Origin of the sequence: Streptomyces sp. NPDC005761 (assembly GCF_040630635.1) — a bacterium.
Taxonomy (GTDB): Bacteria; Actinomycetota; Actinomycetes; order Streptomycetales; family Streptomycetaceae; genus Streptomyces.
The window spans coordinates 1-56,221 of record NZ_JBEXXX010000034.1 but is presented as its reverse complement, the minus strand read 5'-3'; the positions used below and the strand labels follow the sequence as shown (position 1 = coordinate 56,221).

At 71.6% G+C, this 56,221-nt stretch carries 47 protein-coding genes and 1 tRNA gene; 32 read left to right on the top strand and 16 right to left on the bottom strand.

The genetic code is table 11. The annotated features are described in order from the left end of the window. Nucleotides 1-111 precede the first annotated feature (111 nt). Nucleotides 112-1,656 carry an aromatic amino acid ammonia-lyase gene (locus ABZ434_RS26525; RefSeq protein WP_359141873.1) on the bottom strand — a complete coding sequence of 515 codons (1,545 nt, stop codon included), beginning with the start codon at nt 1,654-1,656 and terminating at the stop codon, nt 112-114. Between the two features lie 151 nt (nt 1,657-1,807). Here ABZ434_RS26525 and ABZ434_RS26520 point away from each other — a divergent pair, with 151 nt between their 5' ends. The 6 genes from ABZ434_RS26520 to ABZ434_RS26495 all read left to right on the top strand — a co-directional run bounded on the left by ABZ434_RS26520 (nt 1,808) and on the right by ABZ434_RS26495 (nt 7,637). Then, entirely contained in the window at nt 1,808-2,851 is a 1,044-nt protein-coding gene (locus ABZ434_RS26520) for an ABC transporter ATP-binding protein (RefSeq protein ID WP_359141815.1), read from the top strand. Continuing rightward, complete coding sequence (locus tag ABZ434_RS26515) at nt 2,848-3,498, top strand: ABC transporter permease (protein ID WP_359141813.1); 651 nt, start codon at nt 2,848-2,850, stop codon at nt 3,496-3,498. The genes ABZ434_RS26520 and ABZ434_RS26515 overlap by 4 nt, the downstream gene beginning before the upstream one ends. 4 nt (nt 3,499-3,502) lie before the next feature. After that, nucleotides 3,503-4,168, top strand: a complete 666-nt coding sequence (locus ABZ434_RS26510; protein WP_359141810.1) for an ABC transporter permease — start codon at nt 3,503-3,505, stop codon at nt 4,166-4,168. A gap of 17 nt (nt 4,169-4,185) precedes the next feature. Beyond that, on the top strand, nt 4,186-5,118 hold the full coding sequence (locus ABZ434_RS26505; protein WP_359141807.1) for an ABC transporter substrate-binding protein: 933 nt from the start codon (nt 4,186-4,188) through the stop codon (nt 5,116-5,118). Between the two features lie 53 nt (nt 5,119-5,171). Next, on the top strand, nt 5,172-6,578 hold the full coding sequence (locus tag ABZ434_RS26500; protein ID WP_359141804.1) for a cytosine permease: 1,407 nt from the start codon (nt 5,172-5,174) through the stop codon (nt 6,576-6,578). Nucleotides 6,579-6,836: 258 nt separating this feature from the next. After that, entirely contained in the window at nt 6,837-7,637 is an 801-nt protein-coding gene (locus ABZ434_RS26495) for an SAM-dependent methyltransferase (protein WP_359141801.1), read from the top strand. 265 nt (nt 7,638-7,902) lie between these two features. Here ABZ434_RS26495 and ABZ434_RS26490 read toward each other — a convergent pair whose 3' ends face one another. Further along, on the bottom strand, nt 7,903-9,159 hold the full coding sequence (locus tag ABZ434_RS26490; RefSeq protein WP_359141798.1) for a TetR family transcriptional regulator: 1,257 nt from the start codon (nt 9,157-9,159) through the stop codon (nt 7,903-7,905). Nucleotides 9,160-9,422: 263 nt separating this feature from the next. On the opposite strand from ABZ434_RS26490, the gene ABZ434_RS26485 reads away from it, so the two are divergent. The 8 genes from ABZ434_RS26485 (at nt 9,423) to ABZ434_RS26450 (ending at nt 19,664) form a co-directional block, all read left to right on the top strand. Further along, nucleotides 9,423-10,292: a xanthine dehydrogenase family protein subunit M gene (locus tag ABZ434_RS26485; protein WP_359141795.1), complete on the top strand. Its 870-nt coding sequence runs from the start codon at nt 9,423-9,425 to the stop codon at nt 10,290-10,292. Beyond that, entirely contained in the window at nt 10,292-10,828 is a 537-nt protein-coding gene (locus ABZ434_RS26480) for a (2Fe-2S)-binding protein (protein ID WP_359141792.1), read from the top strand. The genes ABZ434_RS26485 and ABZ434_RS26480 overlap by 1 nt, the downstream gene beginning before the upstream one ends. 5 nt (nt 10,829-10,833) lie before the next feature. Beyond that, nucleotides 10,834-13,239: a xanthine dehydrogenase family protein molybdopterin-binding subunit gene (locus tag ABZ434_RS26475; protein ID WP_359141789.1), complete on the top strand. Its 2,406-nt coding sequence runs from the start codon at nt 10,834-10,836 to the stop codon at nt 13,237-13,239. A 60-nt stretch (nt 13,240-13,299) separates the two neighbouring features. Then, nucleotides 13,300-13,926, top strand: coding sequence for an SRPBCC family protein (locus tag ABZ434_RS26470; RefSeq protein WP_359141786.1), 627 nt, complete (start codon nt 13,300-13,302; stop codon nt 13,924-13,926). A gap of 117 nt (nt 13,927-14,043) precedes the next feature. Further along, entirely contained in the window at nt 14,044-15,312 is a 1,269-nt protein-coding gene (locus ABZ434_RS26465; RefSeq protein WP_359141783.1) for an MFS transporter, read from the top strand. A 204-nt stretch (nt 15,313-15,516) separates the two neighbouring features. Beyond that, nucleotides 15,517-16,614, top strand: coding sequence for a MerR family transcriptional regulator (locus ABZ434_RS26460; RefSeq protein ID WP_359141870.1), 1,098 nt, complete (start codon nt 15,517-15,519; stop codon nt 16,612-16,614). 383 nt (nt 16,615-16,997) lie between these two features. Further along, complete coding sequence (locus ABZ434_RS26455) at nt 16,998-17,912, top strand: diiron oxygenase (RefSeq protein WP_359141780.1); 915 nt, start codon at nt 16,998-17,000, stop codon at nt 17,910-17,912. A gap of 105 nt (nt 17,913-18,017) precedes the next feature. Next, nucleotides 18,018-19,664 carry an FAD-dependent oxidoreductase gene (locus ABZ434_RS26450; protein ID WP_359141777.1) on the top strand — a complete coding sequence of 549 codons (1,647 nt, stop codon included), beginning with the start codon at nt 18,018-18,020 and terminating at the stop codon, nt 19,662-19,664. A 32-nt stretch (nt 19,665-19,696) separates the two neighbouring features. Here the strand turns inward: ABZ434_RS26450 and ABZ434_RS26445 are convergent, their stop codons facing one another. Continuing rightward, nucleotides 19,697-20,221, bottom strand: coding sequence for a DoxX family protein (locus tag ABZ434_RS26445; RefSeq protein ID WP_359141775.1), 525 nt, complete (start codon nt 20,219-20,221; stop codon nt 19,697-19,699). Nucleotides 20,222-20,455: 234 nt separating this feature from the next. Here ABZ434_RS26445 and ABZ434_RS26440 point away from each other — a divergent pair, with 234 nt between their 5' ends. After that, nucleotides 20,456-22,471 carry an NADPH-dependent 2,4-dienoyl-CoA reductase gene (locus ABZ434_RS26440; RefSeq protein ID WP_359141772.1) on the top strand — a complete coding sequence of 672 codons (2,016 nt, stop codon included), beginning with the start codon at nt 20,456-20,458 and terminating at the stop codon, nt 22,469-22,471. A gap of 61 nt (nt 22,472-22,532) precedes the next feature. Next, on the top strand, nt 22,533-23,099 hold the full coding sequence (locus ABZ434_RS26435) for a PadR family transcriptional regulator (protein WP_359141769.1): 567 nt from the start codon (nt 22,533-22,535) through the stop codon (nt 23,097-23,099). A gap of 294 nt (nt 23,100-23,393) precedes the next feature. Here the strand turns inward: ABZ434_RS26435 and ABZ434_RS26430 are convergent, their stop codons facing one another. Both ABZ434_RS26430 and ABZ434_RS26425 read right to left on the bottom strand, forming a co-directional pair. Continuing rightward, nucleotides 23,394-24,353, bottom strand: coding sequence for a hypothetical protein (locus tag ABZ434_RS26430; protein ID WP_359141767.1), 960 nt, complete (start codon nt 24,351-24,353; stop codon nt 23,394-23,396). Next, nucleotides 24,350-25,195 carry a phosphatase PAP2 family protein gene (locus tag ABZ434_RS26425; RefSeq protein WP_359141763.1) on the bottom strand — a complete coding sequence of 282 codons (846 nt, stop codon included), beginning with the start codon at nt 25,193-25,195 and terminating at the stop codon, nt 24,350-24,352. The genes ABZ434_RS26430 and ABZ434_RS26425 overlap by 4 nt, the downstream gene beginning before the upstream one ends. Before the next feature lie 162 nt (nt 25,196-25,357). On the opposite strand from ABZ434_RS26425, the gene ABZ434_RS26420 reads away from it, so the two are divergent. The 5 genes from ABZ434_RS26420 (at nt 25,358) to ABZ434_RS26400 (ending at nt 29,227) form a co-directional block, all read left to right on the top strand. Then, a complete protein-coding gene (locus ABZ434_RS26420) occupies nt 25,358-25,987 on the top strand; it encodes a TetR/AcrR family transcriptional regulator (protein WP_359141760.1) in 630 nt (209 codons plus the stop codon). 208 nt (nt 25,988-26,195) lie between these two features. Beyond that, nucleotides 26,196-27,209, top strand: a complete 1,014-nt coding sequence (locus ABZ434_RS26415) for an SPFH domain-containing protein (protein ID WP_359141758.1) — start codon at nt 26,196-26,198, stop codon at nt 27,207-27,209. Beyond that, entirely contained in the window at nt 27,206-28,105 is a 900-nt protein-coding gene (locus ABZ434_RS26410; RefSeq protein WP_359141755.1) for a hypothetical protein, read from the top strand. The genes ABZ434_RS26415 and ABZ434_RS26410 overlap by 4 nt, the downstream gene beginning before the upstream one ends. A 70-nt stretch (nt 28,106-28,175) precedes the next feature. Further along, nucleotides 28,176-28,676: an NUDIX domain-containing protein gene (locus ABZ434_RS26405; protein ID WP_359141752.1), complete on the top strand. Its 501-nt coding sequence runs from the start codon at nt 28,176-28,178 to the stop codon at nt 28,674-28,676. A 56-nt stretch (nt 28,677-28,732) separates the two neighbouring features. After that, a complete protein-coding gene (locus ABZ434_RS26400) occupies nt 28,733-29,227 on the top strand; it encodes an FBP domain-containing protein (RefSeq protein ID WP_359141749.1) in 495 nt (164 codons plus the stop codon). Nucleotides 29,228-29,632: 405 nt separating this feature from the next. Here ABZ434_RS26400 and ABZ434_RS26395 read toward each other — a convergent pair whose 3' ends face one another. Next, a complete protein-coding gene (locus ABZ434_RS26395; protein WP_359141746.1) occupies nt 29,633-30,217 on the bottom strand; it encodes a hypothetical protein in 585 nt (194 codons plus the stop codon). Between the two features lie 651 nt (nt 30,218-30,868). Here ABZ434_RS26395 and ABZ434_RS26390 point away from each other — a divergent pair. Continuing rightward, nucleotides 30,869-32,350, top strand: a complete 1,482-nt coding sequence (locus ABZ434_RS26390) for a DHA2 family efflux MFS transporter permease subunit (protein WP_359141743.1) — start codon at nt 30,869-30,871, stop codon at nt 32,348-32,350. A 332-nt stretch (nt 32,351-32,682) separates the two neighbouring features. On the opposite strand, the gene ABZ434_RS26385 is transcribed toward ABZ434_RS26390, so the two are convergent. Both ABZ434_RS26385 and ABZ434_RS26380 read right to left on the bottom strand, forming a co-directional pair. Further along, a tRNA-Pro gene (locus ABZ434_RS26385) sits at nt 32,683-32,756 on the bottom strand. A gap of 50 nt (nt 32,757-32,806) precedes the next feature. Next, nucleotides 32,807-35,440, bottom strand: a complete 2,634-nt coding sequence (locus ABZ434_RS26380; protein WP_359141740.1) for an AAA family ATPase — start codon at nt 35,438-35,440, stop codon at nt 32,807-32,809. A 108-nt stretch (nt 35,441-35,548) separates the two neighbouring features. Between ABZ434_RS26380 and ABZ434_RS26375 the strand changes: the two genes are divergently transcribed. Together ABZ434_RS26375 and ABZ434_RS26370 are read left to right on the top strand one after the other, a co-directional pair. Then, nucleotides 35,549-36,085, top strand: a complete 537-nt coding sequence (locus ABZ434_RS26375) for a DUF309 domain-containing protein (protein ID WP_359141738.1) — start codon at nt 35,549-35,551, stop codon at nt 36,083-36,085. Between the two features lie 105 nt (nt 36,086-36,190). Continuing rightward, nucleotides 36,191-36,541, top strand: coding sequence for a hypothetical protein (locus tag ABZ434_RS26370; RefSeq protein ID WP_359141735.1), 351 nt, complete (start codon nt 36,191-36,193; stop codon nt 36,539-36,541). Nucleotides 36,542-36,565: 24 nt separating this feature from the next. Here ABZ434_RS26370 and ABZ434_RS26365 read toward each other — a convergent pair whose 3' ends face one another. Genes ABZ434_RS26365 through ABZ434_RS26355 form a run of 3 tightly spaced genes read right to left on the bottom strand, consistent with a single transcriptional unit; the run spans nt 36,566 to nt 40,654 of the window. Then, nucleotides 36,566-37,795: an FAD-dependent oxidoreductase gene (locus ABZ434_RS26365; RefSeq protein ID WP_359141732.1), complete on the bottom strand. Its 1,230-nt coding sequence runs from the start codon at nt 37,793-37,795 to the stop codon at nt 36,566-36,568. Beyond that, entirely contained in the window at nt 37,792-39,201 is a 1,410-nt protein-coding gene (locus ABZ434_RS26360; RefSeq protein WP_359141730.1) for an NAD(P)/FAD-dependent oxidoreductase, read from the bottom strand. Before ABZ434_RS26360 ends, ABZ434_RS26365 begins: the two co-directional genes overlap by 4 nt. Before the next feature lie 19 nt (nt 39,202-39,220). Beyond that, nucleotides 39,221-40,654: an FGGY family carbohydrate kinase gene (locus ABZ434_RS26355; RefSeq protein ID WP_359141727.1), complete on the bottom strand. Its 1,434-nt coding sequence runs from the start codon at nt 40,652-40,654 to the stop codon at nt 39,221-39,223. A 321-nt stretch (nt 40,655-40,975) separates the two neighbouring features. Here ABZ434_RS26355 and ABZ434_RS26350 point away from each other — a divergent pair, with 321 nt between their 5' ends. Both ABZ434_RS26350 and ABZ434_RS26345 read left to right on the top strand, forming a co-directional pair. Further along, nucleotides 40,976-41,983, top strand: a complete 1,008-nt coding sequence (locus ABZ434_RS26350; protein WP_359141724.1) for a hypothetical protein — start codon at nt 40,976-40,978, stop codon at nt 41,981-41,983. Nucleotides 41,984-42,052: 69 nt separating this feature from the next. Beyond that, nucleotides 42,053-43,582 (top strand): amino acid permease, encoded by a 1,530-nt coding sequence (locus ABZ434_RS26345; protein ID WP_359141721.1) that lies wholly within the window; start codon nt 42,053-42,055, stop codon nt 43,580-43,582. Between the two features lie 58 nt (nt 43,583-43,640). On the opposite strand, the gene ABZ434_RS26340 is transcribed toward ABZ434_RS26345, so the two are convergent. Continuing rightward, complete coding sequence (locus ABZ434_RS26340; protein WP_359141718.1) at nt 43,641-44,408, bottom strand: sulfite exporter TauE/SafE family protein; 768 nt, start codon at nt 44,406-44,408, stop codon at nt 43,641-43,643. 125 nt (nt 44,409-44,533) lie between these two features. On the opposite strand from ABZ434_RS26340, the gene ABZ434_RS26335 reads away from it, so the two are divergent. The 6 genes from ABZ434_RS26335 (at nt 44,534) to ABZ434_RS26310 (ending at nt 52,051) form a co-directional block, all read left to right on the top strand. Further along, the gene (locus ABZ434_RS26335; RefSeq protein ID WP_359141715.1) at nt 44,534-45,697 is read left to right on the top strand and encodes a substrate-binding domain-containing protein; all 1,164 of its coding nucleotides are present in this window, start codon (nt 44,534-44,536) and stop codon (nt 45,695-45,697) included. A 102-nt stretch (nt 45,698-45,799) separates the two neighbouring features. After that, the gene (locus ABZ434_RS26330) at nt 45,800-47,161 is read left to right on the top strand and encodes a sugar ABC transporter substrate-binding protein (RefSeq protein ID WP_359141712.1); all 1,362 of its coding nucleotides are present in this window, start codon (nt 45,800-45,802) and stop codon (nt 47,159-47,161) included. 48 nt (nt 47,162-47,209) lie between these two features. After that, nucleotides 47,210-48,205, top strand: a complete 996-nt coding sequence (locus ABZ434_RS26325; protein ID WP_359141710.1) for a sugar ABC transporter permease — start codon at nt 47,210-47,212, stop codon at nt 48,203-48,205. Then, nucleotides 48,202-49,077 (top strand): carbohydrate ABC transporter permease, encoded by an 876-nt coding sequence (locus ABZ434_RS26320; protein WP_219568338.1) that lies wholly within the window; start codon nt 48,202-48,204, stop codon nt 49,075-49,077. Before ABZ434_RS26325 ends, ABZ434_RS26320 begins: the two co-directional genes overlap by 4 nt. A 35-nt stretch (nt 49,078-49,112) precedes the next feature. Further along, nucleotides 49,113-50,153 (top strand): hydroxyacid dehydrogenase, encoded by a 1,041-nt coding sequence (locus ABZ434_RS26315; protein ID WP_359141706.1) that lies wholly within the window; start codon nt 49,113-49,115, stop codon nt 50,151-50,153. Further along, the gene (locus ABZ434_RS26310; protein WP_359141703.1) at nt 50,150-52,051 is read left to right on the top strand and encodes a DUF2264 domain-containing protein; all 1,902 of its coding nucleotides are present in this window, start codon (nt 50,150-50,152) and stop codon (nt 52,049-52,051) included. The genes ABZ434_RS26315 and ABZ434_RS26310 overlap by 4 nt, the downstream gene beginning before the upstream one ends. Nucleotides 52,052-52,099: 48 nt before the next feature. Here ABZ434_RS26310 and ABZ434_RS26305 read toward each other — a convergent pair whose 3' ends face one another. The 4 genes from ABZ434_RS26305 to ABZ434_RS26290 form a co-directional block, all read right to left on the bottom strand. Next, nucleotides 52,100-52,732 (bottom strand): LUD domain-containing protein, encoded by a 633-nt coding sequence (locus ABZ434_RS26305; RefSeq protein WP_359141700.1) that lies wholly within the window; start codon nt 52,730-52,732, stop codon nt 52,100-52,102. Continuing rightward, on the bottom strand, nt 52,729-54,270 hold the full coding sequence (locus ABZ434_RS26300; protein WP_359141698.1) for a LutB/LldF family L-lactate oxidation iron-sulfur protein: 1,542 nt from the start codon (nt 54,268-54,270) through the stop codon (nt 52,729-52,731). The genes ABZ434_RS26305 and ABZ434_RS26300 overlap by 4 nt, the downstream gene beginning before the upstream one ends. Next, a complete protein-coding gene (locus ABZ434_RS26295; protein ID WP_359141695.1) occupies nt 54,267-55,034 on the bottom strand; it encodes a (Fe-S)-binding protein in 768 nt (255 codons plus the stop codon). The genes ABZ434_RS26300 and ABZ434_RS26295 overlap by 4 nt, the downstream gene beginning before the upstream one ends. A 212-nt stretch (nt 55,035-55,246) precedes the next feature. After that, nucleotides 55,247-56,005 carry a GntR family transcriptional regulator gene (locus ABZ434_RS26290; protein WP_359141692.1) on the bottom strand — a complete coding sequence of 253 codons (759 nt, stop codon included), beginning with the start codon at nt 56,003-56,005 and terminating at the stop codon, nt 55,247-55,249. Nucleotides 56,006-56,221 lie beyond the last annotated feature (216 nt).

Below are 56,221 nucleotides of genomic sequence, written 5' to 3'. Positions count from 1 at the left end.
GGTCCGGCGCACCCGGCGGCATGCCCGAGCGGGGGGCCGGCACGCGTCGGCGTGGGCGGAGGGCCCCCCCGCGTACTCACGGCCGGGGCCCACGGTGCCCGGGCCGGCGTCTCAGTACCCCTTGTCCCAGGGGCCGGCCGACTTCTCGGAACCGAGGTCCAGCCACAGCTCGGCGAACCGGTCGAGCAGTCCGGCCGCCGCCGTCACGTCATCCGTCAACGGCCGGTCGCTCGTCTCCGCGTCGAGGACCGCGTCGGCCAGCTCGAAGGCGCGGCCGACGGGCAGCCCGGTGTCGAGCCGCATGTCGCGCTGGCGCAACGCCCGCATGGCCGCGACGAGTTCACAGCCCACGACGAGCCGGTACGCCTCGCAGGCCCGCAGCGTCTGTCGCGCTGCGAGCGACGCGAAGCTGGCCTGCTCCTCGACGCCCCGCGACAGCACCGCGTGGCCGAGGGACGCGGGCGCGGAGAATGCCCGCAGGTCGCCGAGGGCCGCTCCGGCCGCGTATTCGAGGATCATCACGCCCGACGACGCCGGTTCACCGTCAGCGAGGAACGGGCGCAGCCGGGTGAAGCCCGGCTCGTTGAGCGTCGACAGACGCGAGGTCGACAGGCGCGCCACCTGAGTCACCGCGAGCCTGAAGTGGTCCAGGGACAGCGCGAGTTGGGCGAGGTAGAAGCCACCGTGGTGGTAGGCCGCCATGTCGTCCGCGGAGATCAGCGGATTTTCGGCCGCCGCGTTGATCTCGATCGTGAGGACGTCGTCGAGTGCGTCCGCCGCGTCCTGCGCGGGGCCGTGGATCTGCGGCAGGCAGCGGAAACCGTACGGGTCCTGGATACGCCCGAGCGGCGGCGTGGGGCGGTCGGGTGCGCCGAGCAGCAGCCGCATCCGTTCCGCGACCGCGTACGAACCGGCGTGACGGCGTGCCTCGTGCACGGGCAGCGCGTACGCCTCGTACGAACCGTCGATCGCCATCAGGGAGAGCGCCGCCACCACCTGCGTGGCCGCGATCAGCCCCCGCAACTCGTGCAGGGCGAGCGCGGACTGCCCGAGGGTGAGCGCGTTGCTGCTGATCAGGGCGAGGGCGTCGTTGTTGTCGAGGGGCTGCGGAGCGGGGGCCTCCCCCGCGCCCTGCCAGGGGTGTTCGCCGGCCAGCGCGAGGCCCATCTGCGCGAGCGCGGCGATGTCTCCGGTGCCGACCGAACCGAACTCGTTGACCTTGGGATGAACGCCCGCCCCCAGAGCCTCGCAGAGTGCCGTCACGACGGTCGGGCGCAGGCCTGCGCCGCCCGCGAGCACCTGGTTGGCACGGACCGCCAGCATGGCGCGGACCTGCCGCGCCGGCAGCTCGTCGCCGATCGCTCCGGCGTGGCTGCGCAGCAGCCGCAGACCGTGCCCCGCGGCCGCCTCCGTCGGCACGGACTCATTCCGGTTGGCACCCACGCCGGTGGAGCGACCGTAGACCCGGCCCCACGAGGCGATCTCACGCGCGGCGTTCCACGAGGCCTCCACCCGCTTCATCCCGTCCGCTCCCGGGACGGGCCTCACGGTGGATTCGGCCATGCGTACGACATCTGCGACCAACAGTCCCCGGCCGTTCAGAACGACGACCGGGCCGCCGCCATCGGCCTCCCCGTCCACGATTCGAGACGACATCATGCGCAACTCCTCATCAACCGGACGCACCGTCTTGCCCCATGAACGTTCGTCACCAGGGATTCACGCCTGGACGGCGTCGGGCTATTGACAATCTATTCAGTCACCAAGAACTCTGCATGATGATATGCAGTCGGGCAAGGGACTCCACATGATCCAATTCGATACGGTCCACAAGCGCTTCCCGAACGGCACGACCGCTGTGCACGACCTCAGCCTGGAGATGCCGGAGGGGGGCGTGACGGTCCTCGTCGGATCTTCCGGTTGCGGTAAGACGACGACGCTCCGCATGATCAACCGGATGGTCGATCCGACCTCGGGGACGATCAGGGTCAACGGCAAGGACGTCCTGGAACAGGACGCCGCCGAGCTGCGCCGGTCCATCGGCTATGTGATCCAGCAGTCCGGGCTCTTCCCCCACCGCACGGTCCTGGACAACATCGCGACCGTGCCGCTGCTGCTCGGCTGGGGCCGCAGGAAGGCGCGGACGCGGGCGGCCGAGCTCCTGGAGACGGTCGGCCTCTCCTCCGACGCCGGGAAGCGCTACCCGCACCAGCTCTCCGGCGGCCAGCAGCAGCGGGTCGGTGTGGCCCGCGCACTCGCCGCGGACCCGCCGGTCCTCCTCATGGACGAGCCGTTCGGCGCCGTCGACCCCGTGGTCCGCACCCAGCTCCAGGACGAGTTGCTGCGTCTCCAGAGGGAGCTGAACAAGACCATCGTCTTCGTCACCCACGACATCGACGAGGCCGTCCGGCTCGGTGACCGCATAGCCGTCTTCCGCACCGGCGGCCACCTCGTCCAGTGCGCCGGCCCCGCCGAACTCCTGGCCCGTCCCGCGGACGCGTTCGTCGCGGACTTCCTGGGCGCCGAGCGCGGCCTGAAACTGCTGTCCCTGTCCACACTCGCGCAGGTCCCCCAGGGGCCTGCCCCCGAAGGCACCCGTTGGCAGCTGGCCCTCGACGCCGCCCGCAGGCCGCTGGCCTGGCGCGACACCGAGAGAGACGTGGAGACCCCGGTCCGGCCGTTGCGGGACACGGACTCGCTCCTCTCGGCGCTCAACGAGTCGATCGCCGCTCCGAGCGGGCTGGTCGCACGGGTCGACGCGGCCGGCGTCCTCACGGGTGTGACGTCCCGGGAGGACATCCACGAGAGCGCGGGCCGCGCGCACAGCGCGGCCGGCACGGTGACCGCATGACCGTCGACTGGTCGTGGATATCCGACCACACCGGTGATCTCACCACCCTGGCCATCTCCCACCTCCAGGCCGCCCTCACCTCCGTACTCCTCGGTCTGCTCATCTCGCTCCCCCTGGCCGTCGTCGCACACCGGGTACGCCAACTGCGCGGACTGCTCCTCGGGTTGTCGAACGTCCTGTTCACCATCCCGTCCATTGCCGTCTTCGTACTCCTCCTGCCGGTCAGCGGGCTGACCCGCACCACCACCGTCATCGGCCTGACGGTCTACACGCTCGTGGTGCTCCTGCGGAACACCGTCGAGGGTCTGGACTCCGTCCCCGCCAGGACCAAGGAAGCCGCGAAGGCCATGGGCACACGGCCGCTGCGCACCCTGCTCACCGTCGAGCTCCCGCTCGCCCTCCCCGTGATCATGGCGGGCGTGCGGATCGCGACGGTGATGGCGATCTCCCTCGTCTCCGTGGCCACCTACATCGGCGACGGCGGACTCGGGCAGCTGTTCACGGACGGGTTCCAGCGCAACTTCCCCACCCCCGTCATCGTCGGCGTCGTCCTGACCCTGCTTCTCGCGCTCGTCGCGGACGCCGCTCTCGTCGCCCTCCAGTACGTCCTGACTCCCTGGACCCGCCGGCAGAAGCAGGGGGCCTGACCTCATGTACGAACTCTTCAAGGACCTCGGCGCCTGGCTGGTCGACGGGGAGCAGTGGGCCGGCCCGGACGGCATCGGGCACCGCCTCGCCGAGCACCTCCAGTACTCGCTGATCGCCACCCTCGTCGCCGCGGCCATCGCGCTGCCGATCGGCCTGCTCATCGGGCACACGGGGCGCGGCGCCTTCCTCGCCATCAACCTGTCCAGCTTCGGGCGCGCGCTGCCCACGGTCGGGCTCGTCGTGCTGGTCTTCCTCGCCAGCGGGCTGTCGATGTGGCCCGTCTACATCGCGCTCGTGGCACTCGCCGTGCCGTCCATCGTGACGAACACGTACGCCGGGATGACCGCGGTGGACCCCGAGGTGCGGGATGCGGCGCGCGGCCAGGGGATGCGCGGGCACCAGGTCCTCCTCCAGGTCGAGCTGCCCCTCGCGCTCCCCCTGATCATGACCGGGCTCCGACTGGCACTCATCCAGGTCGTCGCGACCGCCACCATCGCCGCGTACGTCTCCTTCGGCGGGCTCGGCAGGTACGTCTTCGACGGGCTCGCCCAGCGCGACCTCGTGCAGGTGCTCGGCGGTGCCGTGCTCGTGGCGGTCGTCGCCGTCGCACTCGATCTCGCCCTCTCCGCGCTCCAGCACCTCCTCTTTCGCCACCGCCCCGCCAAATAGGCCCAGGAGCAACCACGATGAACCGCAGAACTCTTCTCGGCGGACTCTTCGCCGCAGCCTCCGTTCCCGCGCTCGCCTCCTGCGGCGGCGGAATCACCTCGCTCGACGGACAGGGGTCCGGCGGTGGCGGCGGAGGCTCCAGCAAGGACGGTGTCACCATCGGCACCGCCAACTTCACCGAGAACCAGGTCCTCGGGTACCTCTACGCCGCCGCCCTCGAAGCGGCCGGCGTGAAGACGACGGTCCGTCCCAACCTGGGCACCCGCGAGATCCTCATCCCCGCCCTCAAGGGCGGGGACATCGACCTCCTGCCCGAGTACCAGGGCGCCCTGCTGCACTACCTCGACGCCGAGGCCACGGCCACGGAGGAGGGCGAGATGCAGAACGCCCTCGCCATGGCCCTGCCGCGCGGGCTGCAGATCCTGCCCTACGGCACGGCCGAGGACTCCGACGCCTTCGTCGTCACCCGGGAGACCGCCGCCACCTACGGCCTCACGTCCCTCGCCGACCTCGCGAAGCACAACGGCAAGCTCGTCATCGGCGCGGCGCCCGAGGTCAAGAAGCGCGCCGTGGGCGCGGTGGGCCTCAAGGACGTGTACGGCGTGGAGTTCAAGGAGTTCAAGTCCCTCGACTCCTCCGGGCCGCTGGTCAAGGGCGCCCTGAGGAAGGGTGACGTGGACGTCGCGAACCTGTTCACCACGGACACCGACATCGTGGCCGAGCGCTGGGTCGTGCTCACCGACCCCAAGAACCTGGTGCCGGGCCAGCACGTCGTCCCCCTCATAGCCGACCGCAAGGCCGACTCGACGGTCCGCAAGGCGCTCGCCCGTCTCGGCAGCGCGCTGTCGACCAAGGACCTGACCGAGCTCAACCGCCTGGTCGACAAGGACAAGAAGGATCCGGAGGACGTCGCGAACGACTGGGCGACGCGGCACGGGATCAAGAAGTAGCGGAGCAGGACCGATCAGCGGAACACACCACCGGAAGGCCTGGTAACCGAGTCATGTCAGCTGAAGACCTGGTGGAGCGTCGCTCCATCGACGTCGTCCCCGATGAGGAACGGCACGGAACGCCGTTCAGTCAGTTCACCCTCTGGCTGGGCGCCAACCTCCAGATAACGGCGGTCGTCACCGGCGCACTCGCCGTCGTCTTCGGCGGTGACGTGGTGTGGTCGGGGGTCGGCCTCCTGCTGGGCAATCTGCTCGGCGGGGCCGTCATGGCCCTGCACTCCGCCCAGGGCCCGAAGCTGGGCCTGCCCCAGATGATCCAGTCCCGCGCCCAGTTCGGGGTGCGCGGCGCGGTCGTCCCCCTGCTCCTGGTCATCCTCATGTACGTGGGCTTCTTCGCGAGCGGCAGCGTCCTCGCCGGACAGGCCACCGCCGAGCTCACGCACACGAACGACACCACCGGCATCATCGTCTTCGCGCTCGTCACCGCGGTGACGGCGGCGATCGGCTACCGCGTGATCCACGTCCTGGGAAGGGTGGCGAGCGTGGTCTGCGCGCTCGCCTTCCTCTACCTGGGCGTCCGCCTCCTGGACCGGGTGGACGTGTCGGCGCTGCTCGGCGACGCGCACTTCGACCTGCCGATGTTCCTGCTCGCGGTGTCGCTCGCGGCATCCTGGCAGCTCGCCTTCGGGCCGTACGTCGCGGACTACTCGCGCTATCTGCCGCGTACGACGTCGGGGCGTGCCACCTTCTGGTGGACCCTGTCGGGGTCGGCGCTCGGCTCGCAGTGGTCGATGACCTTCGGAGTGCTCGTGGCGGCGAGCGCGGGCGACGCGTTCCTCGCGAACCAGGTCGGATACGTGGTCGCCCTGGGCGGCACCGGCCTCGTCGCGTCGTTCCTGTACTTCGTGATCGCGCTCGGCAAGCTCACCATCAACGTGCTGAACACCTACGGCGGCTTCATGTCGATGGTGACCGGCATCAGCGGCTTCCGCGGCCAGAAGACGCTGTCGCCACGCGGCAGGGCCGCGTACATCGGGCTCATCATGGTCGCCGGGACGGTGGTGGCGCTGCTGGGCAAGGACAGCTTCCTGACGTCCTTCAAGGACTTCCTGCTGTTCCTGCTGACGTTCTTCACGCCGTGGTCGGCCATCAACCTCGTCGACTACTACCTGATCTCGCGGGAGCGGTACGACATCCCGGCGCTCTCCGACCCGGGGGGCCGCTACGGCGCGTGGCGCTGGGACGCCCTCACGGTCTACGGGCTGGGCATCCTGGCCCAACTCCCTTTCCTTGCGACACACTTCTACACCGGGCCGCTGGTGGAACCGCTGGGCGGCGCCGACATCTCCTGGATCGTGGGCCTGGTGGTCCCCGCGCTCCTGTACTGGCTGCTGGCGCGCCGCGACACGTCGCACGTCCCGGAGGAGGAGACCCTGTACGCGCCGGCACCTGTGCGGTGACGCGGCCCGCGGGGGCTCGTCGTGGGCCGGGAACTTCTGTGGCCCCCGGGCGCCGGTCCTCGGGGCCGAGGGCCGCTCACGACGACGGGCTGACGGGTCGACACCCGAAGGAGCCGGGGTGTGCCCGACCCTGCCTCCGCGTCCTCGTAAGGCAGTTGCTCCCCTGACGGACTGGTGCGGACGATGCTGGTGAGGAAGCATGGGCGTGCGCGGTACGGGGGTCGTCCGCGCACCTGATGTGCGACATGAAGAGGGCCGATGACTGACAAGCAGGACATCCGGACGCCGGTGGACGGGATCGACACCGGCACGCCGCATTCGGCGCGGGTGTGGAACTACTGGCTGGGCGGCAAGGACAACTACGAGGTGGACCGCCGGCTCGGGGCAACGATGGAGGAGCTGTACCCGCAGATCATCGAGATAGCGCGCGCCTCCCGGGCGTTCCAGGCGCGAGCGGTGCGCTTTCTGGCCGGTGAGGCGGGGATACGGCAGTTCCTGGACCTGGGGACCGGCCTGCCGACGGCGAACGCGACGCACGAGGTGGCGCAGGGGGTCGAACCGACGGCACGCATCGTGTACGTGGACAACGACCCGATCGTCCTGGCTCACGCACGCGCCCTCCTGACCAGCCGGCCCGAAGGGGCGACGGACTACGTGCACGCGGACCTGACGGACGCGAAGACCGTGTTGCGCGAGGCCGCCCGGACGCTGGACCTCGACCAGCCGGTCGCCGTGATGGTGCTCTCCACGCTGGGACACGTCGCGGACTCGGGCGAGGCCGCCGCGCTGCTCCGCAGCTACTTGGACGCGCTGCCCGCGGGCAGTTACCTGATGCTGTGCGACACCATCGAGACCCCGGAGACGCAGGCCGGGTCCGACGAGTACGCCAGTGGCGGTGCCATGCCGTACATCTCGCGCCCCAAGGAGATCATGGGGACCTTCGCGGACGGGCTCGAACTGGTGGAGCCGGGCTTCGGCTCGATCAGCCTCTGGCGTCCCGACGAGCCCGCCGTCGGCGAGCCGGTCGACCAGTGGGGCTTCGTGGCCGCCAAGCGGTGATCACCGCCGGCCGAGCCGATCGGCCGGGCGGCCGGAGAGGACGGCCACCGAAGCGCCCGTGGCGGCCGTCGGCAAAGGCCCGCGTCCGGCCGCCGGCGCGGTGCCGGGAAGCGGCGCAGGACGCCCGGAAGCGGTGTGACGCCGGTGCCGGGCGCCCTCGGCACCGGCAGGGCGCCGCGCTCGAAGGGCGAGCGGCTCGGTGCTGTCGCCCGGGTCGGGCCGGTGACGGCGATGTCTGCGGGGCCGGGCCGATGACGGCGAGCCGTCAGCGCTCCTGAACACCGGCCCCCAGCCCTCTTCCCAGAGCGCCGAGCAGGCCGGAGAGCCGACGGCGGTCTGCGGGACCCAGGCCGGCGAGCAGTTCCTGCTCCTGGGCCGACCGGACGGAGCGGACGCTGTCGGCCAGTTCGAGACCCTCCGGGGTGAGACACAGCCAGATGATGCGCCGGTCGTCCGCGTCGCGCTCCCGCCGGATCAGACCTGTCGCCTCCAGGCGGTCCACATGCTGGGTGAGGCCACCGGCGCGGGCCCTGCCGGCTGCCGCCACCTCGCCCGTGGTCCGCCGGTAGGGCTCGCCCGCATCGCGGAGGGCGGCGAGCACGTCGTAGGCGGGCAGGCTGATGCCGTACTCACGCAGGGTTCTGCCGATCAGCTCCTGATGGACGGCGGCACACTCGTTCAGTCGCGCGAACAGCGCGGCGGGACGTTCGTCCGCCGCCGGGCCCGAGAGGTCCGGGCCAGGGTCCGCGGGGTGTACGGGCGTCGGCGCGGCCGGGGCAGCATGACCTCGGGGGGCCTCGCCATCCGCCGTCCCGTTCTGTGCAGGTCGGTGTACGGCGTCCAGGACATCACCGAAGGCGGTGACGAGCACGTCCGTCAGCACCGGGGCCAGTTCCTCCGTCGGGACGGACGCCGCCGGTTCGTGCGCGAAGAGGTAGCGCTCCATGATCACGCCGAACAGGACACTCCGGATGACGGCGGCACGTACCTCCGCATCGGCCGAGTCACCGAGCAGACGCGCGAGGGGTTCACCGACCTGCGTCTCCAGGATCGTGCGCAACAGCTCGGCGCTCGGAGCATGGCTGACGGCCGAGCGGATCAGCGCGGGCCAGGGGTCGTCGGCCGGCAGGCGGTCCCACCGGTCGAGGTAGGCGCGGGCCAGTGCCGCGGGCAGCTCGGCCTTGTCGGCAGCAGTGGCCGACAGCACGTCGCCGGTGACGCCCGACCCGCCACCCACAGCTTCACGGAACAGCCCGTCCTTGGTGCCGAAGTACGCCATCACCAGACCGGGAGTCACTCCCGCCTCGGCCGCGACGGCGCGCACGCCCACACCTCTGTACCCATGTGCGCCGAACAGTCGCCGGGCCGCTTCGAGAACCGCGCGACGATTGCCCTCCGGGTCGTGCGAGCCCGGACGGCGCTGTGACGCCTGCCCGGCCGGCCCCGCTGCCCGGCCGGTCCGTGGCGTGGGGCTCTTCGCCCGTTGTCGACGGTCGTTGTCCTCTGGATGCACGGAGTCCATATTAAACGAGCGTTCACTTTGAACGGGTGTTCATAAAAACACTCGTTCAGAACCAGTCACATCGGGGTACCCGAAGCCGGCCGCAGAGTCAGCGGCCGCGTGTTGCCGCCCCGTGTGGCGCATCGCCCTCCCTGGACAGCGAGTTTTTTCGGTCAGCCTCTTGCCAAAAAGAAACTTTAATGTCAATTATTTCAGGTACTAGATAAGTCGCCCGTGCCGAACGCCACGGTGCGACGACGACACGAGAGGTTCGGTGGCGGCGGTTGAAACCCACATCGTTCGACTACACCGCTCCCGGCACCGTCGGCGAAGCGATCGCCCTGCTCGCCGACGCCGAACGGGAGGTCAAGGTCGTCGCGGGCGGCCAGTCCCTGATTCCCATGCTGAACATGCGCCTCGCCAGGCCCGAGCTGCTCGTGGACATCACCCGCATCCCCGAACTCGGCCGCATCCACGTGGACGAGTCGGGCAGCCTCCACGTCGGAGCCGCGGTACGACAGTCCCGCGCCGCCGCCGACAGCGCGGTACGGGACGGCTGGCCGCTCCTGGCCGCCGCCATCGGCCACATCGGTCACCCTCAGATACGCCACCGCGGCACCGTCTGCGGCAGCCTCGCCCATCACGACCCGGCCGCCGAACTTCCCACCGCGGCACTGTGCCTCGATGCCCGCTTCGTGATCACCGGGCCGCGCGGCACCCGGACGGTCGGCGCCGAGGACTTCTTCGTCGCCACCTTCTCCACGGCTGTCGAGGCGGACGAGCTCCTCACCGAGGTCGTGTTCCCGCCACAACCCGCACACCGCGGCTGGGCCTTCGAAGAACTGACCCGCAGGCACGGCGACTTCGCCACCGTCGGCGTGGCCGTCGTCCTGGAACGGGACCCCGCCACGAGCACCGCCCGCGCCGCCCGCCTGGTCTTCTGCGGGGCGGGGCCCGTGCCGGTCCGCCTGCCCGCCGCCGAGGACGCCCTCGTCGGCAGCGACGTCGGCGAACAGGCGCTCGCTGCCGCGGCGCGTGCCGCGCTGTCCGGCCTCACCCCTGCCGACGACGTCCACGCCACCGCCGAGTACCGGCGCGAAGGCGCCGCCCACCTCCTCGTCCGCGCCTGCACCACCGCCTGGGAGCGCTGCTGATGACCCCCCATGTCCCCGCCCCGCCCGTCGCGCGCACCCCGCCGCTCGCCGAGCCCTCCGCCTGGCACGAGATCACCCTCACCGTCAACGGGCAGGCCGTCACCGCCCAGGTCGAGTCACGGCTGCTGCTCAGCGACTTCCTGCGGGACCGGCTCGGTCTGACCGGCACCCACGTCGGCTGTGAACACGGGGTCTGCGGAGCCTGCACCGTCCTCGTCCACGACGAACCGGTGCGCGCCTGTCTGACCCTGGCCGTGCAGTGCGACGGGGCCGAGCTCCGCACGGTCGAGGGACTCGCTCCCGCCGACGCCCCGCTCACTCCCGTGCAGCGGGCCTTCCACGAGTGCCACGGAATGCAGTGCGGCTTCTGCACACCCGGTTTCGTCATGACGGCGACCGCCCTGACCGAGCAGCCCGGCCGCCCCGACGAGGAACAGGTCGCCGACGCGCTCAGCGGGCACCTGTGCCGGTGCACCGGCTACCGCAACATCCGCCGTGCCGTGTGCCAGGCACTCGACGAGCGATTCGGGGAGTGACCCGTATGTCCCACCCGTCCGACCGGCACCGGTCCGGCAACGACAACTCCGACGGCGCCGGCCGGTGGATCGGCCGGTCCGTCCCCCGCGTCGAGGACGACCGGCTGCTGCGCGGCAACGGCCGCTACGTCGACGACGTCGCCCTCCCCGGCGCCGTCGAGGCAGCCTTCCTTCGCAGCCCGCACGCCCACGCCCGCATCGAGTCGATCGACGTGACCGCGGCCCTGACCGCACCCGGCGTCGTCGCCGTGTGGACCGGCGACGACGTGGCAGACCTGCCCGCGATGCTGAACAAGGAGGAACTGCGCACCCCGCCCGGCCTCGCCGAACTCCTTGATCCGCTGGTCCGGATGACTCCCATGCCGCTGCTCGCACGCGAGAAGGTCCTCTACGTCGGTCAGCCCGTCGCCGTCGTCCTCGCCGAGAACCGCTATCTCGCCGAGGACGCACTGGAACTCGTCGACGTGCGGTACGCCCCGCTGCCGGTGCTGGTCGACCCCGAGCACGCCCGGGGCAAGGACGCGACCCGGCTGCACGAGAACCTCCCGGACAACACCGCGGTCGCCGTCGCCACCCGCGTGGGCGACCCGGAAAAGGCGTTCGCCGGCGCGCACGCCGTGGTGAGCGAGCGGTTCGAGGCCCACCGGTACGTCGCGTCCCCGATCGAGACCCGCGCCGTCTCGGCCCAGGTCGATCCGTACAGCGGCCGGCTCACCGTCTGGTCGGGCACCCAGACCCCGCACCGGCTCCGGGACGCCCTCGCCCACACCCTCGGCCTCGAATCCGCCGCGGTCCACGTCATCGCCGCCGACGTCGGCGGCGGCTTCGGTCAGAAGGGCATCCTCTACGTCGAGGAACTCCTCGTGCCGCACGCCGCCCGGCGTCTCGGCCGACCCGTGCTGTGGCGCGAGGACCGCAACGAGAACCTCACCGCGTCCTCGCACGCGCGCGAACAGATCCATCACATCGAACTCGCCTCGGACGCGGAAGGCCACATCGTCGCGGTGCGCGACCGGATCACCGTCAACTTCGGCGCGTACAACATGACCGGCCTGGTCGTGCCGTACAACTCGCTGTGCCACCTGCTCGGCCCCTACCGCGTGCCGAACGTGCACATCGACGTCGTCGGCGTGCTCACCAACACCACCTTCGCCACGCCCTACCGGGGCGCCGGACGGCCGGAGACGGTCTTCGCCATGGAGCGGGCCATGGACCGGCTGGCGGCGGAACTCGGCATCGAGCCGGAGGAGTTGAGGGCGCGCAACCTGGTGCGGCCCGAGGAGATGCCGTATGCGACCGGCCTGGTGGACCGCTCGGGCAGTCCGCAGTCCTACGACTCCGGGGACTTTCCCGAACTCCTGCGCCGCGCCGTCGCGAAGGCCGACGTCGAGCGGGTACGCGAACGGCAACGCGAGGGCGCCCGCGACGGCAAGCACCTCGGCATCGGCTTCGCCATGTACATAGAGGCAACCGGCCTCGGGCCCTTCGAGACCGCCCGCATCGACATCGTCCCCAGCGGCCGGGTGCGGCTCGCCATCGGTGCCCCTTCCCAGGGGCAGGGGCACCGCACCTCGATGGCGCAGATCGCCGCCGACGCCGTCGGAGTGCCGATCGATGTCATCGACGTGGTCGGCGGCGACACCGACGCCACCCCGTTCGGCGTGGGCACCATCGCCAGCCGCGCCCTGGTCAACGCCGGAAACGCCACGCACCGGGCCGGCCTGCTCGTCCGCGAGAGGATCGTCGAGGCGGCCGCCCGTCGCCTCGGTGTCGACACGGGTGACCTCGTCCTCAGGGACGGGATCGTGTCGGCCGAGAAGCGTGGTGGCCCCTCCATCACCCTCGCGGAACTCGCCGGGCAGGCGCCGCTGCCCGGCGTTCCCGAGCCCACCGACGGCCGGCACGGGGCCGAGCTGAGCGAGACCGTCCACTTCCGCCCACCGGGTTTCGCTGTCGCGAGCGGAGCGCACGCAGCCGTCGTGGAGGTCGACGAGCACACCGGCGAGATCGAGATCCTGCACTACGTCGTCGTCCACGACGCGGGCAACATCGTCAACCCGATGATCGCGGAAGGGCAGGTCACCGGCGGCATCGCGCAGGGCATCGGCGGGGCCCTGTACGAGGAGATGGTCTACGGCCCCGACGGCCAGCCCCGCACCGGCACGTACATGGACTACCTGGTGCCCACGTCCTCGGAGATCCCCGATCTCGACATGGACGAGATCTTCACCCCGAGCCCCATGAACGACCTCGGCGTCAAGGGACTCGGCGAAGGCGGCGCGATCGCGCCCCAGGCGGTACTCGCCGGCGCCGTCGAGGACGCGCTGCGCCCCTTCGGCGTGGTCGTCCGCCGCGGCCCCCTCTCACCGAGCCGGGTGCGCGCGCTGATCCGTGCGGCAGCCGACGCCTGAGTCCGCCCCCACCCGAACCGGCTCCACATCCGGAGCCGGTCGCCCCCTGATTGGACAACCATGCAGCTGGACCACTCCTTCACCGTCCCCGCCGGCCTCGATGACGCCTGGAGGCTCTTCCAGGACCTCGACCGGGTCGCGCCCTGCATGCCCGGCGCCGTGCTGGACACCCTCGACGGCGACTCCTTCACCGGCCGCGTCAAGGTCAAGGTCGGTGCGGTGCAGATGAGTTACCGCGGCGAGGGAACCGTCACCCGCGACGGATCCGCCCGGTCGATGTTCCTCGACCTCAGCGGAAACGAGACCCGCGGCGCGGGCACCGCTTCGGCCCGGGTCACCGCGACGCTGAGCGCCGCGCCGGCCGGCACCGTGGTGCGCGTACGCACGGACCTCGACATCACCGGGCGGCCGGCGCAGTTCGGCCGGGGCATCATGACCGAGGTCGGCGACCGCATCGTCCAGCAGTTCGCCACCCGGCTGGAGGACCTGCTGCGCAATGCCGGGCCCGTCCCGTCGCCGGCGAACACCGCGGAGACCCTCCGGGGCGGGCCCGCACCCGAGCCGGAGGCCATCGACCTCGGCGCGGCCGCACTGCCCGTCCTGCTCAGGAAGACCGCGGCACCCGCGGCGGCCGTGCTCTTCGCGGTGGTGGTGTTCCAGGTCCTGCGGCGGCGTACTCGCGGCTGAGAGGCTGAGTGCCGGTCTCCGGCCCCGGCGCCGAGGTGCCTCCGGCAAAGGCGTGAGCAGGAGTGGTGAGCGGTCCGGGCCACTACGCTGAGTCCCTTCACATCGGGGAGGGTCCGGTTGCTACGGCACAGCGCGCTCGGGCGGGATTTCCGGCGGTTGTGGGGCGCCTACGCGGTCAGTGCGGCGGGCAGTGCCGTCGGCATGGGGGCGTTGCCGCTGATCGCCCTCCTGGTGCTGCATGCCTCGGCGTTCCAGGTCTCCCTGCTCGCCGCGATGTCTGCCGTGGCCAGTGCCGTCATCGCCCTGCCGCTCGGTGTACGTATCGAGCACCGGCGCAAGCGGCCGGTCATGATCACCGCCGATCTGGCCCGCTGCGCCGTGCTGGTGAGCGTCCCGGTCGCCATGGCCTTCGACGGGCTCACCTTCGCCCAGCTGTGTGTCGTCGGTGTTCTGCAGACGGCGGCGTCCATCGCGTTCGATGCGGCAAGTGGCGCGCACCTCAAGGCACTCGTCCTGCCCGAGCACCGCCTGTCCGCCAACAGCCTGTTCGAGACCACTAACTGGATCAGCGTCAGCGCCGGTCCGCCCGTCGGAGGGATCCTGATCGGAGTGCTGGGCGCTGCCGCCACGATGGTGGCCGACGCTCTGTCCTTCCTCGGATCGGCCCTCGGAATCCGTCGCATCCGGCTGCCCGAACCGCAGCCACCGGCCCGCGCCGCCACTTCTCGCCCGGGCCACGAGATCGCCGCCGGCTGGCAGCACCTCCTGCGGCATCCGGGCCTGCGCCCGCTGTTCCTCAATGCGCTGCTCTTCGGCGGCTCGGTCATGATGGCATCACCGCTGATGGCCGTCCTGATGCTGCGTGACCTCGGCCTGACGCCGTGGCAGTACGGACTGGCACTGGGTCTGCCGTGCCTGGGCGGCGTGCTGGGTTCACGGCTGACGCCACCGCTCACCCGGCGGTTCGGGCAGCGGCGCACGCTGCTGCTGTCAGGTGTCGTGCGCACGCTCTGGATGGTCCTGCTGCCGCTGGCACCGGCCGGGGCCGTCGGCGTGTTCACCATCGTGGCCGCTGACTTCGGCCTGCTCCTCGCCGCCGGCGTCTTCAATCCGTCGTTCCTCACCTATCGGATGGAGGCCACACCGGACGCGCTCATGTCTCGTGTCGGCACCTCCTGGTCGGTAGGCGCGAAGGTGTGCCAGGCCGCTTTCATGATCGTCGGTGGCATCGTCGCCGATGCGATGGGAGTGCGCGGCGCACTGCTCGTCGCCGGTCTGCTGTGCATGGCGAGTGCGCTTCTCCTGCCGTGGCGGCAGGCGCGCACGTCGGCGGCACCCGCGGGCGCGCCGGTCCCTTCCGCGGTCACGGACAGCCCTTCTTCGTAGCGGACGAAGCGGTCCCCGGGGCGTGTACGCCGGTCCGGCCCGGGGCGCTGCCGTGCACTTGAGGGGGTGCGGCCGGGCCCGGCCGGGATCCGACGCCGCTTCACCTGTGCGCTCCGCATCCCGGTTCCCGCCGCAGCGAGTGCGGCTCTTGACCCTCACGTGGCGTCAGGCTGCATAGTCGGAGCCGTGGAAGATCACTGGACCGTGGGGCGTGTGGCCGAGCTGGCCGGGGTGAGCGTCCGCACGCTGCATCACTATGACGCGATCGGGCTCGTCCGGCCGTCGGCACGGACCCCGGCCGGATACCGGGCCTACTCGGCGGGCGACGTGGAGCGGCTGCGGGAGGTACTGGCCTACCGGCGGCTGGGCTTCGGGCTGCGGGAGACAGCGGAACTGGTGGGCGACCCGTCCACCGACGCGGTCGCGCACCTGCGCCGGCTGCGCGGCCTGCTGCTGGAGCGGCGTGATCGCGCCGACGCCATGGTGGCGGCCATCGATGGTGAACTCGAGGCACGGGCGAAGGGACTGAAGGTGACACCGGAGGAGCAACTGGAGATGCTCGGTGCACGGCTGTACGACGCGATCGGCGGCGCCTACACCGCGACACGGCGCACCGAGCCGCGGATCGCCGCGCAGATCTGGGACGCGCTCGGGGACGCACGGACGGTGCTGAACGTCGGGGCCGGGACCGGCTCCTACGAACCTGCTGATCGCCAGGTGACCGCGGTGGAGCCATCGGCGGTCATGCGGGGACAGCGGCCCGACGGCTCGGCCCCGTGCGTGGCCGCCGCCGCGGAGAGCCTGCCGTTCGAGGACCGCTCGTTCGACGTCGCGATGGCCGTCTCCACCGTTCACCACTGGGGGGACCCCGTGGCGGGACTGCGCGAGATGCGGCGCGTGGCCCGCCGCGTGGTGGTACTCACCTTCGACACGGACGAGCCGGGATGGCAGGACCGGTTCTGGCTCACCCGCGACTACCTCCCCGAGTTCGCCTCCGTCCTCGCCGGGTTCCCCTCGCTTGCCGAGATGGCCGGCGCGATCAGCGCCCGCGTCGAGCCCGTGCCCGTACCGTGGGACTGCACCGACGGCCTGTTCGAGGCGTACTGGCGCCGGCCGGGGGCGTATCTGGAGGAGCGCGTGCGGCGCGCGATGTCCGTGTGGACGCGGGTCGGTCCGCAGGCCGAGCAGCGGGCGGTACGGTCCCTCGACGAGGACCTCGAATCGGGCCGGTGGGCCGAGCGCAACAGCGACCTCGCCGGGCTGGACGCGGCCGATCTCAGCCTCCGCCTGCTCGTGGCCTGAACCGCATCGCGGGGCCGGGGCCAGGCGCCCTCCGTCCCCGGCCCGCCGTCAGGTCCGGCGGCCCGTTCGTGGCGGCGTCGGCCGGACGATCCTGCGCATTCCCGCTTGTGCCGGGGCGTATGCGGGCTGTCCCGGAGCACCGGTCGAGTGCGTCCTACGTCCCCCGAGCGCGTTTCGTCGTGGAGAGATCGTACGGATTCCCTACGCGGGGGTAGGCCCGCGACACCGTCTTGCTATACCTTCCGTCTAACAGCTTGCTAGACGTGACGTCTAACAAGCGGGGGCGGGCCCCGGCGGCCGTCGATCTCATCGGACAGGCACGGGATGAGAGAAGAGGCCGGGGTGCCGTCGGGTCGATCTGTCTCGATGCGAGGAGTCGCAGCATGGCAAGCAGCACCGTCCGACCGGAGGACCAGGACCGGCTCGCAGAGCAGGACGTCGCCCGGCGCCTGCTCGAATCGGCCGCGAAGCTGTCCTACGACCCGGCCACCGAGGTGGACTGGAACACGCCGCTGGATACCGGTCACCACGGCGCGAGCCCGGAGTGGAGCACCCTCTACGGCACCGCGTACTGGCAGGAGCTGACCGAGAGTCAGCGCAGGGCACTGACACGCCAGGAGGCGGCTTCGGTCGCCAGCACCGGCATCTGGTTCGAGATGATCCTGCAGCAGATGGTGCTGCGCGACATGTACGCCAAGGACCCCACGGACCCGCGGTTCCAGTGGGCGCTCACCGAGGTCGCCGACGAGTGCCGGCACTCCATCATGTTCGCGCGCGGCGCCGCGAAGCTGGGCGCACCGGCCTACCGGCCCCGCCGCCCGGTGGTCGAACTGGGGCGCGCCTTCAAGACACTTGCGTTCGGCGAGGCCGCGTACGCGGCGATCCTCGTGGCGGAGGAGGTGCTCGACGTGATGCAGCGCGACTGGATGCGCGACGAGCGGGTCGCCCCGTTCGTCCGGACGATCAACAACATCCACGTGGTGGAGGAGTCGCGGCACATGAAGTTCGCCCGCGACGAGACCCGCAGGCGCCTGCGCACCGCCGGACCGCTGCGCCGACGGATCAACTCGCTCGTGGTCGCCATCGCCTCGTACTACATCGTCACCAGCATGGTGAACCGGGACGTCTACGCGAACGCGGGGCTCGACAGCGCCCGCGCCCTGGCCGAGGCCAAGGCGAACGAACACCACAAGTCCCTGATGCGTTCCAGCTGTTCGGGCCTGATGGAGTTCCTGGCCTCGGCGCGCCTCCTGACCAAACCTGCCCTGTTCTTCTACAAGCGCGCCCATCTGATCTGACCCGAGCCCGCCTTCCGCAAGCGCGCCGTACCGGCCTGATCCGAGCCTGCCTCCCGCGAGCGCGCCGCCCCGACCTGACCCGAGCCGAGAGCCCGAGCTGACGCGATGACCTACGCCATCACCCAGACCTGCTGCAGCGACGCCACCTGCGTCGCCGTGTGCCCCGTCAACTGCATTCACCCCACGCCGGAGGAACAGGCCTTCGGCAGCACGGAGATGCTCTACGTCGACCCGGCGACCTGCATCGACTGCGGTGCCTGCGCCGACGCCTGCCCCGTCGACGCGATCTTCCCGGTGGACAGTCTCTTCGGGGCGCAGAAGGAGTACGCCGGCATCAACGCGGCGTACTACGCGGGCCGGGTGCCGCAGCCGGCCGCCGGGCCGAACTTCCATGCCTGGGGCGAGCCGTCGTTCGTCCGCAGCCTGCCGTCGGACTTCGCCCCGATCCGCGTGGCCGTCGTGGGCACCGGTCCCGCCGGGATGTACGCGGCCGAGGACCTGCTGCTGCACACCGACGCCGAGGTGACGCTGATCGACCGGCTGCCGGTGGCGGGCGGCCTCGTCCGGTACGGCGTGGCGCCCGACCACCCCGCGACGAAGGGCGTCGGAGAGAACTTCGCACGGTTCCATTCCCACCCCCGGGTCCGGATGTACCTGGGTGTCGAGGCCGGCAAGGACGTCACCGCCGAGGAGCTCTCCGCCCATCACGACGCGGTGATCTACGCGGTCGGCGCCTCCGCCTCCCGCCGGCTCGGCATCCCGGGCGAGGACCTGCCCGGCAGCATCCCGGCCACCTCGTTCGTGTCCTGGTACAACGCCCACCCGGAAGTCCCGCCGGAGGCCGTCGGGCTGTCCGCGGAACGGGTGATCGTCGCCGGCAACGGCAATGTCGCGCTGGATGTGGCCCGCATCCTCGTCACGGATCCCGCCGTGCTGGCGGGCACCGACATCGCCGGCCACGCGCTGGCGGCACTGGGGGCCTCAGAGGTCCGCGAGGTCGTCCTGCTCGGCCGGCGCGGCCCCGACGACACCGCCTGCACCGCGTCCGAGCTGCTCGCCCTCGGGCATCTGCCGGGCGTGGACCTCGTGGTCGACGACGGCGACCCGCGCACCGGCGCGGCGATCGACGGGGCCGCGGAGGGCGAGAAGGCCTCCCTGCTGCGGAAGCTGCCCCGGGAGAGGGTCGACTGGTCGCAGCCCCCGCCGCAGGGGCGCCGTATCGTCTTCCGCTTCCACTCCTCGCCGCTGGAGGTGCTCGGCGACGCGACGGTCGAGGGGGTGCGTGTGACGGCCGGTGCCGGTGATCAGGAGATACCCGCGGGCCTCTTCCTGCGGGCGATCGGATACCGGGGCCTGCCGGTCACGGGGCTGCCCTTCGACGAGACGTCCGGCACCGTGCCGCACGAGGCGGGCCGGGTGGCGGGCATGCCCGGCAGCTACGTCGTCGGCTGGATCAAGCGCGGTCCGTCCGGGGGCATCGGGGCCAACCGCGCCTGTGCCGCCGAGACCGTCGGCACCCTCCTGGCCGACGCCGTCGCGGGCGCGCTGCCCTCACCCGCGTACCCGGCCAAGGCGTTCGCGCGCCTGGCCCGGAGCCGCGGCCGTCAGGTGGTCGACGCCCGGGGGCTGGCCGCCATCGACCGCGCCGAGCAGGCCCGGGGCCGCGAACACGGCCGGCCGAGGATCAAGTTCGAGACGGTCCCTGAGCTGATCGCGGCGTCGAAGGGAGGCCGCTGGAGGTCTCTGCGCTGACCGGAGGCCCGATGCCGCCCGCGGGCCCGGGTTCAGCCCTCGTCCGGCTCCGCGGCCTGCCCCTTGGCCCGCTTGCCCACGACGGCGGCCGCTGCCGCCGCGCTGCCCACGAAGGCCAGGGCGACCATCCAGGGCTGGTCGAAAGTGTGCCGGGTTGCGTGGTCCACGGAGTAGCGGCCGGGGCCGGTCAGGCCGATCGCGGCAGCGGTGAATCCGAGGAAGGCGGGGTACTCGTAGCCGCCTCCCTGGGCGAAGAACCCCGCCGGGGCGTGGACGGCCACCGCTCCCGCCATGGCCCCCGCGGCGGCCGCCCCGGCCGCCGGAGTGGCCAGACCCAGGGCCAGGAGGACGCCGCCGCCCGCCTCGCCGAGGCCTGCGGCGATCGCGCTGTGCTTGGGCGGGTGGAAGCCCATGGCCTCCATCCCGGCCGTCGTGCCCTCGATGCCCCCACCGCCGAACCAGCCGAGGAGTTTCTGGCTGCCGTGCGCGGCCAGCACCGCGCCGGTGCCGACGCGAAGGACGAGCAGGCCGAGGTCACGGCGGTTGACGCAGCCCATGGGGGTCTCCGGGAGGGTTCGGGGGCCCGGCCGCAAGGCGGGCCCCGGGTGCAGTACGCACACCACTCTCCGCGCTCCGGGGTGCCGACGGGACACGTTGTTACGCCGTCCGGGCATCCCGAAACGGCACGTGACCCGTGACACAGTGCGACGTACGTCATTGTGCAACTTGTTGCACAACAGCGGGGCGGTGGTCTAGAACAGGCGTAACCACACCGCGCGAGGAGCCCCCGCATGAGCCCGTACCCGCATCTGCTGAGCCCGCTCGACCTCGGGTTCACCACCCTCCCCAACCGGGTGCTGATGGGGTCGATGCACATCGGCCTGGAGGAGGTCGAGAACGGCTTCGAGCGCATGGCCGCCTTCTACGCCGCCCGCGCCCGCGGTGGCGTGGGCCTCATGGTCACCGGTGGCATCGCGCCGAACGATGCCGGCTGCACGTTCCCCGGGGGCGCCAAGATGACCACCGAGGCGGAGGCGGCGCAGCATGCCGTGGTGACGTCGGCCGTGCACGCGGCGGGCGGCCGCATCGCCATGCAGATCCTGCACTTCGGGCGCTACGCCCACCACCCCGGTCTGGTGGCGCCGAGTGCGATCCAGGCCCCGATCAGCGGGTTCACCCCGCATGCCCTGAGCGACGACGAGGTCGAGTCGACCATCGAGGACTTCGTCACGGCGGCCGCGCTGGCACAGAGCGCGGGGTACGACGGCGTCGAGATCATGGGGTCCGAGGGCTACCTGATCAACGAGTTCATCGCCTCGGCGACCAATCATCGCGAGGACCGCTGGGGCGGTGCGTACGAGAACCGCATCCGCTTCCCCGTCGAGATCGTGCGCCGCGTCCGTGAGCGGGTGGGAAGCGACTTCATCCTGATCTACCGGCTCTCGATGCTGGACCTGGTACCCGGCGGATCGTCGCTGGAGGAGGTCGTGCGGCTCGCCCGGGAGATCGAGGCGGCCGGGGCGACGATCATCAACACCGGCATCGGCTGGCACGAGGCCCGCATCCCGACCATCGCGACGTCGGTGCCGCGCGGCGCCTTCACCTGGGTCACCGAGAAGGTGCGCGGCGCCGTCTCCGTACCGCTGGTGACGAGCAACCGCATCAACACCCCCGAGGTGGCCGAGCAGATCCTGGCTGCGGGCCGGGCGGACATGGTGTCGATGGCCCGTCCGTTCCTGGCGGACCCGGACTTCGTCGCCAAGGCGAGCGAGGGCCGGGCGGACGCGATCAACACCTGCATCGGCTGCAACCAGGCCTGCCTGGACCACATCTTCAGCGGCAAGGTCACCTCCTGTCTGGTCAACCCGCGCGCGTGCCACGAGACGGAACTCACCCTGTCGCCGACCCGTACCCGTAAGCGCGTCGCGGTCGTCGGTGCCGGTCCGGCCGGACTCGCCTGCGCCCTGACGGCCTCCGAGCGCGGTCACGAGGTGACCCTCTTCGACGCGGCCGACGAGATCGGCGGGCAGCTGAACGTGGCGCGCCGGGTGCCCGGCAAGGAGGAGTTCGACGAGACGCTGCGCTACTTCCGCACCCGGCTGGCGGAGGAGAAGGTCGAGCTGCGGCTGGGCGCCGCGGTAGGCAGCGGGGAGCTCGACGGTTTCGACGAGGTCGTCCTGGCGACCGGGGTCACCCCGCGTACGCCGGCGATCCCGGGCGTGGACCACCCGAGCGTGGTCAGCTACCTCGACGTGCTGCGCCACGGGGCGCCGGTGGGCGACCGGGTGGCACTCGTCGGTGCGGGCGGGATCGGCTTCGACGTGGCCGAGTTCCTGACCGACGGAGGGGACGCGGCGAGCCTGGACCCGGAGGCGTTCTTCCGGCAGTGGGGCGTCGACACCGAGTACCGCGAGCGGGGCGGACTCGGCACCGCCGAGCGCCCGAAGTCGCCCCGCACCGTTCACCTGCTCCAGCGCAAGGCGAGCAAGGTCGGCGCCGGCCTCGGCAAGACGACCGGCTGGATCCACCGCACCGAGCTCCGGCACCGCGGCGTGACCATGATCGCGGGAGTCGGTTACGACCGGATCGACGACGACGGACTGCACGTCACGATCGACGGTGAGCAGCACCTGCTGCCGGTCGACACGATCGTCCTCTGCGCAGGTCAGGAGCCCCGCCGGGACCTGTACGAGGAGTTGCTCGCCGCCGGGCGTCCCGCGCATCTGATCGGTGGCGCCGATGTCGCGGCCGAGCTGGACGCCAAGCGGGCGATCCGCCAGGGCACGGAACTCGCCGCCTCGCTCTGACCACGCCCTCGGAGGGCCGGACCGCCCGTCCGGCCCTCCGGGGATCCTTAGGATGCACCCCATGTCACTCCCGCACGCGATCCTCACCGCCCTGCTCGAAAAGCCTTCGTCGGGACTGGAGCTGACCCGCAGGTTCGACCGGTCGATCGGCTACTTCTGGTCGGCCACGCATCAGCAGATCTATCGCGAGCTGGGAAAGCTGGAGCAGGCCGGGCAGATCAGGGCGCTGGAGCCCGCCCAGCCGGCCAGGGGGCAGAAGAAGGAGTACGAGGTGCTCCCCGCCGGCAGAGAGGCCCTGTCCGCCTGGGTCGCCCGCCCGGAGGACCCGAAGCAGATCCGCGATCCGCTGCTGATGCGGATGCGGGCGGCAGCCGTCGTCGGTGCGCCCGGCCTCGACGCGGAGCTGCGCCGCCACCTCGCGCTGCACCGGGACAGGCTCGCGGAGTATCTGGAGATCGAGGAGCGGGACTTTCCGCCAGGGCGGGACGCGGCGCAGGACCGCCTGCGCCACCTGGTGCTGCGCGGTGGCATCGATCTGGAGAACTTCTGGATCGGCTGGCTGACCCGGGCGCTGTCCGAGGACGCCGGCGCAGCGGCCGCCGACCTCGGCCGACGGCCTCGTGCATGACAGGAGCCGTCGCTGCATCCGTGCAGGTCAAAGGCTCGGGCGCCGCGACGACGAGCGCCGCTGACCTGCGGCGATGCTTATCGTGCACGAGGTCGTAAGGGCTGTCCCGCCATTCCTGGTGGATCAGCGCGCGGCGTCGGATGCGGTGCATCGCAAGGCGGAGAGGCGCCCGCACACTGGACGCATTCGGGCGTTCCGACAACGCGGCGGGGTGCCCCGGCTGTCGTCGTGCGCCCGCCAGGAAGTGCGGGACAGCCCTTACCAGGTACGACGGTCCGGCCCTGGGTCCGACCGCTACAGGCGGCCGGCCCGGATCCGCCGCAGGTGTCCGTGCTGCTGGTGGAGCACGGCCCTCGGACTCCTGATGACCACCCTCGACGGGACGTTCGGAGCCGGATGGGCCACGTCCGCCCCGGCTGCCGTCGAGGTCTGCGCCTGGGCGCGGCTGAGCAGGATCACGCCCCGCACGGCGGCCATCGCCCCCAGCAGCGCGGGGACCAGACTGATCGTCCCGCCCTGCAACCGCTCCCCCAGCAGGGCCAGGCCGATGGCCGCAGCGGCTACCGGATTGGCGAGGGTGACGACCGCGAGCGGTGCGCCGAGGCCGCCCCGGTAGGCGGTCTGGGAGAGGAGCAGCCCACCCATCGCGAAGGCCGACACCAGCACGGCGACGACCACCAGGCGCCAGCTGAACAGCGGACCCGTGGTGTGGTCGGTGACGGCGACGGTCAGGGTCTGCGTCAGCGCCGAGGCGACGCCCGAGGTGATGCCGGAGGCCGCCGCGTGCCGCAGGCCCGGACGCGCGCCCGGGCGGCTGAGACCTCCGACGACTGCCACGGTCCCCGCGCCGACGGCCAGCGCCTCGGCCATGCTCAGCGTCTCGTGCGGGGCTGAGCCGCCCGCGGTCATCAGCAGGGCCCCCAGGCCCAGCAGGGTCAGGAGCGTGCCACGCCATTCGGTCGTCGAGACCTTACGGCCCGCGGCCCGAGCGCCCAGCGGTACGGCGGCGACCAGGGTGAGCGCGCCGAGCGGCTGGACGAGGGTGAGCGGGCCGTACTTGAGCGCGGCGACGTGCAGCAGTGCGCCACCGGTGTTCAGCCCGACGGCCGACCACCAGGCGCCGCTGCCGAGCAGCCGGAGCGTCCCGGTGCCGGGTTGGGTACGTCCGGCGAGCCGCGCCTGCGCCACCGCCGCGGAAGCGTAAGCGGCAGCGGAGACGAGCGACAGCGCCACGGCGACCAGGGTGGCGTTCATCGCCCGGTCCCGGAGGAGGCGTACGAGGAGGAACGGCCGGAGCCGTACGGGGCGGCGACGGCGTGGGCCGGCGCGCCGGCCGTGGACGGCCACGGCAGATGGGCCCGGACCGGCTCCGCGCGCGGCAGCCGCAGCGCCGCGAAGGCCACGGAGAGCAGCGCGGCGACCACGATCGAGTCCAGCCAGTAGTGGTTGGCGGTGCCGACTATGACGAGCAGCGTGAGGGCCGGGTGCAGCAGCCACAGCCAGCGCCACCGCGAGCGGGTGGCGACGACGAGGCCGACGCCGACCATGACCGCCCAGCCGAAGTGCAGCGAGGGCATCGCGGCGAACTGGTTCGCCATCGAGTCGGCGGCGGGCGCGGACCCGTACACCGTCGGCCCGTAGACCTGGCCGGTGTCGATCAGGCCGGTCGCGGCGAGCAGCCGCGGCGGGGCGAGCGGGAACAGCAGATGCAGGGCCAGCGCGGCGCCGGTCAGCACGGCGAGGATCCGACGCGACCAGACGTAGTGGCGCGGGCGGCGCCAGTACAGCCAGCCGAGGAAGAGCACGGTGGCCGGGAAGTGCACGGTCGCGTAGTAGGTGTTCGCGAGGTGGATCAGCGTCTCGTCGTGGAGCAGCAGTCCCTGTACGGCGCCCTCGCCGGGCAGGTGTACGGCACGTTCGAGATCCCAGACGCGTCCGGCGTTGTGGAACGCCTCGTCGACGTGACCGTTGGCCGCCTGACGGCCGACCTTGTAGATCACGAAGAGTCCTACGACGAGAAGAAGCTCGCGGACGAGGGGCGGTCGGGCAGAAGTGTCCGGCTCCCGATCGGCGGGCCTGCTACCGGCGAACTTCATCCGGTGCCCCTTTGCTGACGAAGCGGTGGTTCGGTGGCAGGGACGGATCCGCGCCGTATCGATACGCCAGTGTACCGATACGTTGGCGTATCGGAACACCGGCGTATCGGTACACTGGCGTATCGATGGACCTCGTCGCAGAGTCGCAGAGAGGGAAAGCGCATGTCGTCGCAGGAATTTTCGGCGCAGCAGGCCACCGCGTCGCGCCGCTCGAAGATCACGCCGGAGCGGGCCCAGGAGCTCTACACGGCCGTGCTCGACATGCTGAGGGAGGGCGGCTACGAGTCGCTCACCATGGAAGGGGTCGCCTCCCGCTCCCGCTGCGGCAAGTCCACCCTCTACCGCCAGTGGGGCTCGAAGCCCGAACTGGTCGTCGCCGCGCTGCACGGGACCCGGCGCGGGCTGCTCGGCCGGATCGACACGGGCACGCTGGCCGGCGACCTGCGTGAGGCGGCGCGCGCCATCGGCGAGGGCTCCGGGCGCGACACGCCCCTGATGCTGGCCCTGAGCCATGCCGCGCTGCAGAGCCCGGAGCTGCTGTGCGCGCTGCGCGAGTCACTGATCCTGCCCGAGCTGGCGGCGATCGACGCCATGGTCGCGCGCGGCGTGGAGCGCGGGGAGGTGGCCGCGGACAACCCGGCCGCGGAGTTCGTCTCCGCGCAGCTGCTGGGGGTAATGCGCGCCCGCCCGCTGCTGGACTGCGCCTACGCGGACGAGACGTTCCTCGTCCGCTTCGTGGAGGGCGCGGTCTTTCCCGCACTCGGCCTGGACGCACACGCGCCCGGGTCCTGACAGACGTGGGCCGCCGTCCCAGCGGATGACGACGGCCCGCCCGCGCCGCACCGTGGGGACGGGGGCGGCGCACAACCCGGCCGGCCGGTGACTTCCGAGTCACCGGCCGCCCGCGTTCCCCCTCACCCTCCACGCCTCCTTCTCGTCCTCTTGACGATATGCGGCGCAGCCCTTTATCGTCTTCATGACGAGAACGAGGGGGTCCATCATGGCCGACATCACCCGGCGCTTCGGCTGGCGCCATCTGCGCTCCGCGCCCACCGCCCACATCCGCCACCACAAGCGCGGCCGGCTCGCCCACGACGGGACGGGGCTGAGCTTCTGGTACCGGTCGCTGAGCGCCGCGCTCTCCGAGGTGCCGGTGAACGACCGTGAGCTGGCCATGGCGTTCCACGCCCGCACGGCCGACTTCCAGGACGTCACTGTGCAGGCCACCGTCACCTACCGGATCAGCGATCCGGCCGAGGCGGCCGCCCGCCTCGACTTCTCCGTCGATCCCGACACCGGCGCCTGGCGCGGCGCCCCGCTGGAGCAGATCGCGACGCTGCTGACCGAGACGGCCCAGCAGCACACCCTGGACGTCCTGGCCCGCACCCCGCTGGCCGCCGCACTGGTGGACGGCGTGGCCTCGGTACGCGAACGGGTGGCGGCCGGCCTGGGCGGCGAGCCCAGGCTCCCCGCCACCGGTATCGACGTAGTGGCCGTGCGCGTCGTCGCCATCCGCCCCGAGGCCGAGGTGGAACGCGCGCTGCGCACCCCCGCCCGCGAGCAGATCCAGCAGGAGGCCGACCGGGCGACGTACGAACGCCGGGCCGTGGCCGTCGAGCGCGAGCGGACGATCGCCGAGAACGAGCTGGCCAGCCAGATCGAGCTGGCCCGCCGGGAGGAGCAGCTGGTCGAGCAGCGCGGCACCAACACCCGCCGCGAGGCCGAGGAGCACGCGGCCGCCGACGGGGTGCGCGCCGAGGCCGAAGCGGCGCGCAAGGTGCGCCTCGCCCGCGCCGAGGCCGAAGCGGCGCGTGAGGTCGGCGCGGCCCGCGCCGAGGCCCAGGCGGCCTGGCTGCGGGTGCACGGGGAGGTGGAGGCCGCGACCCTGCACGCACTGGCCGCCACCCGGCTCGCCGAGAACCTGCCGCGCATCGACAGCCTCACCCTCTCCCCCGATGTCCTCACGGGCCTGCTCACCAAGCTCGGCCGGACCGCACCGGAGACCCGGGCGTGAGCCTGGCCCCGAGGGCGGTTCTGGTCCACCGCACCACCGAGTACGAGGAGTTGCTGGCCCGGCACGGGACGCACGGACAGGCCGCGTTCTTCCTCTCCAGCCGGGGCCGGTCCGTCGACGAGGTGGCCCGGCGGCACGAGCGGACCCGGCAGGCCCTGGCCGACGTGGCGGCGGCCGTCCCGCTCCAGTGGCGTCACTCCCGGGTGGAGCGGGCGGATCTGGACCGGTTCCTGTTCGCGCCCGAGGACGTGGTGGTCGTCGTAGGCCAGGACGGACTGGTCGCCAACGCCGCGAAGTACCTCTCCGGCCAACCGGTCGTGGGCATCGACACCGATCCCGGCCGCAACCCGGGTGTTCTGGTACGCCACCGGCCCGCCGACGCGGCCGCCCTGCTGCGGGCGGCCGTGGCGCCGGGCGGGACGGCGGACGAGCTCACGATGGTCGAGGCGGTGGCCGACGACACCCAGCGGCTCCTGGCCCTCAACGAGATCTACCTCGGCCCGTCCGGACACCAGACGGCCCGCTACCGGCTCGGCACCGGCCCCGCGGACTCCCCCGCCGAGTCACAGGCCTCGTCCGGCGTCCTGGTCGGCACGGGCACGGGCGCCACCGGGTGGCTGCGCTCCCTGTGGCAGGAACGCCGCAGCGCGCTCACCCTGCCGGCTCCGACCGACCCCCGGCTGCTCTGGTTCGTCCGGGAGGCCTGGCCGTCACCGGCTACGGGCACCTCGCTCGTCTCGGGCGAGCTGGGGCGCGGGCAGGGTCTGCGGCTGACCGTCGAGTCGGACCGGCTGGTGGTCTTCGGCGACGGCATGGAGTCCGACGCACTGGAGCTGACGTGGGGCCAGACCGTACGGCTCGGCGTCTCGGCCACCTCGCTGCGGCTGGCCGGATGACCGGCCAAGGGGCGTCCGCCTCCCCGTAGGCTCGACGCCCGACCCGGTCCGGCACCGTCAGGAGAGCACCATGGAGTCCGCTGCCACGCCCGTTTCCGACCGCAACTCCCGCCCGCCCCTGGCCCAGGCGGCGCTGGGTGTCGGAGTGATCGTGCAGGACGGGCAGGGCCGGATCCTGCTCGGGCGGCATCACAGCGGCACCTGGGAACTGCCCGGCGGCAAGGTCGATCCGACGCACGAGTCGATCGCGGCGGCGGCGGTGCGTGAGCTCCGGGAGGAGACGGGGCTGGAGGCCGCCGAGCCCGAGGTGCGCGTGTTCGCGATGCTGCACGACGCGGTCCACGGGATCAACCGGGTGACGATGGCCGCACTCGTGACCGTCGACGACGGCGCCGCTCGGGTGACCGAACCGCATCTCATCAGCGCCTGGAAGTGGATCCGGCCCGAGGACCTGCCGGCGCCGCTCTTCGATCCCTCCGCGCAGATCCTGGCGGCCTGGCGCCCCGGTCTCGGGATCAGGCACCCGCCCGTGCACCGGTTGGCCATCGCACCCGAGAGCACGCAGGCATAGCCCTACATCACTTAATCATTTGCCTAGGGGCCATAGGCACAGTTAGCGTCGTCGGTATGAAGGCCGTGACCGAGCAGGACATCCGCACATCGTTCGTCAACTGCTCCAAGGGAGAAGCCGGGCGGCTGCCGCTGCCCCGCGATCTCGACGAGCTGCCGTGGGACGATCTCGACTTCCTGGGGTGGCGGGATCTCTCCGCCCCGGGGCGGAGCTACATCGTGACCGAGCACGGGGGCAGGCTGACCGGCATCTCGCTGCGCTTCCCCTCCCAGCAGCGCGGTTTCCTGCACCGCAGCATGTGCTCTCTGTGTCTGACCACGCACCCGGGCAGCGGTGTCTCCCTGCAGACCGCCCGCAAGGCGGGCCCGGCCGGGCGCGAAGGCAATTCGGTCGGCCTGTACATGTGCACCGACCTGGCCTGCTCGCTCTACGTACGCGGGAAGAAGGCCGTGGCCTCGGGCGCCCGCTTCAAGGAGTCGCTCACCGTGGAGGAGCAGATCGAGCGCACGAGGGCCAATCTCTCGGCGTACGTCGCCAAGCTCTTCGGCTGAGCGGGGTACCGGACGACCGTGCCCGCGCCGACGGCCTGCGGTCAGCGCCGGCACGGACCTGTGTGCCCAGTGGCCACCTCGCCGTGCGCGCGCCCGGCACCGTAGCCGGCTGGGTCGTACGGCTCGGCTCCACCCACGGCACCGCGGCTCTCCAGGCGCCCGTCGCCCCCGGACCCGCCGGCCTGGCCACGCTGAACGTGCTGCGATGCGACGGCCGGCGTCCTCACCGAACCGCACGCCGCCTGCGGCCTGTCGGAGACCGCGGCCGAGCGGCATCCGGAGCGGCAGCGCGCGAGCGGTGGGCCGTATCCGGCCAACTGCGCGACTCCCCCGAGAAGACCGACGCCTTGGGCGACGTGCCCACGGGTCAAGACGCTCACGCCGGACCGTCGCCCAGCGGCAGCCTCATCCGAGGAAGGACGTCCGCCCCTGGCCGACGGTTTCGCCCGGCGCCCCCGTCATGAACTCCGCCACCAGTCCGGCCGGATTGGCCGCGGAAGTCAGCTCGAACATCGCGTCCGGGTCGAACATGTCGTAGAGAATCACCGGGACCGGGCGGCCCAGGACCTGCACCAGTCGACCGCTCCCGTGGAGGCGGCGGGCCGCCCCGACGCACACCTCGTAGAACCATGAGACCAGCAGTTCGTCGCGTCCGGCCGGATCCTCGTCGTCCTCGTACCAGAGCCCCCGGGACTCCGCCTCCCGCCGGTGCGCCGCCACACCCTCCGGATCACGTCCGACGACCCGTACCCCTTCGAGTCCCGTCTCGGGGAAGTACGCATAACTCCAGCGCGCCTCCCAGCCGTCCGAGGCCGCTTGCGCCGCATTCGTCGCATCGGCCCCGGTTGTGTATCCGACCGCGACGTACGGCAACCGCGGGTCCTGATCGACACTGTCGATTCGGAACGTCACGGCGTGGACGCCGCCATCGGCGGGGATACTTCCGACGGCCTCATCGGCTGTCCGTTCCACATGCTCCGAAAATGCCATGCGCCCGCCCCTCCTGGATCGGTCAAGGATGACAGGCGACCCCGGCCCTCAGGAGCAGGGGTCACGAACTCGTCCTCTTCATCCGAGGGTTACGGCGCTCACCAAGATCCGCAGGAGGATTGCTCGCGTCGCCATTGCTCCCAGAATCATCCGATTTCGCCCCGTGAATCAAGACGGAGGTGTTGGCGGCAGCGGCCGTTCCACACGAGGTCGGAATGCAGCGCCTGGCCGAGTGCCCCTTCCAGAACCGCTTTGCAGATCAAGGTGCGTGTCAGGGCCGAGGTCCGTGCGCCACGTGCCCTCAGCCGACCCGCGGGTGAACAGCGCACCGAGGGGCGCCATGAGTTGACGGGCCGTCTCGTCGGGCGACCGCAACACGATCACGGAGGTGCCCGTCTCGTGTCATCGCTCGGGACGTTACTGTCCACCCGGCGCTGGTACATTCGCGTTCCACAACGGATCGCATGCATCCCGCCCCGACAGGTCGTCCGGCAAGGACCGCGCCTCGATCGGATTCGGACCGGCCGTGAAACGACGGAGCCCGCCCCGCCGCTGCTGGAGCGCGGCACAGTCGCCGCCGGCCGGAGGCTGCGTGGGCGGACAGGTCAAGCGGCTTCGGGTGGTTGCGTCTCTTCTTCGAAAGGCTGAGTAATGACCACGTCGCAACGGATTGAGCCCGGCCCTCCCAAGGGCAAATCTCGCGACAAGCTCGACAGCAAGGTCCTCCTCGTAGCCGGAGTGGTCGTGCTCGGCGGGATCATGTCGATCCTGGACATCACCGTGGTGTCGGTCGGGCTGCAGACGTTCCAGAAGGAGTTCGAGGCGACCTCGGCCCAGGTGGCCTGGACCATGACCGGCTACACGCTGGCCCTGGCGAGTGTCATCCCGCTCACCGGCTGGGCTGCCGACAGGTTCGGAACCAAACGGCTCTACCTCCTCGCGGTCGCGTTGTTCGCCGCCGGTTCGGCGCTGTGCGCGGCCGCCACATCCTTGGAGATGCTGGTCACGTTCCGGGTCATCCAGGGCCTGGGCGGGGGCATGCTGATGCCGCTCGGCATGACGATCCTGACCCGCGCCGCCGGCCCCGAAAGGGTCGGTCGGGTCATGGCAGTCCTCGGAATCCCCATGCTGCTCGGCCCGATCTTCGGCCCCATTCTGGGCGGCTGGCTGATCGACATCGCCTCCTGGCACTGGATCTTCCTGATCAACCTGCCCATCGGTGCGATAGCCCTGGCCTACGCGGCGATCGTTCTGCCCAAGGACCATGTGGAGCCGTCCGAGACCTTCGACTGGGTCGGCGTCCTTCTGCTCTCGCCCGGACTGGCGACTTTCCTGTACGGCGTCTCGTCCATCCCGGAGACCGGCACGGTCTGGGCCGCCAAGGTCCTCGTGCCCGCGGTCATCGGTCTGGTTCTCCTCGCCGCGTTCGTTCCCTGGGCACTGCGGAGCAGCAACATTCACCCGCTGATCGATCTGCGGCTGTTCCAGAACCGGGGCCTGAGCGTCGCCGTGATCGCCATGTCGCTGTTCGCCATGGCGTTCTTCGGCGCCAGTCTGCTGTTCCCGCTCTACTTCCAGCAGGTGCGCGGGGAGTCCGCGCTCGACTCCGGAGTCCTGCTCGCTCCGCAGGGCATCGGCGCGATGATCACCATGCCGATCGCCGGGATACTCGCCGACCGCATCGGCCCCGGCAAGATCGTCATGACCGGCATCGCGGTCATCACCGTTGGTATGGGCATGTTCACGCAGCTCAGCGCCGACACCTCCTATGCCTACATCATCACCGCGCTGTTCGTGATGGGCCTGGGAATGGGTGCCTCGATGATGCCGATCATGGCGTCGGCCCTGGCCACCCTGAGGGAGCACACAGTGGCCCGGGGATCGACGCTGATGAACATCGTCCAGCAGGTGGCAGCCTCGATCGGTACGGCCCTGTTCTCGGTCCTCCTCACCAACGGCATCAAGGACGTCACCGCCACCACTCCCGACGGTGTGCGTTCCCAGATGGGAGACGCGTTCGCCTCGGTGTTCCTGGTGGCGACCGTCCTCGTCGCCCTGTGTCTCGTCCCCGCCATGCTGCTGCCTCGCAAGAAGGTCAAGGCCGCGGACCCCGCCGCGATGATGGGGCACTGAGTGCGAAAGCCCTCGGCCAGGAACGCAGACACGGATCACCGGTGACCGTGCCGAAGTGGTGACCTCGGCCGTCTCCGACAAGGACGGCGGCCAGGTCACCGGCGGTGGCCCGACCGCGCGACCACCCGGTGACCGGGTGGTCGCGCGGCCCGTCGGCAGCACTCCGGGACCGCCGGGCGTACAGAGAACTGCCAGGCCCGAGTCCGCCTCGCCCATGCCGCCGTCCCTCTGACCCGGTCAAGGGGCGCCGGTTTTCGACTTGTTCCCGGGAATGATCAAGGGCCGGTCTCGGATTGCTCCGAAACCGGCCCTTGATCTACGACTGTCTCCAGTCGGGACGACAGGATTTGAACCTGCGACCCCTTGACCCCCAGTCAAGTGCGCTACCAAGCTGCGCCACGTCCCGCTGACCAGTCCCCCGGTCCTGCCGGGCGGCTGCGCAGGACAAACATTACCTCACTCCGTGGACCGGATCGACGCCTGTGCCTGCTGGGCGCGGGTTGCCAGCCCCTCGGCGCCGCAGGCAGTGGCCAGCTTGTGCACCCGGGCGAGCTCGCGGCGGGACCGGGTGGCGACGCCGTGGTCGAACAGGGCGAGCGCGAGCTCGTAGGAGGACGGCGAGGCCTCCAGGTGACGGACGGCTTCGCCCAGCAGGTGTGCGGCCTCGTCCGGGCCTGCGAAGAGCGCGACGCAGCGCAGTGCCTCGCCGATCGCCGTGTCCGTGCCGAACCGCTCGGCGTGCACCCGGGCGGAGTTGGCCAGCTGGGCGGCGCGGTCCGGGTCCTCGTCGGCCAGGGCGCGGGCCAGGTCGCCGGACCAGGGGCCCCAGATGCCGTTGAACCTGCCGCGCGGTTCCAGGGACTGGCCGGCCGCCTCCAGTTCCGTGACGGCTTCCTTCGTACGGCCTTCGGCGAGCAGCAGGCGGCCGCGGACGCACGGGGCGTCGGGCAGCACCATGGCGCTGGGGTAGGGCAGGGCGAAGTCGTACTGATCGGCGATCTTGCGAGCCTCGGTGATCCGGCCCCGGGCCAGCAACGTGTCGATGAGCAGACAGGCCGCGTCCCAGTGGACGGGCAGTCCGCTGCCCACACGGTCGGCGAGCCGGAGCCCCTCGCGCAGGAAGCCCTCCGCCTCGGCCAGGCGCCCGCGACGCCGGTGGACCAGTCCCAGGAGCGTGTGGGCGAAGGCCAGGTGGGCGCCGCTCCAGCCGGAGATCTCGAAGGCGCGCACGGCCTCACCGAAGAGTTCCTCGGCCCGGTCGAGCTGGTCGGTGAACGCGTAGGTGATACCGAGCAGGGTCGGGAGTTCGAAGCCCCATTCGGTGTCGGTCCAGCCGAGGCCGCGGGCAGGGTGACCGTTGACCAGCGCGCGTTCGCACAGGTCCACGATCAGCTGGGAGTTCTCGCCGCGCAGCATCGCGTCGAAGGCGCGCAGTGTGAGCAGGGCGCGTTCGGCGTTGTCCCGGCCGGTGAGGTGGTCTGCGTTCGCGGCGAGCCGGCGGGAGCGGCCCGGGCCGTCCTCCTCGGTGGCCCGCATGCCTTCCCAGAGGAAGTGCGCCGCCTGCAGACGCATCAGGCCCGGGCCGGGTGCCGTGCGTTCGGCCTCGGCCGCCAGGGCGAGTGCCGCCTCCTTCAGCTGGTTGTTGTGCGACAGCGCGGCGGCGAGCCGGTACGTGGCGTCGACCCGCAGTTCGTCGGCGAGGCCTGGCATGTCGAGGGCGGCCCGCAGGTGCTGCACGGTGGTGGGCGGCGAGCTGAGGAGCGTGGCGCAGCCCAGTTCGTAGAGCAGGGTGGCGCGCACATCGTGGCGCGGGGGTTCCTGGAGGGCCCGCTCCAGGCAGCGCCGGGCCGCCTCGGGGGCACCGACCGCGAGGTGCTGGTTGGCGGCCGCCCGCAGCTGTTCGACCAGCTCCTGGTCGTCGTCGGGATGGACTTCGAGCAGGTGCCGGGAGGCGGCGGCCGGGCCGAGCCCCGCGCGCGTGATCGCCCAGGCGGCTCTGCCGTGCATGGCGGTGCGCGTCGCCGGCGGGATGGAGCGGTACACGGCGGTGGCGATGAGAGGGTGCACGAACTCCAGCGGGTCGAAGCCGCTGACGATACGGGCCTCGCGCAGCCGTGCCGTGCAGTCCGCCGCTTCGGCGGGGCTCATCCCGGCCAGGGTGGCCGCGAGGTCCTGGGAGATGTCCGTGCCGAGGACGGCGGCGGCCCACGCGAAGCGGTTGGCGTTGGTGCCGAGCCGCTCGAGCCGGGCGACGAGGCCGCTGCCCCTGGCGGATGCGCCGAGTTCGCGCAGCAGTCCGGCGGATTCCTCGAGCGGGGCCAGTTCACGGTCCTGGACCTTGGCGACGAGTTCGACGGCCTCGTAGGGGTTGCCTCCGGTGACGGCCCACACCTCGCGGCAGAACGGGTCGTCGGCGTGGTCCCCGAGCGTGGCCCGGACCAGTTCGGCGGTGGCGTCGGGGGTGAGCGCGCGCAGGGCCACCCGGACCTGTGCCGGGTGACTGCCGGCCGCGGTGCGCCTGGCCTCGCGGGCCGCGAGTTCCTCGGGGCGGTGTGCCTGGACGACCAGGACCTTCAGTTCACCGAGCCGGGCGGTGAACGAGGCCAGCCAGGCCAGGGATTCACCGTCCGCCCAGTGCGCGTCGTCGATGATGAGCAGCAGCGGGCGGTGGCTCAGCCGGGAGGCGAGCCGGGAGACGACCCAGTCGAGGCCGTCGCGCACGCCCTGCGGGTCGGGTTGCGGGCCGGTCGGCTCGGCGAGGCCGAGGGCCGGTGCGGCGATCTCGTACCAGGACCCGAACAGGGCCTTCACATCGTCGGCGGGGAACTGGTCCAGTGCGGGCTGGAGCAGTTGGCGTACGACGTGGAACGGCACCGAGGTGACCGTCTCGCCGCCACGGGCGGACCAGACGGTGCAGCGGTCGACGGCCATGGCCTGGATCTCGGCCAGGAGCGCCGTCTTGCCGATGCCCGCTTCGCCGCTGAAGACCAGCAGCCCGCCGGTCGCCTGCGCACCGCACAGTGCGTCAACGGCGTGAGCGGCAGCGGCGAGTTCCGGTTCGCGCTCGTACAGCGGCCGGGACGGCTTCATGCCTACCCTCCCCAAAATCGTTTAGGTGACAGTCGAGACTAGTCGTGCGCGGGGGCCCACCGACAGTGGTTCGGGCAGTTCGTCGCAGGTGCGAGGCACAATCGAGGGGTGGACGAGACTCGCAGGGACCGGAACACCGAGGGCCGGGCGCACAATGCGCGCCCCCGGGACGGGTTGGGGCGCCCTCTGCCGTACGGCGCTCCGGGGGTGGAGCGGCAGCCCGAGGGGGTGGTCCGCACCCCCGAGGAGACCGTAGGGGAGGCACAGCGGCTGCTGGACGCGGGAATGCCGTTCCATGCGCACGAGGTCTTCGAGGACGCGTGGAAGTCGGGCCCCGACGCGGAGCGGGAGTTGTGGCGCGGGCTGGCGCAGTTGGCGGTCGGGCTGACGCATGCGGCGCGGGGGAACGCGACGGGCGGGGCACGGTTGCTGCGGCGCGGCGCGGGGGCTCTGACGGAGTTCGCCGCGGCCGGCCGGTCCGCGGAAGGTGGTGCCGCGCCCGGTGCCCCGGTCGTCACGGTGTACGGGATCGGCATCGGGCCGCTGACCGGCTGGGCCCTGGAACTCGCGGCGCGGGTGGAGGGCGCCGATGCGCCGGCCGTCGACGCCGCCGCCGAGGCACCGCGGCTGCGGGCGGACGTCTGAGGGGCGCCGTCGCGGGGGCTCGACGGCGCCGAACTCGGCTTACTTTCCCTGCCCTTGACCGAGAGCGGTGAACAGTGCCGTGCGAAGCCATTACCATCCGGCGTCATGAGCACTTCTGACCAGGACCAGGACCAGGCCGTGGAAGAACCGATAGCCGCACCGGCCGTCACACCCGAGGACACGGCGGAGGCCGAGGACGGGCGACTGACGCCGCGGCAGGCGAGACACCTGCGCATCGTGCTCTCCTCGGTCGGGATGGCGGCGATGGCGGTCGTGCTCGGGCTGCGGATCGCGAGCCGGTCCTCGGTCCTGGTGGTCGGGGTGTACGGGCTCGCGCTGATCCTGTGCGGGATCGTGATCGAGCTCAGCAGGAACGGCCGGACCCGGCTCGGCAGTTGGCTGCTCGGGGTCGGCCTGGTGGCGGCGATCGGTTCGGACTGGCTGCTCATCCCCTGAGAACCGGTCTGCTCCCCGGACCGGTCAGCCGACCGAGACGCGCACCGTGCCACCGTGCGGATCGGCCCGGCCGAGCCAGTCGGCGGACAGGTGGAAGGGGCGGCCCGGCCGGACGGTGCGCGGCAGGCGCCGGCGGTACAGCTCCAGCCCGTCCTGACGGACCACGAGCAGCGGGGCCGTGAGCGGCCGGACGGTGCGCAGGATGAAGCGGTCGCCGAGTGGCCGGTCGGCGCCCGGACCGAGCAGGTTGGGTGCGATCCAGTCCAGAGGTGCTGCGACGGCGAGGGCGGGACGCCCGGCCGGCCAGGCGCCGGTGGTCAGATGGCGTCGTACGGGGACGGCCAGGGCCCGCCCCTCCGCCGCGGCGGTCCCGGCGCTCTCCACCGCGTGGAGCAGATTGCCGGCGGCGAACACGCCGGGCGTGTGGGTGCGGTACGCGGCGTCGTGCGCGGGGCCGCGGGTGCCGGGGTCCAGGGGCAGGCCGCCGCGCCGCGCCAGTTCGTGATCGGGGATCCAGTCGCCGGTGAACACCACGGTGTCGCACGCAAGCGTCGTCGTACGGCCGTCCTGGTGGCGCAGCGCGACCCCGGTGAGCCTGGTGCGGCCCGTCAGCGCGGTGACGGTGGTGCGGGTGAGCAGCGGGACTCCGTGGCGTGCCCCCAGGGCCGCGGGAAGGGCCGGTGGGCGGTCGGTGACCCGGGCGAGGACCTCGACCCCGGCGGCACGCAGGGTGCCGGCAGCGGCGAGGCTGACCGGTTCGTCGCCGATGATCACGGCGCGGGTGCCGATGTGCTGGTGATGGAGGTGGACGGCCTGTTGGAGTTCTCCGGTGGTGTACACGCCCGCCGGACGCGTGCCGGGAACCAGCCGGGCGCTGCGCGGGCGTTCGCGGGCTCCGGTGGCGAGGACGACGGCGTGCGCGGTGATGCGTTCGAGTCCGCTCGGTCCGGTGGCGTCGAGGGTGCGGGGCCCGGCCCAGCCGGTGACGGTGATTCCGGTGCGGAGCATGGCGCCCGCCCCCATGGCCGCGGCCGTGCACCGTCGGGCGTACTCGGGGCCGCTCGTCGCGCCTTTCGTACGGCTGGGGCCGAATCCCGTGTGGTGGCAGTGGCGTGGGACACCGCCTGCGGTCTGTTCTCGTTCCAGGACCTCGACCCGTCGTACGCCGGATGCGGCGAGTTCGGCGGCGGCGCCCAGGCCGGCGGGTCCCGCTCCCACGACCAGCACGTCCACGGTCCGCTCGCGTCGGGTCATGGGTTCCCCTCGATGAGTGCGCGGAGACCGGCCCCGCAGTGGAAGCCCTGGCAGCGCCCGTTGCCGGCCCTGGTCCTGCGGGCCAGACCCGCCACGGACCGCGGCGGGAGGGTGGAGGTCGTCGCGTCGCGGATCTCGCCCGCGGTGACGCGTTCGCAGTGGCAGACCACGGTGCCGTACGCCGGGTCCCTGGCGATGAGTTCCGCGTTCAGGTACGGGCGTCGGCTCGCCTCGCCGAGGCCGGGCATGGTCAGGGGTTCCAGTTCGGCGGGGTTGCCCGGGTCGAGTCCGGTCCGGGCGAGGAGGGCGGTGACGTGGTCCGCGATGGCCATGGACGCGGTCAGCCCGGTGGAGCGGATGCCGCCGACGGCGATGTAGCGGAGGCCGGGGTACTCCTGGATCCGGTAGTCCTCCTGGCCGGTGGCCGCCCGCAGCCCCGCGTAGACGGCGGTCACCTCCTCGTCGAGGAGCCGGGGCAGGATCCTGCGGCCCTTCTCCCTGAGCAGCGCTATGCCTTCCCGGGTCGACTCGGTGGCGGTCCGGTCGTCGAGTTCCTCGGCGGTGGGGCCGAGGAGGACGTTGCCGAAGACCGTCGGTGCGACCAGGACGCCCTTTCCCGCGGCGGTGGGGACGGGCAGCAGGATGTGGCGGACGAGGCCGCGGGCGAGTTCGTCGAACACGATCAGCTGGCCCCTGCGTGGTGTGACCGTGAAGACGTCGTGGCCGAGCATGCGGTCGATCTCGTCGGCGTACAGTCCGGCGGCGTTGATCAGGAAGCGGGTGCGCAGCGGGCCGCGGCCCGTCGTGAGGGTGTGGACCGTGGCCCCGGGGTCGATGGCGCGGACCGGGCAGTCCAGGTGCAGGTGGACGCCCGCGCGGACGGCCTGGGTGGCGAAGGCCAGGGGGGTGGTCCACGGACAGATGACGGATTCTCCGGGGACCTCCAGGGCGCCGAGTGCTCCCGGGCCGAGGTGGGGTTCCCGTTCCGCGACCGTGTGGGCGTCCAGCAGCCGGGCCTCGTGGTAGCCGTTGGCTTCGGCCTTGGCCAGCAGGGCGGGCAGCGCGGCAAGTTGTTCCGCGTCCCAGGCGACGAGGAGGGCGCCGACACGTTCGAGGGGGATGCCCGTCGCCGCGGCGTAGGCGGAGAGCTTGTGCTGTCCTTCGCGTACGAGGCGGGCCTCCAGCGAACCGGGTACGGCGTCGAATCCGGTGTGCAGGATCGCGGTGTTGGCCTTGGACGTGCCGTCGCCGATGTCGTCCGAGGCCTCGACGAGGGCGGTACGCAGGGGGTGGCGGGCCAGTTCGCGGGCGATGGCGGTGCCGACCACACCTGCTCCGATGACGGTGACGTCGTACGGCGCTCCCCCGGGCAGCGGGTCCCGGGCGGTCGTGACCGTGTGCGTCACCGGGCCGCTCCGGCAGGGTTCACGACCGGTCCAGGAGGGTCTCGACGGCCGCACGGAAGCCGGCGAGGCGCTCGGCCGCCTCCTCGGGGCCGATCCGTGGTTCGTACACCGCGGCCGGCTTCCAGGCGGGCACGGCCTCGGCGAGCGGGAGCCGGGGGTCGAGGCCGAGACGGGCCACGGCGCCGGCGCCGAGGGCGGTGACGTCGGGCAGCGCGGAGACTTCGACGGGCCGTTGCAGCAGGTCGGCCTGGGTCTGCATGAGCAGCGCGGAGCGGGTGAGGCCGCCGTCGACACGCAGCGCGTCGAGCGGTGAGCCGAGGTCGGCCGCCACCGCGTCGGCGAGCTCGACGACCTGGGCGGCTATCCCCTCGCACAGCGCCCGCACGAGGTGGCCGGCGGTGGTGTCCAGGCTCAGGCCGGTCACCGAGCCGCGCAGGTCGCCGCGCCACCAGGGCGCGGCGAGTCCGGCGAGCGCCGGGACGAAGGTGACCCCGCCGGAGTCGGGGACACCTCCACCGACGGGGTCGAGGTCGGCCGCGCCGGAGATCACGTTGAGGTCGGTGAGCCAGCGGACCGCGGACGCTGCCGTGTAGACCTGGCCGTCCAGGCAGTAGCTGGTGCGTCCGCCGAGCCGCCAGGCCACGCAGCTGACGAGGCCCGCGGAGCTGCGGCGCGGTACGGGACCGGTCTGGGCGAGGAGGAACGCGCCGGTGCCGTAGGTGCACTTCCCGGTTCCCGGTTCCAGGGCTCCCTGTGCCAGGAGGGCGGCCTGCTGGTCGACGAGGAGGCCCGTCAGCGGGAGTTCGCCGCCGAACGCGGTCGTCGTGCCGAACGCCCCGGCGGCGTCGACCACGGACGGCAGGCGTTCGTCGCCGAGCCCGAAGATGTCCAGGGCGGCGGGTGACCAGGCGACGTTGTCGAGGTCGAGCAGCTGGGTGCGGCCTGCCGTGGCCGCGTCCGTCACGAACGCACCGGTGAGCCGGTGGACCAGCCAGGAGTCGCTGGTGGTGACGACGCCCTCCCCGGTCAGTTCGCGGCGGATCCAGGCCATTTTGGGCGCGGCGAAGTAGGGGTCCAGCGGAAGCCCGGTGAGGTGCTTCAACTCTTCCTCGTGTGCGGCGAGTTCCCCGCAGACCTGTGCGGCTCTTCGGTCCTGCCAGACGATCGCTTCGGTGAGCGGTCTCCCGCTGTCCGGGTCCCAGGCGAGCACGGTCTCGCCCTGGTTGGCGAGGCCGACGGCGACGACCGGTTCGGCCGCCTCGGCCAGCGCCTGCGCCCCGGCGTCCAGGACCGAGCCGAGGAGCTCGCCGGGGTCCGCCTCGACCGCTCCCCCGGCCCCGTACCGCGGGCGAACCGGAGCGGAACCGGAACCGATCACGCCCCTGTCGGGGCAGATCACCAGTGCTTTCGTGCCCGAGGTCCCCTGGTCCACGGCGAGTACCGGGCCTGTCATCGGGTCTCCAGCGGTACGCAAGCCCTGCGGCTTGAACGGAATCGTGATCTTCGGTCGCGGGACCCCAGGGTGGTGCAGCCCGGCGGCTACGTCAAGCGCCCGCAAGGCGTGCGTCCGGAACCCCACCCTGAAGCTCAACCTCCTGTTTGCACACGTGACTTGAGGAAGATCCACGATTCGTTCGGGAGTTCGGCGCAGAGGGCTCTACACTCACCGCCGAGCGACAACCGAATGCTTTACAGCAGTTCATTTTTCAACTGCTGCTCCACCCCCCACGTGCCAGAGGACCGATGAGACCGACACCATGCGCCGAGCACATCCATGGCCGGCAGTGACTTCCGGCCGGTCTACCATCCGGCCGGCCACGACAACGAACTGCGCTCCGCGTTACAGGACTTACGCACCGGACGCTGGCTCTCCATGCGCGACCTCCTGGAGAACACCCCTGACTGGACCCTGTGGACCCAGCGAACCCAGGTGCTCGGGGCGGTCGCCGCAGGATCGGACGCGGTACAGGCCTGGCTGACCGAGGAGCCGCGCAGCGTCGCGGCCGCCGTGATGCACGCGCGGGTCGCCGTGGAGCGGGCGGTCCGCGCCCGCCGGTCGGACCACCCCAGTGGGCGGGAGCTGTGGCAGGAGGCCTGGGAGGCGTGCCGTTCGGCCGCCCACGCCTCGCCCTCGGACCCGGTGCCCTGGGTGTGCCTGCTGGCCCTGTCCCAACTTGACGAGCGCCAGCGCCTGGAGGAGCACCGGCTGCATCCTCCGGGGCCCATGCTCTTTCCCGGCCCGTGGGGGCTGCTGGCGGAGGCCGACAAGCGCGATCCGTTCAACCGCGAGGCCTACCACCGCATGCTCCAGTTCGTCTACGCGCGCCAGGCAGGCGGCTCCCTCTCCGAGGCGGTCAACTTCGTCCAGTGGGCGGCGTCCTCGGCACCCGACGGATCGGCACTCCATGTGCTGCCGCTGTACGTGAGGGTGGAGCGCTACCGCCGTGAACACGGCCACGAGAAGGCGCTCGACCTGCACTGGGTCACCGAGGACGCGGAGCGCGAGGCCCTGCGCGCCCTGGAGATCTGGTTCCACCGCACCCCGCCGACCGCGCACACCCTGCTCGATCTCAACCACCTGGCCCACGCGCTCTGGGGGGCGCTCCAGTTCGCCGACGCGGCTCCCGTGTTCCAGGAGCTCGGCCCGTACTTCACCTCCCTGCCCTGGGCGTACCGCACCCGCACGCCCAAGGACCCCGGTGGTGCCGAGGAAGTGTTCCTGCGGGCCCGCAGCCGCGCCCTCGCCGCCGCCCGCGATCCCGGCAGGGGGCCGCACGGCTGAGCGGGCCCCCGCGCTCCCCCATGTCCTTGTGCTCTTCCCGTCCCTTTCCGCTCACGGAGGTCTCCCCCCATGTCCATATCCACCTCGAACCGGAAGGGCGCCGACGCCGTCCCGCCCAAGGACGAGGAGCAACGGCTGCGCGAACTCGGCTACCAGCCCGTGCTGGCCCGCCGCATGGGCGGTTTCGGCAACTTCGCCATCAGCTTCTCCGTCATCTCGATCCTGTCCGGCTGCATGACGCTGTACGGCTTCGGCATGTCCACCGGCGGCCCCGCGGTGATGCTCTGGGGCTGGGCCGGGGTCGGCCTCTTCGTGATCTGCGTCGGCATGGCGCTCGCCGAGGTCACCAGCGCGTACCCGACGTCGGGGGCGCTCTACTACATGGCGGACCGGCTCGGCGGCCGCAAGTGGGGCTGGTACACCGGCTGGCTGAATCTGCTCGGGCTGCTCGGTGCGATCGCCGGCATCGACTACGGCGCCGCGCTGTTCACCGGTGCGCTGATGAACCTGCAGTGGGGATTCACGCCCACCCCGGGCAAGACGATGATCATCTTTCTCTGCATCCTGCTGCTGCACGCCGTACTGAACCTCTTCGGTGTCCGGCTGGTCAGCGTGCTCAACTCGATCAGTGTGTGGTGGCATCTGGCCGGTGTCGGGGTGATCGTGTCCGTACTCGCGATCGTTCCCTCGAACCACCAGTCGCCGTCTTTCGTCTTCACCGAGTTCGTCAATGACACCGGCTGGGAGAACCCGCTCTATGTGGCGGCGATCGGTCTGCTGCTGGCGCAGTACACCTTCTGCGGCTACGACGCCTCGGCCCACCTGTCGGAGGAGACCTCCGACGCCTCGGTCTCGGCGCCGCGTGGCATCGTCCGTTCGATCTGGGTCTCGTGGCTGGCCGGTTTCGTCCTGCTCGCCGGGCTGACGTTCGCGATCCAGGACTACGCGGGCACCCAGGAGAGCGCCACCGGTGTACCGCCGGCCCAGATCCTGATCGACGCGCTGGGCACCTCGGGTGCCACCGCGATGCTGCTGATCGTGATCGCCGCGCAGCTGTTCTGCGGCAATGCCGAGGTCGCGGCCACCAGCCGGATGGTGTTCGCCTTCAGCCGGGACAACGCGCTGCCGGGTTCCTCGCTGTGGCGCAAGGTGAGCGCCCGCACGCAGACACCGGTCAACGCGGTGTGGCTGTCGGTCGTCGTCGCCGGGGTGCTCGCCCTTCCGTCACTGTATTCAGCGACCGCGTACGGGGCGGTGACCGCTATCAACGTCATCGGGATCACGCCCGCCTATGCCATTCCGATCTATCTGAAGCTGCGCGCGGGTGACCGCTTCGAGCGCGGTCCGTGGCACCTGGGCCGCTGGTCCAAGCCGGTGGGCTGGATCGCCGTGGTCTGGGTCGTTCTCGTCACCGTGCTCTTCCTGCTGCCGCAGAAGTCGCCCGTGACGATCGACTCCATGAACTACGCGTCGATCGCACTGGTCGCCGTGCTGGTCCTGGCGACCGTGTGGTGGTTCGTCGCCCGTGGCTCGTACGGCACGCCTTCGGCGTACGGGAACGCGCGCGAGCAGGCGGAGATCGAGGAGGGGATCGTCTGACCGGCGCTGCCCCGCACCGCTGCCGGCCCTCCCGGATCCCCGCGATCCGGGAGGGCCGCTACGGATTCAGGAGCAGTTGCAGACCGCCCAGCACCGTGGCCCCGATGACCAGGCGTTCGAAGAGCCGCTGGTTGATGCGGTCCACGCACTTCCGGCCGACCCAGGCTCCCGGGAGCACGAACAGCAGCAGGCAGGCGTCCAGCAGCAGGGACTGCGCGTCGATGAGTCCGAGGCCCACGCTGAACGGCACCTTGGACGTGTTGACGACGAGGAAGAACGAAGCCGACGTGCCCAGGAATCCGAACTTCCTGAAGCCCGCGGAGAGCAGATAGAGCGACATGACGGGTCCGCCCGCGTTGGCGACCATGGTGGTGAACCCGCCGAGCACCCCGTAGGACCGCGCCTTGAGCCGCTCGGCCGCGGTGGGCGGGGCCCCGCCTGCCGGCTCCTCGCCCGGGTCCGCGGTTCGGCGCCGCCAGACCGTGACCCCTGCCATGAGGACCAGGATCGCGCCGATCGAGGTCCGCACGGCCGCGTCGTCGGCCCACAGCATGAACAGGGTGCCCGCCACCACGCCCACGGCGACGGCGGGGAAGAGCCGCAGGAGGGTCGGCCAGTGCGTATGGCGCCGGTAGGTGTGCACGGCGAGCAGATCACCGGCGATGAGGATCGGGAGCAGCACCCCGGTGGACTCGCGGGCGGGCAGAACCGCCGCGAAGACCGCGAGACTGATCGTGTTGGCTCCGCTGACGGCCGTCTTGGAGAAGCCGACGAGTGCGGATGCCGCGGCCAGTGCCGCCAGTTGCCAGAGAGTGAGGGTGTCCATGCCAGGGACAGATCGTAATCCCCCTGATGTTCGATCTTGAACGAGCCCTGACTGCCGCATGGCTATGCTGCGCTCCAAGCGCTCACGCAAAGCGCTCAAACGCACAACGCACAGGGGGCGACAGCATGCGGGAGCCGGTTGAACTCAGGCGTCAGCGAATCCTGGCGGTGGTGGAGTCGCGCGGTGCGGTCAAGGTCAGCGCGCTCGCGGAGGAACTGGCCGTCTCCGTGGTCACGGTGCGGCGGGACGTGGAGGAACTGGCGCGGGCGGGGCGGCTGCGGCGCGGACACGGGGTGGCCCGGCCGGTGCGCGATCCGGCGGGGCCGCCGGCCGTGCCCGCGCCGCGCGGCGTCGATCCCGCCGGCGACGGGGGTGCGGTCGCCTTGGTCGTACCGGAGCGGCATTCGTACCTGTACGAGACGTTGCACGGCGCCCGGACCGTGCTGGAGGAGGCCGGCATCCGCATCGCGCTGTACCTCGCACCGCAGTCGGCCGACGCCGAACGGCCGCTGGTGGAGCGGGCGCTGGCGGACGGGGCGCGCGGACTGCTGATCGCCCCCCGGTGGCGCAACGTGCTCTCCGAGGAGCTGGACTACGGCTGGCTGGCGGGCACGGGTGTGCCGACCGTGCTGATGGAGCGGCGCCCCCGGCCGGGCAGCACCTTGCACGCCTTGGACTCCGTCTGTTCCGACCACTGGTACGGGACGCATCTCGCCGTGGAGCACCTGGTGTCGCTGGGCCACCGCCGGCTCGTGCTGGCCGCCCGGGACGACAGCCCGACGGCACGCACCGTACGCGCCGCGTTCGCCGAGATCGCGGCCGCCCACCCCGACGTCGACGACTGGACGGTGGTGCTGAGTTCGCCGGACGCGGTGCCCGGGCCCGGCCCGTCCGGAGCGGGTCCGGCGCCCGGTGCCCCGTCCGGGAGCGGAGCGGACGCGCCCGATCTCGATCTGGCGGAGCTGCTGCGGGGGCGCGGGGCCACGGCCGCGGTGCTCCATGGCGACGTGGACGCGCTGATGCTGGTGCAGCGCCTGGCCGAGAGCGGGGTGCAGGTGCCCCGGGACTGCTCGGTGGTGGCGTACGACGATGTGGTCGCGGCGCTGGGCAGCACCCCGCTGACCGCGGTGGCGCCGCCCAGGGCGGAGATCGGCAGGGCAGCTGCCGAACTCCTGCTCCACAGGCTCTCCGGAGCGGCCGGGGCGCTCGGACCGGTGCGCCGGACGCAGGTGCTGCCCGAGTTGAAGGTACGGGGATCGGCACAGGCGGTCACCCCCACCACGACCTGATCGTTTGACCGCTTTGCTCTTCTTCTGATCGATCTATTGACCGCTACCGATCAGCCGATCAGTATTCCCCGTGTCTTCATTCAGGAGCCGCGGGAGGCGCCCATGCCCGGTCGACACAGCCGTCGATCCGTGCTCGCCACGATGACCGCACTACCACTGGCAGGCGCGCTGAGCGCCTGCAGCGGTGGCGCATCGGGGGCGGGCAGCACGAGCAGGACCACCACCACCGGCAACAGCGCCGGCCGCAACGCCACGCGCGTCACCTTCTGGTCCGCCCTGCGCGGCAGCCAGGAAGTCGTCGACGCGTTCAACCGGACGCACGACACGATCCAGGTCGACTTCCAGCAGATCCCCTCGGGACCCCAGGGCGGTTACGCGAAACTCAGCAACGCCTCCCGGGCCGGCAACGGCCCGGACATCGCGACGATCGAGTACCCCCAGCTCCCCGGGTTCGCCATCGACGGCGTCGCCCGGGACCTCACGGGTCTGGTGAGCGACTCGCTGCGGTCCAAACTGCTGCCGCAGGCACTGGACCTGACCACCTTCGACAAGCGCGTATTCAGCATTCCGCTGGACGTCGAGCCGATGGTGATGCACTACCGCGCCGACCTCTTCGAGCAGTACGGGATCGGAGTCCCGGGGACCTGGGACGAGTTCGAGGAGGCGTCCCGCACCGTGCGTCGCAAGGCGCCCGGCCGCCGGCTGTCGGCCTTCGCCACGGACGGCGCGTTCCAGTTCGCCTCGTTCGCCTGGCAGGCCGGTGCCCAGTGGTTCGACACCAGCGGCGGCGCCTGGAACGTGTCGCTGGCCGACGAACCGAGCCGACGCGTCGCGGCGTACTGGCAACGGATGATCGACCAGGACCTGGTCTCCATGACCCCCGTGGACAGCAGGCAGTACGACGCCCTGCTCAGCGCCGGCAAGATCCTGGTCCGGCTCAGCGGCGCCTGGGACGCCGGGGCGCAGATGAAGGCCCGCCCCGGCCAGAAGGGCCAGTGGGCCGTCGCACCGCTCCCCCAGTGGAACGCGGGCGACGCCTCGGTCGGCACTCATGGCGGCTCGACCTTCGCGGTCACGAAGGACAGCCAACACCCCGATGCCGCACTTGAGTTCATCGAGTGGCAGGTCTCGCACCCCGACGCGCTGAGGGCCCGTCTCTCCAGCGGCGCCAGCAGCCAGTACCCGGCTGCCCCCGGCCTCGTCGCCGTCGGCCGCAAGGCCTTCGACCGCGCCTACTACAACGGCCAGGACATCTACACCCTGTTCGAGCAGGAGGCGGACAAGATCCGGGACGGCTGGATCTGGGGACCGCGGATGACCGCCACGCAGAAGGTGATGCAGGACGGCTTCGCCCGGGTGGGCGGCGGCCAGGGCTCGGTGCTCGAATCCGTGCGCGCGGCCCAGCGGGGCACCATGCCCGACCTCAGGGCGCTGGGCCTGTCCACCACCGAGCACAGCAGCTGAACCGTGATCCGCCCCCCTTCCCAGCAGCAGAGAGGCAGGTGACTTCCGATGACCACCCCCGTCACCACGCCGGCTTCCGCCCCCGTGAGCGTCTCCGCGGCGGCGCCGGCACCCACCACGTCCCCGCGCACCGCCCGAAAGTCGGCCCGCCGCCGTGAACTCGGCGCGGCCGGCGCCCTGATGACCCCCTTCTTCGTCCTTCTGGTGACGGTCTTCCTGATCCCGGTCGGCACCGCCGTCTGGCTCAGCTTCTTCAGCGACGACCAGCCGGGGCTCGGCTTCGGGCCGGAGCGCACGGTCTTCGTCGGCCTGCGCAGCTACACCGCCGTTCTGACCGACCCGACGTTCCTGAGCGGTCTCGGCACCGTCGTCCTGTACTGCGTGATCTACATCCCGCTGATGGTCGTCGGCGCGCTGGCGCTGGCGCTGCTGCTGGACTCCGGCGTGGTACGGCTGCGCTCCTGGGCGCAGCTGGGACTCTTCCTGCCGCACGCCGTGCCCGGCATCATCGCCGCCGTCATCTGGCTCTACCTCTACACACCGGGGCTCAGCCCGGTGATCGACCTGCTCGGCAAGGCCGACATCACGATCGACTTCCTCGGGGTGCACACGGTGGTGCCCTCGATCGTGAACATCGCCCTGTGGAGCAACCTCGGCTACAACATGGTGGTCTTCTACGCCGCCCTTCAGGCGGTGCCGCGCGAAGTCATCGAGGCATCCGTCGTCGACGGCGCCGGACCCGTCCGCACCGCACTCCAGATCAAGACGCCCCTGGTGCGTTCCTCCGTGGTGATGGTCGCGATGTTCACCCTGATCTTCGCGCTCCAGCTCTTCACGGAGCCGATGCTGCTGAGCCAGTCGACGCCGATGATCAGCTCGCGCTTCTCGCCCAGCATGTACATCTACGACGCCGCGTTCACCCGGAACAACTACGGTCTGGCGGCGGCCGCCTCGGTCGTGCTGCTGGTGTGCACGATCGCGCTCTCGTACGGCGTGACCCGCTGGACCAACCGCTCCGACGCCGCCGAGGAGGACGCCCGATGAGCGCGACCGCTCCCACCCGCACCGCCGCCGTCCTGCGGCCCCGGCTCCTGGGCCGTTCCGTCGTCAACCTGGTCGTCGGCATCTCGGTGCTGTACACGCTGCTGCCTGTGCTGTGGCTGGTACTCGCCGCGTCCAAGGACCGGGACGCCCTGTTCGGCAGCGACGTGCTGTCGCTCGACCACTTCTCCTTCGCGCAGAACCTCAAGGACCTGTTCGCGACGGACGGCGGGCTGTACACCCGGTGGTACGGCAACAGCCTGCTGTACGCGGTCCTCGGCGCCGGGCTCGGGGCGCTGATCAGCATCGCCTGCGGGTACGCCTTCGACAAGTACCGCTTCGCGCACAAGGAGAAGCTGTTCGGCCTCGTGCTCGCGGCGGTGATGGTGCCGCAGACCGTGCTGGCGCTGCCGCTGTATCTGATGGCGTCGGGCACCGGACTGGTGAACACCTTCTGGTCGGTCTTCATACCGGTGCTCTTCAATCCGTTCGGCGTGTACCTCGGCCGGATCTTCAGCCAGGGTTACGTACCGAACGAGGTGCTGGAAGCGGCCCGGGTCGACGGGGCCGGCGAGCTCACGACGTACTTCCGGGTCGCCATGCGGATGCTGGGCCCCGGTCTCGTCACCGTGTTCCTCTTCCAGCTCACCGCGATCTGGAACAACTTCTTCCTGCCCATGGTCATGCTCTCCGACCAGGACCTCTATCCCGTCAGTCTCGGCCTGTACACGTGGAACAGCGCCGCCACCGTTTCGCCCGAGTACTACCCCGTGGTGATCATGGGTTCGCTGCTCGCGGTCCTGCCGTTGATCCTCGCCTTCGCGTTGCTCCAGCGCTTCTGGAAGTCGGGGCTCACCGCGGGCGCCGTGAAGTAGCCGTACCGCGCACCCCCTCCGGAATCAGGAGAAGAATGACCGGCACCATCCCCCTCGCACCCACGGGACGACGACGGCCGCGCGCCGCGGTCGCCATGCAGCCGGGCACCGCGGCCGCCCTGCTGAATGCCCGGTCGCTGGCCGCGCTCTCGCAGGTGTGCGACCTCGCGCCACCGCCCGTACTCGACGACTTCACCACCGACCGGGCCCGTGCCGTGCTCGCGGACACGGAGCTCCTGGTCACCGGCTGGGGCTGTCCGCCCCTCGACGCGGCGGCGCTGGCCGCCGCACCACGGCTGCGGGCGGTGGTGCACACCGCGGGAACCGTCCGCGGGCACATCACGGACGCCTGCTGGGAGCGCGGCATCGAGGTGTCGTCGGCCGCGGCCGCCAACGCGCTCCCGGTCGCCGAGTACACCGTCGCGATGATCCTGCTCTCCGGCAAACGAGTCCTGGAGCGGGCGCACTCCTACCGCTCGGAGCGCGGCCGCGACGACTCGCTGACCACCTCGCCCGCCCTGGGCAACTACGGCCGGACCGTGGGCATCCTGTCCGCCTCGCTCATCGGCCGCCGGGTCATCGAGCTGCTGCGCCCGTACGACCTTCGGGTGCTGCTGCACGATCCGTACGTCTCCGACGCGGAGGCGGCCGAGCTCGGCGTCCGGCCCGTCGGGCTCGGTGAACTGTTCGCGCAGAGCGATCTGGTGAGCGTCCACACGCCGCTGCTGCCCGCGACGCGCGGACTCGTCAGCCGGGAGCTGCTCATGTCGATGCGCCCCGACGGCGTGCTCCTCAACACCGCGCGGGGCGCCGTCGTCGACCAGGACGCGCTCGTCGACGTCCTGGGGCTCGGCCGCATCCGGGCGGTCCTCGACGTCACCGACCCCGACCGGCTGCCGCCCGGCCACCCCCTGTGGGAGTGCGAGAACGCCCTGATCACCCCGCATCTGGCGGGCTCGCAGGGCAACGAGTGGCAGCGGCTCGTCGACCTGGCGGTCGGCGAGGCCGAACGCTGGGCCGCGGGCGACGGATTCGCCCATCCCGTACGACGCGAAAGGCTGGCCTTCCTCGCATGAACCGTCCCCACCCGAACTCCCCGCTGGAGCTCCCCGTCGACGACCAGGCCCTGAGCCCGGTCACCGGCTATACCCGCGCGCACTGGGAGGCGGCGGCCGACGGGCTGCTGAAGGCCGCCTGGAAGTGGGCCACCCCCGGCGGCGCGCTCCTCGACCTGCCCGGACGCCCGTCCGCGTCCGGGGTCCGGTCCGACGGCCTGGAGGGCTACGCGCGCACGTTCCTCGCCGCCGCGTTCCGGGTCGCGGGTGCGGACGGCAAGGACCCGCACGGCTGGCTGGACCGGTACGCGGACGGGCTTGCGGCCGGCACCCGCACACCGGGCCGGGACGACGCCGAGTCGTGGCCGCTGATCCTCGACCACACCGTCTTCGGCCAGCCCATGGTCGAGTCCGCCTCGGTCGCCATCGGGCTGCGGCTCACCCGGCCGTGGCTCTGGGACCGGCTGGACCCGACCGTGCAGGACAGCGCCGAAGAGTGGCTGCGCGGCGCCCTGCGTCACACCCCCGCACCGAACAACTGGTACCTGTTCCCCTACTCGGTGGCCGGTTTCCTGGAGTCGGTGGGCCGCGGAGACGCGGAGACCGCACGGGCACGGGAGCGGGCGCAGGACCTGATGGAGAGCTGGTACCGCGGTCAGGGCTGGTACGCGGACGGCGACGGCCGCGCCTTCGACCACTACAACGGCTGGGCGCTGCACCTCTATCCCGTGCTCGACGCCCATCTCTCCGGTGATGCCGAACTCTCCGCGCTCTACGGGGCGCGGCTGCGCGAGCACCTGGAGAGCTTCACGCTGTTGTTCGGCGGGGACGGGGCGCCGATCCACTTCGGGCGCTCGCTGTCCTACCGGTTCGCGGCCGGTTCGGCGGTCGGACTCGGCGCGCTCACCGGGCACACCCCGCTCACGCCGGGCGCCTCCCGTCGGGTGATCAGCGGATCACTGCGCTACTTCCTGGACCGTGGCGCGACCGGCACGGACGGGCTGCTGAGCCTGGGCTGGCACGGTCCGCACGAGGCGACGCTCCAGCCGTACTCGGGGCCCGCCTCCCCCTACTGGGCCTCGAAGGCCTTCGTCTCCTTGCTGGCCCCGGCGGATCACCCGCTGTGGACGGCCACCGAGGAGCCGGCACCGAGCGAGGGACCCGACCGGGTCCTGGCACTGCCGGCGCCCGGGCTCCTCGTCCAGACGACGCGAGCGGACGGAATCGTACGGCTGCACAACCACGGCAGCGACCATGTCCGGCCGCACGAGGGCGAGTCGGCGGTGGAGGACGACCCGCTGTACAGCCGTCACGCGTACTCGACGGTCACCGGTCCCACCTCGCGGGCCAACCCGGCCGACAACCACCTGGCCGTGGTCCTCTCCGGAACCCGCAGCGGCCGCCGGGCCATCCGCCCGCTGGGCGCGGGGGGCGGGGACGGCTGGGCCTGGGCGGCCTCCTGGCACCGACCGGTGTTCACGGGCGGAGCACCGATGGTGCCGGGTCTGCGGGTGGAGAGCGTGACGGTGGTCCGAGGCCGGTACGAACTCCGGGTCCACCGGGTTCTGGGCGCCCCGCACGGTGCCCGCGTGGAGCAGACCGGCTGGGCGACCGGCCCCGACTCCCCGGTGACGTCCGCGCTGCACGGTCTGCACGGCTGGGAGTCGCGGGACGAGGTACGCGCCCCGCAGGGCACGGCGTACACACCGTGGGCGGTGCTGCCCCGGCTGGGAGCGGACGCCGAGGGCACGGTGGTCCTGGTGGCGCTCGCCTCGTTGAGCGCGGAGCCGGGAGCGGAGGCGCTGGACGCGGTGGTGAGCGGGGTGAACGTCGACGGGGACACCGTCGAGGTGTGCTGGGCCGAGGACTCGGCGACGACCCGGATCGCCTTCGGCCCGGTGACGGTCACGCACGGGTGAGCGCAAGGGGGCGGGGTGCGCCGGCGGTGGCGCGCCCCGCCCTTGCCATTACACGTCCGTGCGGATCACGACCGCGAGGGTCCGTGGCCCGTGCACGCCCTCCACCCGTTCGAGTTCGATGTCTGACGTGGCCGACGGGCCGCTGATGAGCGTCGTCGGCCGCTCTGGCACCAGCCGGGCCACCGCCTCCGGAACGCCCGCCTCCACGCTCGACAGATCGACGACGCAGACGTGCAGGTCGGGCACGAGGGACAGCGCCCGGCGCCCCTGGTCGGGCGAGCCGTCCAGGAAGATCGTGCCGGTCTCGGCGCAGCCGGCGGCCGAGGCGGTGACGACCCCGTCGAGGGCGTCCAGCCGCGGCGCGGGGATGTCGGCGGAGTCCTGCTGGACCTCGCCGTCGTAGGCGGTGAGCCACTGCGGGTCGAGTCCTTCGGGCACACCGATCCGGCCGGCTCCGCGTTCCCGCAGCACCTCGGCGACGACCTCGGCCGTGCGGTCGGCGGTGCACGGGTACACCTGGGCCTTGTAGTCGACCAGCCGGTCGGTGAACAGCGCCAGGCGTTCCGCGTCGGGCAGGGTGCGCCCGGTGCGGTAGGCGCGCGGGATCGGTGTGTCGGCGGCGGGTGCGAGGGCCAGGGCGTCCCGGACGCGGCCGAGCACCGATTCGCGAGCGGTCGTCACTTCTCCTCCTCCTGCTGCTCGTTCTGCCCGTATGCGTCGGCGGCGGCCCGCATGGCCGCCGTGCCCTCGGCCGATGCCAGCCAGGAGCGGAAGGTCTCCTTGGGCGGGGCGGGCGTGTCGCGGCTGTCGCTCCAGCCCTTGAACGGCGGGGGCAGGTGCGAGATCTTCCCGTCCCGTCCGGCGATGACGCGGCCCAGCCCGGAAGCCTTCTGCGCGGCCGTGAACAGCTTCGCGCTCTTCATCACTCCGGCCGCGGCCCTCATGGCTAGCTGCTCGGCCGTGGTGCCGGCCTGTTCGGTGTGCTGATGGCGCAGCTCGACCAGCAGCGACGGGATGTCGATCTTGACCGGGCAGGCGTCGAAGCAGGCGCCGCAGAGGCTGGAGGCGAAAGGCAGCGAACTGTTGGGGTCGTCCTTCGCGGCGTGCATTCCGGCGAGCTGCGGGGTCAGGACGGCACCGATCGGTCCGGGGTAGGTGGATCCGTAGGCGTGGCCGCCTGCGCGTTCGTACACCGGGCAGACGTTGAGACACGCCGAGCAACGGATGCAGTTGAGCGCCTCGCGGCCGATCCTGTCGGCGAGGGCCGCGGTACGTCCGTTGTCGAGCAGCACCAGGTGGAAGCTCTGCGGCCCGTCACCGGGGGTGACTCCGGTCCACATCGACGTGTACGGGTTCATCCGCTCGCCGGTGGAGGAGCGTGGCAGCAGTTGGAGGAAGACCTCCAGGTCCTGGTAGCGGGGCAGTACCTTCTCGATGCCCATGACGGTGATCAGCGTGTCGGGCAGGGTCAGGCACATGCGGCCGTTGCCCTCCGACTCGACGACGGACAGGGTGCCGGTCTCCGCGATGCCGAAGTTGGCTCCGGAGACGGCGACCTTCGTCGTCATGAACTTCTCGCGCAGGTAGGCGCGGGCCGCGGCTGCGAGGTGTGCGGGGATGTTGTCCAGGGACGGGTCGATGCCCGGGATCTCCTTGAGGAAGATCTCCCGGATCTCGTCGCGGTTGCGGTGGATGGCGGGCACCAGGATGTGCGAGGGCTTGTCGTGGGCGAGCTGCACGATGAGCTCGGCGAGGTCCGTCTCGTACGGGGTGATGCCGATCGATTCGAGGTGCTCGTTGAGGCCGATCTCCTGGGTGGCCATCGACTTGACCTTGATGACCTCCTCGCTGCCCGTCTCCTGGATCAGCCGCGCGACGATCTCGTTGGCCTCACCGCCGTCCCGCGCCCAGTGCACGGTGCCGCCGCGTTCGGTGACCTTGCGCTCCAGCTCCTCCAGGAGTTCGGGGAGCCGGTTCATGGTGTCGGTCTTGATGGCCGATCCGGCGTCGCGCAGTTCCTCCCAGTCGGGCAGTTCGCCGGTGACGTGGAGGCGTTTGGCGCGGATCGTACGGGTGGCCCGGCCGAGGTTGCGGCGCAGTTGTTCGTTGCCGAGGTCGTCGTGCGCGGCTGCGGGGAACTTCCGGTCGCCGCGCAGATTGCCTGTTCCGTACGGAGAGCGGGGCGGGGGCGCGGGCATGCCGAGAAAGGTGCTGCTCATCGGGCGGCCTCCGTCAGGACGTGCGGCGCGGTGCGGGTGGAGGAGAGGATCTGGGCCAGGTGCAGGGTGCGGGTGCCGGACCTGATCCGGGAGAGCCCGCCGCCGATGTGCATCAGGCAGGACGAGTCGCCGGCGGTGCACACGGCGGCGTCGGTGCCGGCGATGTTGCGCATCTTGTCCTGGAGCATGGCGGTCGACGTGTCGGCGTTCCTCAGCGCGAAGGTGCCGCCGAATCCGCAGCAGGCTTCGGCCTCCGGCAGCTCGACCAGGTCGATGGAGTCGACGGCCCGCAGCAGCCGCAGCGGCTTGTCGCCGACCCGGAGCATGCGCAGGGAGTGGCAGGTGGGGTGGTAGGTGACGCGGTGCGGGAAGTACGCGCCGACGTCCGTGGCATCCAGCACGTCGACGAGGAACTCCGACAGCTCGTACGTCTTGGCTTTCACCGTGGCGACGCCCGAGCGCAGCGCCGCGTCGCCGTAGCGTTCGGCGATGATCTCGTGCTGGTGGCGGACCGAGCCGGCGCAGGAGCCCGACGGCATGACGACGGCGTCGATGGAGGCGTCACCGAACTGCTCGGCGAAGTTGCGTACCAGCGGGACGGGTTCACGCTGATAGCCGGTGTTGACGTGCATCTGGCCGCAGCAGGTCTGCCCCGGCGGGAACACGACGTCGTGCCCCAGGCGGGCCAGCAGCAGCGCCGTGGATCTCACCGCCTCCGGGAAGAGCGTGTCTCCCAGGCAGGTGGCGAAGAGTCCGATACGCATGGGGCCTCCTCGATCAGTTATGGTCCGACCATACTAGCCTCGGTCCGATCCCGGGAGACCTTTCCGCTCGCCACACTCACCGGCGCGGCGAGCGGATCACCCGCCGCCGCCGCGGCCGCTCCGACAACCACAACGGCGAGGGGCCGGCGCGGGACCCGGGTTTCCCCCGATCCGCGCACCGGCCCCTCGCCGTTGCCACGCTGCCGCTGCCGCTACGCGGGACCGCCGCCCTCGCCGTCACCACCGGTCCGGTCCTCGTCGACCAGGGTTCCGTGGAAGCCGCGGATGTGCAGTTCGGCCAGGTCGGCCGCCTCGTCACCTCTGCCGATGCGCACGAGCCTCAGCATCTCGGCATGCTGACTGTTGAGCCGGGCCCGGGTGTCCGGCCAGTCGTCCACCTCTTCGAGGGCCCGCAGGATGAGGGGCCGTACGGACTCCCGCACCGCAGCGGTGAGCGTGGAGGTCAGCGCGTTGCCCGAACTGCTGGCCACCTTGACGTGGAACTGGGTGTCGAGCTCGTTGAACTCCTCCGGCAGGATGCCCCGCTGCGACATCCGGTCGACCACCGCGCCCGCCTCGTCCAGGTCCTCCCCGGCCGCGTGCGTCGCGGCGGCGGCGAAGCTGGAACGCTCCAGGGCGACCCGTGCCTCCATCACGTCGTGCAGGCTGTAGCTGCCCAGGGCGAAATGCAGGCGCAGCAGCCGCCCGAGAGCGTCGTCCGGGTTACGCACGATGCGGGCCCCCGAATCGGGGCCCCGGCCGGGCTGCGCGACCAGCACGCCGATGGTCTCCAGCACCCGGAGCGCCTCCCGCAGGGCGGAGCGGCTCACCCCGAAGACCGGGGCCAGCTCGCGCTCGGGCGGCAGCCGGTCGCCGGCCCTGAGCTTCCCGGCGAAGACCTGCTCCTCGATACTCCGGAGCACCAGCTCATGCGTTCTCGACTGCCGTACGGGTTGCCATTCGACGGGCATCCGCCACCCCCTGCCCGGCCGGAGCCGTCCTGTTGCCGGCCTCGTCCTTTTTTCGAATCTCCCACTATGTCACACATCGCATGTGGTCGGACCAGAAGGAACAGGGCACCGGGGAGAGGCGCTAGGGCGTGTTTCGAAAGTAGCGCCGTCCGCCCGGAGGGCGGGTCCGGCGGCGTCTGGTGCGTGCGATCGCAAGGCGGAGGGTCGCCCCGATAC

Excerpts from the sequence above, each read along its gene's own strand:
- ABZ434_RS26500 (WP_359141804.1), top strand. The coding sequence starts at position 5,172 with ATGTCAGCTGAAGACCTGGTGGAGCGTCGCTCCATCGACGTCGTCCCC.
- ABZ434_RS26310 (WP_359141703.1), top strand. The coding sequence starts at position 50,150 with ATGAACCGTCCCCACCCGAACTCCCCGCTGGAGCTCCCCGTCGACGAC.
- ABZ434_RS26430 (WP_359141767.1), bottom strand. The coding sequence starts at position 24,353 with ATGAACGCCACCCTGGTCGCCGTGGCGCTGTCGCTCGTCTCCGCTGCC.
- ABZ434_RS26510 (WP_359141810.1), top strand. The coding sequence starts at position 3,503 with ATGTACGAACTCTTCAAGGACCTCGGCGCCTGGCTGGTCGACGGGGAG.
- ABZ434_RS26350 (WP_359141724.1), top strand. The coding sequence starts at position 40,976 with ATGGCCGGCAGTGACTTCCGGCCGGTCTACCATCCGGCCGGCCACGAC.
- ABZ434_RS26455 (WP_359141780.1), top strand. The coding sequence starts at position 16,998 with ATGGCAAGCAGCACCGTCCGACCGGAGGACCAGGACCGGCTCGCAGAG.
- ABZ434_RS26495 (WP_359141801.1), top strand. The coding sequence starts at position 6,837 with ATGACTGACAAGCAGGACATCCGGACGCCGGTGGACGGGATCGACACC.
- ABZ434_RS26405 (WP_359141752.1), top strand. The coding sequence starts at position 28,176 with ATGGAGTCCGCTGCCACGCCCGTTTCCGACCGCAACTCCCGCCCGCCC.
- ABZ434_RS26490 (WP_359141798.1), bottom strand. The coding sequence starts at position 9,159 with ATGGACTCCGTGCATCCAGAGGACAACGACCGTCGACAACGGGCGAAG.
- ABZ434_RS26315 (WP_359141706.1), top strand. The coding sequence starts at position 49,113 with ATGACCGGCACCATCCCCCTCGCACCCACGGGACGACGACGGCCGCGC.
- ABZ434_RS26335 (WP_359141715.1), top strand. The coding sequence starts at position 44,534 with ATGCGGGAGCCGGTTGAACTCAGGCGTCAGCGAATCCTGGCGGTGGTG.
- ABZ434_RS26415 (WP_359141758.1), top strand. The coding sequence starts at position 26,196 with ATGGCCGACATCACCCGGCGCTTCGGCTGGCGCCATCTGCGCTCCGCG.
- ABZ434_RS26420 (WP_359141760.1), top strand. The coding sequence starts at position 25,358 with ATGTCGTCGCAGGAATTTTCGGCGCAGCAGGCCACCGCGTCGCGCCGC.
- ABZ434_RS26400 (WP_359141749.1), top strand. The coding sequence starts at position 28,733 with ATGAAGGCCGTGACCGAGCAGGACATCCGCACATCGTTCGTCAACTGC.
- ABZ434_RS26470 (WP_359141786.1), top strand. The coding sequence starts at position 13,300 with ATGCAGCTGGACCACTCCTTCACCGTCCCCGCCGGCCTCGATGACGCC.
- ABZ434_RS26355 (WP_359141727.1), bottom strand. The coding sequence starts at position 40,654 with ATGACAGGCCCGGTACTCGCCGTGGACCAGGGGACCTCGGGCACGAAA.
- ABZ434_RS26515 (WP_359141813.1), top strand. The coding sequence starts at position 2,848 with ATGACCGTCGACTGGTCGTGGATATCCGACCACACCGGTGATCTCACC.
- ABZ434_RS26290 (WP_359141692.1), bottom strand. The coding sequence starts at position 56,005 with ATGCCCGTCGAATGGCAACCCGTACGGCAGTCGAGAACGCATGAGCTG.
- ABZ434_RS26520 (WP_359141815.1), top strand. The coding sequence starts at position 1,808 with ATGATCCAATTCGATACGGTCCACAAGCGCTTCCCGAACGGCACGACC.
- ABZ434_RS26450 (WP_359141777.1), top strand. The coding sequence starts at position 18,018 with ATGACCTACGCCATCACCCAGACCTGCTGCAGCGACGCCACCTGCGTC.
- ABZ434_RS26480 (WP_359141792.1), top strand. The coding sequence starts at position 10,292 with ATGACCCCCCATGTCCCCGCCCCGCCCGTCGCGCGCACCCCGCCGCTC.
- ABZ434_RS26425 (WP_359141763.1), bottom strand. The coding sequence starts at position 25,195 with ATGAAGTTCGCCGGTAGCAGGCCCGCCGATCGGGAGCCGGACACTTCT.
- ABZ434_RS26325 (WP_359141710.1), top strand. The coding sequence starts at position 47,210 with ATGACCACCCCCGTCACCACGCCGGCTTCCGCCCCCGTGAGCGTCTCC.
- ABZ434_RS26330 (WP_359141712.1), top strand. The coding sequence starts at position 45,800 with ATGCCCGGTCGACACAGCCGTCGATCCGTGCTCGCCACGATGACCGCA.
- ABZ434_RS26365 (WP_359141732.1), bottom strand. The coding sequence starts at position 37,795 with ATGACCCGACGCGAGCGGACCGTGGACGTGCTGGTCGTGGGAGCGGGA.
- ABZ434_RS26345 (WP_359141721.1), top strand. The coding sequence starts at position 42,053 with ATGTCCATATCCACCTCGAACCGGAAGGGCGCCGACGCCGTCCCGCCC.
- ABZ434_RS26475 (WP_359141789.1), top strand. The coding sequence starts at position 10,834 with ATGTCCCACCCGTCCGACCGGCACCGGTCCGGCAACGACAACTCCGAC.
- ABZ434_RS26390 (WP_359141743.1), top strand. The coding sequence starts at position 30,869 with ATGACCACGTCGCAACGGATTGAGCCCGGCCCTCCCAAGGGCAAATCT.
- ABZ434_RS26295 (WP_359141695.1), bottom strand. The coding sequence starts at position 55,034 with ATGCGTATCGGACTCTTCGCCACCTGCCTGGGAGACACGCTCTTCCCG.
- ABZ434_RS26440 (WP_359141772.1), top strand. The coding sequence starts at position 20,456 with ATGAGCCCGTACCCGCATCTGCTGAGCCCGCTCGACCTCGGGTTCACC.
- ABZ434_RS26370 (WP_359141735.1), top strand. The coding sequence starts at position 36,191 with ATGAGCACTTCTGACCAGGACCAGGACCAGGCCGTGGAAGAACCGATA.
- ABZ434_RS26435 (WP_359141769.1), top strand. The coding sequence starts at position 22,533 with ATGTCACTCCCGCACGCGATCCTCACCGCCCTGCTCGAAAAGCCTTCG.
- ABZ434_RS26395 (WP_359141746.1), bottom strand. The coding sequence starts at position 30,217 with ATGGCATTTTCGGAGCATGTGGAACGGACAGCCGATGAGGCCGTCGGA.
- ABZ434_RS26340 (WP_359141718.1), bottom strand. The coding sequence starts at position 44,408 with ATGGACACCCTCACTCTCTGGCAACTGGCGGCACTGGCCGCGGCATCC.
- ABZ434_RS26380 (WP_359141740.1), bottom strand. The coding sequence starts at position 35,440 with ATGAAGCCGTCCCGGCCGCTGTACGAGCGCGAACCGGAACTCGCCGCT.
- ABZ434_RS26505 (WP_359141807.1), top strand. The coding sequence starts at position 4,186 with ATGAACCGCAGAACTCTTCTCGGCGGACTCTTCGCCGCAGCCTCCGTT.
- ABZ434_RS26525 (WP_359141873.1), bottom strand. The coding sequence starts at position 1,656 with ATGTCGTCTCGAATCGTGGACGGGGAGGCCGATGGCGGCGGCCCGGTC.
- ABZ434_RS26300 (WP_359141698.1), bottom strand. The coding sequence starts at position 54,270 with ATGAGCAGCACCTTTCTCGGCATGCCCGCGCCCCCGCCCCGCTCTCCG.
- ABZ434_RS26445 (WP_359141775.1), bottom strand. The coding sequence starts at position 20,221 with ATGGGCTGCGTCAACCGCCGTGACCTCGGCCTGCTCGTCCTTCGCGTC.
- ABZ434_RS26320 (WP_219568338.1), top strand. The coding sequence starts at position 48,202 with ATGAGCGCGACCGCTCCCACCCGCACCGCCGCCGTCCTGCGGCCCCGG.